The organism is Embleya sp. NPDC025285 (genome assembly GCF_055558835.1).
Map to the genome: position 1 here is coordinate 1 of NZ_JBVHLU010000073.1, position 57,671 is coordinate 57,671.

Annotated in this window: 47 protein-coding genes; 22 read left to right on the plus strand and 25 right to left on the minus strand. The window is 72.7% G+C overall.

What is annotated here, in order from left to right:
• Positions 1–356 precede the first annotated feature (356 nt).
• Positions 357–1,241, plus strand: a complete 885-nt coding sequence (locus tag ACZ4FV_RS35895; RefSeq protein WP_395869590.1) for a LysR family transcriptional regulator — start codon at positions 357–359, stop codon at positions 1,239–1,241.
• Positions 1,242–1,323: 82 nt separating this feature from the next.
• On the opposite strand, the gene ACZ4FV_RS35900 is transcribed toward ACZ4FV_RS35895, so the two are convergent.
• The 7 genes from ACZ4FV_RS35900 to ACZ4FV_RS35930 are packed head-to-tail and all read right to left on the minus strand — an operon-like array spanning position 1,324 to position 18,156.
• Positions 1,324–2,325 (minus strand): hypothetical protein, encoded by a 1,002-nt coding sequence (locus ACZ4FV_RS35900; protein ID WP_395869588.1) that lies wholly within the window; start codon positions 2,323–2,325, stop codon positions 1,324–1,326.
• The gene (locus ACZ4FV_RS35905; RefSeq protein WP_465324591.1) at positions 2,322–4,211 is read right to left on the minus strand and encodes a methyltransferase domain-containing protein; all 1,890 of its coding nucleotides are present in this window, start codon (positions 4,209–4,211) and stop codon (positions 2,322–2,324) included. Before ACZ4FV_RS35905 ends, ACZ4FV_RS35900 begins: the two co-directional genes overlap by 4 nt.
• Positions 4,205–5,368 carry a glycosyltransferase gene (locus ACZ4FV_RS35910; RefSeq protein ID WP_465324593.1) on the minus strand — a complete coding sequence of 388 codons (1,164 nt, stop codon included), beginning with the start codon at positions 5,366–5,368 and terminating at the stop codon, positions 4,205–4,207. Before ACZ4FV_RS35910 ends, ACZ4FV_RS35905 begins: the two co-directional genes overlap by 7 nt.
• Positions 5,365–6,210 (minus strand): alpha/beta fold hydrolase, encoded by an 846-nt coding sequence (locus tag ACZ4FV_RS35915; protein WP_465324595.1) that lies wholly within the window; start codon positions 6,208–6,210, stop codon positions 5,365–5,367. Before ACZ4FV_RS35915 ends, ACZ4FV_RS35910 begins: the two co-directional genes overlap by 4 nt.
• Positions 6,207–6,518, minus strand: coding sequence for an acyl carrier protein (locus ACZ4FV_RS35920; protein ID WP_402229587.1), 312 nt, complete (start codon positions 6,516–6,518; stop codon positions 6,207–6,209). The genes ACZ4FV_RS35915 and ACZ4FV_RS35920 overlap by 4 nt, the downstream gene beginning before the upstream one ends.
• On the minus strand, positions 6,515–11,044 hold the full coding sequence (locus ACZ4FV_RS35925; protein WP_465324598.1) for a beta-ketoacyl synthase N-terminal-like domain-containing protein: 4,530 nt from the start codon (positions 11,042–11,044) through the stop codon (positions 6,515–6,517). Before ACZ4FV_RS35925 ends, ACZ4FV_RS35920 begins: the two co-directional genes overlap by 4 nt.
• A complete protein-coding gene (locus ACZ4FV_RS35930; RefSeq protein ID WP_465324600.1) occupies positions 11,041–18,156 on the minus strand; it encodes an SDR family NAD(P)-dependent oxidoreductase in 7,116 nt (2,371 codons plus the stop codon). Before ACZ4FV_RS35930 ends, ACZ4FV_RS35925 begins: the two co-directional genes overlap by 4 nt.
• Before the next feature lie 470 nt (positions 18,157–18,626).
• Between ACZ4FV_RS35930 and ACZ4FV_RS35935 the strand changes: the two genes are divergently transcribed.
• Positions 18,627–19,514: a LysR family transcriptional regulator gene (locus ACZ4FV_RS35935; RefSeq protein WP_395869575.1), complete on the plus strand. Its 888-nt coding sequence runs from the start codon at positions 18,627–18,629 to the stop codon at positions 19,512–19,514.
• A 75-nt stretch (positions 19,515–19,589) separates the two neighbouring features.
• Here the strand turns inward: ACZ4FV_RS35935 and ACZ4FV_RS35940 are convergent, their stop codons facing one another.
• Positions 19,590–21,314: a glycoside hydrolase family 35 protein gene (locus ACZ4FV_RS35940; RefSeq protein WP_465324651.1), complete on the minus strand. Its 1,725-nt coding sequence runs from the start codon at positions 21,312–21,314 to the stop codon at positions 19,590–19,592.
• Positions 21,315–21,728: 414 nt separating this feature from the next.
• Between ACZ4FV_RS35940 and ACZ4FV_RS35945 the strand changes: the two genes are divergently transcribed.
• From ACZ4FV_RS35945 to ACZ4FV_RS35960, 4 genes are all read left to right on the plus strand, one after another.
• Positions 21,729–23,129, plus strand: a complete 1,401-nt coding sequence (locus ACZ4FV_RS35945) for an ABC transporter substrate-binding protein (RefSeq protein ID WP_402229578.1) — start codon at positions 21,729–21,731, stop codon at positions 23,127–23,129.
• Between the two features lie 189 nt (positions 23,130–23,318).
• Positions 23,319–24,185, plus strand: coding sequence for a carbohydrate ABC transporter permease (locus tag ACZ4FV_RS35950; RefSeq protein WP_395869612.1), 867 nt, complete (start codon positions 23,319–23,321; stop codon positions 24,183–24,185).
• A complete protein-coding gene (locus ACZ4FV_RS35955; RefSeq protein ID WP_395869571.1) occupies positions 24,182–25,096 on the plus strand; it encodes a carbohydrate ABC transporter permease in 915 nt (304 codons plus the stop codon). The genes ACZ4FV_RS35950 and ACZ4FV_RS35955 overlap by 4 nt, the downstream gene beginning before the upstream one ends.
• 46 nt (positions 25,097–25,142) lie before the next feature.
• Entirely contained in the window at positions 25,143–25,961 is an 819-nt protein-coding gene (locus ACZ4FV_RS35960; RefSeq protein ID WP_395869569.1) for an AraC family transcriptional regulator, read from the plus strand.
• Here ACZ4FV_RS35960 and ACZ4FV_RS35965 read toward each other — a convergent pair.
• Positions 25,952–26,827 (minus strand): ribonuclease BN, encoded by an 876-nt coding sequence (locus ACZ4FV_RS35965; protein WP_465324607.1) that lies wholly within the window; start codon positions 26,825–26,827, stop codon positions 25,952–25,954. The two genes, ACZ4FV_RS35960 and ACZ4FV_RS35965, sit on opposite strands and share 10 nt — an antisense overlap.
• Positions 26,824–28,053 (minus strand): hypothetical protein, encoded by a 1,230-nt coding sequence (locus tag ACZ4FV_RS35970; RefSeq protein ID WP_395869565.1) that lies wholly within the window; start codon positions 28,051–28,053, stop codon positions 26,824–26,826. Before ACZ4FV_RS35970 ends, ACZ4FV_RS35965 begins: the two co-directional genes overlap by 4 nt.
• A 255-nt stretch (positions 28,054–28,308) precedes the next feature.
• Here ACZ4FV_RS35970 and ACZ4FV_RS35975 point away from each other — a divergent pair, with 255 nt between their 5' ends.
• A complete protein-coding gene (locus ACZ4FV_RS35975; RefSeq protein ID WP_395869563.1) occupies positions 28,309–28,809 on the plus strand; it encodes a DUF7144 family membrane protein in 501 nt (166 codons plus the stop codon).
• A gap of 88 nt (positions 28,810–28,897) precedes the next feature.
• Positions 28,898–29,383 (plus strand): DUF1269 domain-containing protein, encoded by a 486-nt coding sequence (locus ACZ4FV_RS35980; RefSeq protein ID WP_395869561.1) that lies wholly within the window; start codon positions 28,898–28,900, stop codon positions 29,381–29,383.
• Positions 29,384–29,429: 46 nt separating this feature from the next.
• On the opposite strand, the gene ACZ4FV_RS35985 is transcribed toward ACZ4FV_RS35980, so the two are convergent.
• Both ACZ4FV_RS35985 and ACZ4FV_RS35990 read right to left on the minus strand, forming a co-directional pair.
• Positions 29,430–31,073, minus strand: a complete 1,644-nt coding sequence (locus ACZ4FV_RS35985; RefSeq protein ID WP_402229569.1) for a tetratricopeptide repeat protein — start codon at positions 31,071–31,073, stop codon at positions 29,430–29,432.
• Positions 31,074–31,091: 18 nt separating this feature from the next.
• Entirely contained in the window at positions 31,092–32,054 is a 963-nt protein-coding gene (locus tag ACZ4FV_RS35990) for a DMT family transporter (protein WP_402229567.1), read from the minus strand.
• A 207-nt stretch (positions 32,055–32,261) separates the two neighbouring features.
• Between ACZ4FV_RS35990 and ACZ4FV_RS35995 the strand changes: the two genes are divergently transcribed.
• Positions 32,262–33,029, plus strand: coding sequence for a rhomboid-like protein (locus ACZ4FV_RS35995; protein WP_395869555.1), 768 nt, complete (start codon positions 32,262–32,264; stop codon positions 33,027–33,029).
• Here ACZ4FV_RS35995 and ACZ4FV_RS36000 read toward each other — a convergent pair.
• Positions 33,020–33,496 carry a hypothetical protein gene (locus ACZ4FV_RS36000; RefSeq protein WP_402229565.1) on the minus strand — a complete coding sequence of 159 codons (477 nt, stop codon included), beginning with the start codon at positions 33,494–33,496 and terminating at the stop codon, positions 33,020–33,022. The genes ACZ4FV_RS35995 and ACZ4FV_RS36000 overlap by 10 nt on opposite strands.
• Before the next feature lie 347 nt (positions 33,497–33,843).
• Here ACZ4FV_RS36000 and ACZ4FV_RS36005 point away from each other — a divergent pair, with 347 nt between their 5' ends.
• From ACZ4FV_RS36005 to ACZ4FV_RS36030, 6 genes are all read left to right on the plus strand, one after another.
• Complete coding sequence (locus tag ACZ4FV_RS36005; RefSeq protein WP_020554660.1) at positions 33,844–34,047, plus strand: cold-shock protein; 204 nt, start codon at positions 33,844–33,846, stop codon at positions 34,045–34,047.
• A 379-nt stretch (positions 34,048–34,426) separates the two neighbouring features.
• Positions 34,427–35,992 (plus strand): DEAD/DEAH box helicase, encoded by a 1,566-nt coding sequence (locus tag ACZ4FV_RS36010; RefSeq protein WP_402229562.1) that lies wholly within the window; start codon positions 34,427–34,429, stop codon positions 35,990–35,992.
• 250 nt (positions 35,993–36,242) lie between these two features.
• Positions 36,243–37,481, plus strand: a complete 1,239-nt coding sequence (locus ACZ4FV_RS36015) for a L,D-transpeptidase (RefSeq protein ID WP_402229560.1) — start codon at positions 36,243–36,245, stop codon at positions 37,479–37,481.
• Positions 37,482–37,871: 390 nt separating this feature from the next.
• Entirely contained in the window at positions 37,872–38,327 is a 456-nt protein-coding gene (locus tag ACZ4FV_RS36020) for a tellurite resistance TerB family protein (protein WP_395869548.1), read from the plus strand.
• 117 nt (positions 38,328–38,444) lie between these two features.
• On the plus strand, positions 38,445–39,035 hold the full coding sequence (locus ACZ4FV_RS36025; protein ID WP_395869546.1) for a hypothetical protein: 591 nt from the start codon (positions 38,445–38,447) through the stop codon (positions 39,033–39,035).
• Complete coding sequence (locus ACZ4FV_RS36030; RefSeq protein WP_395869544.1) at positions 39,032–40,195, plus strand: PrsW family intramembrane metalloprotease; 1,164 nt, start codon at positions 39,032–39,034, stop codon at positions 40,193–40,195. Before ACZ4FV_RS36025 ends, ACZ4FV_RS36030 begins: the two co-directional genes overlap by 4 nt.
• A gap of 446 nt (positions 40,196–40,641) precedes the next feature.
• On the opposite strand, the gene trxA is transcribed toward ACZ4FV_RS36030, so the two are convergent.
• Positions 40,642–41,010 carry a thioredoxin gene (trxA, locus tag ACZ4FV_RS36035; RefSeq protein ID WP_465324627.1) on the minus strand — a complete coding sequence of 123 codons (369 nt, stop codon included), beginning with the start codon at positions 41,008–41,010 and terminating at the stop codon, positions 40,642–40,644.
• Between the two features lie 265 nt (positions 41,011–41,275).
• Here trxA and ACZ4FV_RS36040 point away from each other — a divergent pair, with 265 nt between their 5' ends.
• Positions 41,276–41,536 carry a hypothetical protein gene (locus tag ACZ4FV_RS36040; protein WP_020554669.1) on the plus strand — a complete coding sequence of 87 codons (261 nt, stop codon included), beginning with the start codon at positions 41,276–41,278 and terminating at the stop codon, positions 41,534–41,536.
• Between the two features lie 56 nt (positions 41,537–41,592).
• Here the strand turns inward: ACZ4FV_RS36040 and ACZ4FV_RS36045 are convergent, their stop codons facing one another.
• From ACZ4FV_RS36045 to ACZ4FV_RS36065, 5 genes are all read right to left on the minus strand, one after another.
• Positions 41,593–42,537, minus strand: a complete 945-nt coding sequence (locus tag ACZ4FV_RS36045) for a hypothetical protein (protein ID WP_402229554.1) — start codon at positions 42,535–42,537, stop codon at positions 41,593–41,595.
• A gap of 187 nt (positions 42,538–42,724) precedes the next feature.
• Positions 42,725–43,537, minus strand: a complete 813-nt coding sequence (locus ACZ4FV_RS36050) for a serine hydrolase domain-containing protein (RefSeq protein WP_395869538.1) — start codon at positions 43,535–43,537, stop codon at positions 42,725–42,727.
• A gap of 11 nt (positions 43,538–43,548) precedes the next feature.
• The gene (locus ACZ4FV_RS36055; protein ID WP_402229551.1) at positions 43,549–44,082 is read right to left on the minus strand and encodes an arsenate reductase/protein-tyrosine-phosphatase family protein; all 534 of its coding nucleotides are present in this window, start codon (positions 44,080–44,082) and stop codon (positions 43,549–43,551) included.
• A 177-nt stretch (positions 44,083–44,259) separates the two neighbouring features.
• A complete protein-coding gene (locus ACZ4FV_RS36060; protein WP_395869534.1) occupies positions 44,260–44,745 on the minus strand; it encodes a (4Fe-4S)-binding protein in 486 nt (161 codons plus the stop codon).
• A 43-nt stretch (positions 44,746–44,788) separates the two neighbouring features.
• A complete protein-coding gene (locus tag ACZ4FV_RS36065; RefSeq protein ID WP_402229549.1) occupies positions 44,789–45,094 on the minus strand; it encodes a GNAT family N-acetyltransferase in 306 nt (101 codons plus the stop codon).
• Between the two features lie 229 nt (positions 45,095–45,323).
• Here ACZ4FV_RS36065 and ACZ4FV_RS36070 point away from each other — a divergent pair, with 229 nt between their 5' ends.
• Both ACZ4FV_RS36070 and ACZ4FV_RS36075 read left to right on the plus strand, forming a co-directional pair.
• A complete protein-coding gene (locus tag ACZ4FV_RS36070; protein ID WP_395869530.1) occupies positions 45,324–46,145 on the plus strand; it encodes an SDR family NAD(P)-dependent oxidoreductase in 822 nt (273 codons plus the stop codon).
• Positions 46,146–46,324: 179 nt separating this feature from the next.
• Positions 46,325–47,002, plus strand: a complete 678-nt coding sequence (locus ACZ4FV_RS36075) for a restriction endonuclease (RefSeq protein WP_395869528.1) — start codon at positions 46,325–46,327, stop codon at positions 47,000–47,002.
• Positions 47,003–47,443: 441 nt separating this feature from the next.
• Here ACZ4FV_RS36075 and ACZ4FV_RS36080 read toward each other — a convergent pair whose 3' ends face one another.
• The 4 genes from ACZ4FV_RS36080 to ACZ4FV_RS36095 form a co-directional block, all read right to left on the minus strand.
• Positions 47,444–47,656: an FmdB family zinc ribbon protein gene (locus ACZ4FV_RS36080; RefSeq protein ID WP_402229545.1), complete on the minus strand. Its 213-nt coding sequence runs from the start codon at positions 47,654–47,656 to the stop codon at positions 47,444–47,446.
• 23 nt (positions 47,657–47,679) lie between these two features.
• Positions 47,680–48,000: an antibiotic biosynthesis monooxygenase family protein gene (locus ACZ4FV_RS36085; RefSeq protein ID WP_395869524.1), complete on the minus strand. Its 321-nt coding sequence runs from the start codon at positions 47,998–48,000 to the stop codon at positions 47,680–47,682.
• A gap of 114 nt (positions 48,001–48,114) precedes the next feature.
• Positions 48,115–50,409 carry a collagenase gene (locus ACZ4FV_RS36090; protein ID WP_465324635.1) on the minus strand — a complete coding sequence of 765 codons (2,295 nt, stop codon included), beginning with the start codon at positions 50,407–50,409 and terminating at the stop codon, positions 48,115–48,117.
• 231 nt (positions 50,410–50,640) lie between these two features.
• Positions 50,641–50,925, minus strand: a complete 285-nt coding sequence (locus ACZ4FV_RS36095; RefSeq protein ID WP_402229541.1) for a hypothetical protein — start codon at positions 50,923–50,925, stop codon at positions 50,641–50,643.
• Between the two features lie 18 nt (positions 50,926–50,943).
• Between ACZ4FV_RS36095 and ACZ4FV_RS36100 the strand changes: the two genes are divergently transcribed.
• The 3 genes from ACZ4FV_RS36100 (at position 50,944) to ACZ4FV_RS36110 (ending at position 53,340) form a co-directional block, all read left to right on the plus strand.
• Positions 50,944–51,135, plus strand: coding sequence for a hypothetical protein (locus ACZ4FV_RS36100; RefSeq protein WP_395869518.1), 192 nt, complete (start codon positions 50,944–50,946; stop codon positions 51,133–51,135).
• A 247-nt stretch (positions 51,136–51,382) separates the two neighbouring features.
• Positions 51,383–52,900, plus strand: coding sequence for an aldehyde dehydrogenase (gene adh / locus ACZ4FV_RS36105; RefSeq protein WP_395869516.1), 1,518 nt, complete (start codon positions 51,383–51,385; stop codon positions 52,898–52,900).
• Positions 52,900–53,340 (plus strand): DUF779 domain-containing protein, encoded by a 441-nt coding sequence (locus ACZ4FV_RS36110; protein WP_395869514.1) that lies wholly within the window; start codon positions 52,900–52,902, stop codon positions 53,338–53,340. Before adh ends, ACZ4FV_RS36110 begins: the two co-directional genes overlap by 1 nt.
• Positions 53,341–53,395: 55 nt before the next feature.
• Here ACZ4FV_RS36110 and ACZ4FV_RS36115 read toward each other — a convergent pair whose 3' ends face one another.
• Positions 53,396–54,712 carry a prenyltransferase/squalene oxidase repeat-containing protein gene (locus ACZ4FV_RS36115; RefSeq protein ID WP_465324643.1) on the minus strand — a complete coding sequence of 439 codons (1,317 nt, stop codon included), beginning with the start codon at positions 54,710–54,712 and terminating at the stop codon, positions 53,396–53,398.
• A gap of 96 nt (positions 54,713–54,808) precedes the next feature.
• On the minus strand, positions 54,809–55,849 hold the full coding sequence (locus ACZ4FV_RS36120) for an MBL fold metallo-hydrolase (protein WP_395869510.1): 1,041 nt from the start codon (positions 55,847–55,849) through the stop codon (positions 54,809–54,811).
• Positions 55,850–56,159: 310 nt separating this feature from the next.
• On the opposite strand from ACZ4FV_RS36120, the gene ACZ4FV_RS36125 reads away from it, so the two are divergent.
• Entirely contained in the window at positions 56,160–57,623 is a 1,464-nt protein-coding gene (locus tag ACZ4FV_RS36125; RefSeq protein WP_395869508.1) for an aldehyde dehydrogenase, read from the plus strand.
• Positions 57,624–57,671: the final 48 nt, after the last annotated feature.

Below are 57,671 nucleotides of genomic sequence, written 5' to 3' on the forward strand. Positions count from 1 at the left end.
GGGGTGTGGGGTCGTTCGCGGTCGAGGTGACCGCGACCGATGCGGCCGGCGCGAAAGCCACCGCAGCGTTCCCCTGGAATGTCACCTGGTTCTGAACCACAGTCGAAGCGCACAGTGCGAGCACAGCTCCGGCCGGATGGGTCGGCGTGTCGCTCGGGGCAGCCGCCCCGGGCGCCGCGCCGGCCCGTCCGGCCGCCCCGGGAACCGAGGTTCAGCCAGCGTTTTCACCCACCCCGGCACCACGGCACACCCTGGAGGAACACCATGGTCGACAGCCACCGTGCGACACATCGAGCACGGGCCCGGACCCGAGCGCGCGATCGGGTCGAGCTCCCGATCGGGGGCGTGGATACCCCGTGACCCTTCAACAGCTGCGCTACCTGATCGCCGTCGCCGAACACGGCAGCATGACCGGTGCCGCACAGGAACTCTTCGTGGTCCAGCCCGCTTTGTCCCGATCGTTGCAGAGCCTGGAACGCGAGCTGAACGTGGTCCTGTTCACCCGGGTCGGTCGCGGCCTGGTGCCGACGGCCGCCGGTGTCCAGGTGGTCTCCCTCGCACGCAAGGTGCTCCGCGGCGTGCAGGCGATCAAGGACATCGTGCGGGTTGAGGAGCCCGCGCACGCGGACACGGTACACCTGGCCGCCACCGCGACGCTCGCCATCGAGTGCACCAGCGGCCTGCTGCCGGGCCTGGCCAAGTCGCACCCGGATCTGGACGTCGTGGTGGATCGGCAGGACAGCCGAGAGGCCCTGTTCGCCTCACTGCGGGCCGGCGACAGCGACATCGCGCTGGTGGATCTGCCCGCGCCCGGCGGCTTCGAGGTGCTGCCGCTGCGCTCGTACGAGGTGGTCCTGGTCTCGCCGAAGGGCACCCGCCTGCCGGATCCGGTCTCCTGGACGGATTTGGAGGGACTGCCGATGATCCTGCCGTCCCGCCGCAGCGGGCGGCGGGCCGACTTCGAGATGTTGTTCGCCACGGCCGGGGTGCGGCCCACGGTCGCGATGGAGACCGACGATCGCGGCGCGTGGATCCCGTGCGTGCTGGCCGGGCACGGCTCGGTGTTGTGGTACGCCGACCTGGCCCAGCCGTTCGCGTCCAGCGTCTCGGTGCGGTCGATGAGCCCGAGGCTGGTCAGGACGGTCGGCTTGGTGCGCGGGCGCGGCCCGATCAGCCGTGAGGTGCGCGCGCTGCTCGACTACAGCCGCCGTCAGGGCGTCCAGGAGATCGAGTACGTATGAGGAATCGGCGCCATGCCCGTCGGATGCGCCGTGCGTTCCGGGGCGTGTCGTCCACGGCCCGACGGGGGATCGAGGACACCCCCTACGCGACCCGAGTGCACGGGGATCCGACCGAGGCGCTGAGGACGCGAGGGGCCGGTTCGCCGGCGCGCGTGTAGGTGTCCACGAGGGCCCGGCGCACGGCCGCGAGCGCGGCGCCCGGTACCACCGCGATCGAGGGCCCGCCCGCACCCAGCGGGCGGGCCTCGACCGCTCCCGAGGCCAGTGCGGCCCGGCAGGCCGGGGACGCGGCGGCGGTTCGGTCCGGGGCCGCCCCGGCCGGCGGCGCGTCCTCGTCGGCCCGGCCGTCCGCCCACCGGGGCACCGTCAGCACGAACCGCAGGCCGAGCCGCTCGGGGTCGAACGGCAGGTGCTCCACCGTGCCCGCGTCGTCCTCGATCAGTGTGATGTGGCCGGGGCGGCCGAACAGCGCGACCTCGCCCAGTGGGGGGTCGGCGAGCCGGATCGGGGCCCGTCGACCGGTGCCGGCGCCCGGGTCGTGGAACGCCGTCTCGGCCAGCGCCGCCACGCAGGTCAGCGGGATCGAGGCGGACAGGCCGGTGTTGTCCGGCAGGTCGGTGTGCACGAGCAGGTCCAGCCCACCCGCGCCGGTGGTGCCCGCGAACACCGGGCGGGCCCAATCGGGGAGCGGGCCGACGCCGACGGCCGGGTCGATCGCGGCCGACTCCTGTGGCCGGTTGATCGAACCGACCCGGACCACCCCGTCGGCGCGCGGCGCGGCGGCGATCACGACCCGCCAGGACAGCGGCACGGCCGTGCCCGGCCCGGCCCGCGAGCCGGACAGGCGCAGCACGTACGGCGCGGACCAGACACCGGCCGGGGGGCGGCCGAACGCCTCCGCGAACACGAACGGCACCAGGCGCAGTACGGGCGCGGCGCCGCGCTCGGCGGGCAGCGCCGCGGCGGCGGACCGGATCGGCGTCGGGTCGGTCCCAGCGGCGACCGGTGTGCCGGTCCGCGGGTCGTTCCCGGGACCGACCCGCGGGCTCGTGCGGGGGAGTGGGCGCGGTCGTGGGCGGGTCATCCCGGGTCCTTTCGGGCGAGGAGACGGTAGGCGTTGCTTGCACCGTGGTCGCCGGCGGTCCGCGCGAGCAGGAAACCGACCGCGTCCAGCAGTACGGCCGCCACGAAGCACGGCACCGAGAGCACGACCAGCGCGGCCCGACGGGCCCGGCGCCACGGGGTCGGCCCGGCCGCGACCCAGGGCATCGTCGGATTCGGCCCGAGCGCGGTGAGCGCCTGGGACACCGCGCCGGTGAAGTCGTTGCCCTGGTGCGCCCGGCCGGTCTCGTGTGCGAGCACGGTGAACCCCCGTGCGTTGAGCGCGAGTTCGAGGTTGCGCCGGGGCATCAGGTGCTGGTGTTGGGGCTGGAACAGCGGCAGCCACAGGCCGCGCAGCAGTCGGCCGTACCAGCACCGCGGGTCGGGCAGTTCGATCAGCAGCCGACCGCCCGGCACCAGGACCTTCGCGGCGGCGTCCAGTTCGGCGAACGGATCGCGGGTGTGCTCCAGGTAGTGGTGCATGCTGACCACGTCGTAACCGCCGGCCAGATCGTCGGCCAGGTCGGGGAACTGGCCGCGATGACCGGCCCGGATCCAGCCGCGCCGCTCGGCCGCGGCGACCCCGTCGCCGAGGTCGAGTCCGTCGAAGGCGGTGTCCGGCAACATGCTTCGGCCGACCACGCACATGTGCGCGTGTCCGGTGCCCACGTCCAGCCACGCGCGCGGGGCGGTGTCCGCCGGCAGGTGTCGGCGCAACAACTCGGCACGGGCCCGGTAGGTGCGCGACATGGTGCCGAACAGCGCCTCGGCGCCCGGGCCGCCGAGGCCGTCGTAGAAGTCGCGGTAGTAGTACTCCAGACCGGCGAGGGACAACCGGGGGTTCTGGAACACGTGCGCGCAGTCCCGGCAGCGCTCCAGCGTGAACCGGCCGGGCTTGCCCTGGAGATGGTCGCCGATCCGGCGGTGCACCCCGAGCCGGTCCGAGCCGCACCACGGGCACGTCTCGCGGCGCTCCTCGAAGAACGCGTCCAGGCCGTGCGCGACGCTGCGCGCGTACTCCGGACGCAGCGCGGCGGGGTCCATCGCGGGCGTTCGGGCCCGGTCCGGGCGGGGCCCGAGGACCGCGCGCACCCAGCGCCATCCGGCCAGGAACGGCCGCAGCGCGGTGGCCCGACCCAGGTCGCGCGGGCGCACCGGCGAGTGGCCGGCGACCACCGCGTACGGCCGCGCCCACATGACCAGGAAGACCAGCGCGCCCCAGAACGGCGTGGTCACGCACGCCCCGGTGTAGGCGGCGGCCTCGCCCAGCCGGCCGATCAGGTTGGGCCACACCGGCACGCCCTCGGCGCGCAGTCGGCGCTTGCGCAGGGCCGGATCCGGCGGCGTCGCCGTCAGCTCGGGGGCGACCGCGTGGCCGGACTCCAGCGCGGCGAACGGACGCAGCCTGGCGGTGAGTTCGATCAGACCGGGCGGATCCAGGCCGACCAGGTCGGCGGCCGGGACGGCGGCCCGGCGCAGCACGTCGTCGTGCACCACGAGCAGGTGGCCCGCGCCGCGGCCGCGGGCGAGCGGGTCGCGGTGGGTCCGGTCCGGGTCCAATCGGCCGAGCAGGGTGAGCAGTTCGTCGGCGGGCAGGTCGCCGGGGACCAGGTCGAGCAGCAAGAGTCCGGCGTGCTCGGCGTGCCCGACGGCGGCGCGCACGGTGGATTCGTCCGGGTGCACCCCGAGCGCGGTCACGCACGTCCACCCGCCGACGGGTCGATCGACGGGCGGCGCGGGTGCTTCGGGTCCGACGGGCAGTACGGGCAGTGCGCGCAGTCGGCGGCGCAGCGTGCGGGTGCCGCCGGCCAGGCCGAAGCCGATCAACAGGGCGAGCCACGGGAACGGTCCGGCGACAGGGCTCAGCACAGCTTCTCCAGACGGTCGGCGGCGGCGTGGGCACCGCCCGCGGCGGCGAACGAGGCGCGTACCCGGTGGGCCCCCGCGCGCAGGTCGGGGCGGTCCAGCACGTCGGTGACGGCGGCGCGGATCTCCGGGACGTGTGCGCGGCCGAAGCGCACCCGGACCCCGGCGCCTGCGGCCACCACCTGGCGGGCCACGATCGGCTGGTCGTCCCGGATCGGCGCGAGCACCAGCGGCAGGCCGAACGCGAGCGCCTCGCACACGGTGTTGTGACCGCAGTGCGTGACCACCGCGTCCAGGTGCGGAAGCAGGTCGAGTTGGGGTACGAACTCGCGGATCAGGACGTGCTCGGCCGGTTCGCCGGCCAGGCGCTCGGGGGCGGCCAGGATCACCTGGAGCCGATCGGCGAGCGGTCGGGTGGCCGTGACCACGGCCGGGTAGAACCGGGCGCCCGCCTCGCGGTTGAGCGTGCCGAGCGAGACCAGCACCCGGTGCCGGCCCGGGTCGAGCCGGTCCCACGGGAAGTCCACCGCCGCCGGCCTGGGCCCGAACGCGGGTCCCACATAACAGTGATGGGCAGGGGCCGGCTCGGTCAGGCCGACCAGTTCCGGCGTGGAGAAGACCAGCACGAGGCGCGCGGAGAAGCGCGGATCGCAGTCCGCCGGCACGCCGGCCGCGATCGCGGCGCCGGCGATGCGGGTGCGAACCCAGTCGGCGACCTTGGGGAAGCCCAGCAGCGGCCGGGTGAACTCGGCCGACGTGGTCGCGGACGTGGCCCACGGCACGCCGGCCCGGACGGCGGCGAACGCGCCGGCGAAGGTTTGCTGGTCGGCCACCACGACGTCCGGGCGGTATGCCGTGACCGCCGCCGTGACCCCGGGCAACATCGCGTGCGCGAGCGGCACCAGCGTCTCCTCGACGAGGAAGCGCAGCGCGGCCACTCCGCGTAACCGCTGCCAGTTCGTGTGCAGCCGGGCGTAGCCGCCTGCCTGGTCCGGGGCATCGCCGGTGGCGAACAGCCGGGCCCCCACCGGAAGCAGGTCCAGGATCTCCGGCGGTCCGCACCACACCGCGTCGTGGCCGCGCTCGGCGAGCGCGGCGGCGACCGCGACGGTGGGGTTCACGTGCCCGGTGAACGGCGGGACCACGAACATGAATCTCATCGGCCGACCTCGGGCCGCGTCGTGGCCGGCTCGTGCCCGGGCAGCCAGTCGAGCAGCGCGCTCAGCACGGGCGCGGTCGCCTCGCGCAGCACGGTGTGCCCGACGCCGGGCAGCACGGTGAGTGTGCAGTCGGCCAGCAGCTCGGCCAACTCTTCAGCGGGTGGGCGGAGTTCGGAGAGTTCGCCGTACAGCGCCAGGACCGGGCAGGCGAGGTCGGCCAGTTCGCTCGGCGTCGGTGCGCGGAGCAGGGTGACGTCCTCGATCAGCGTGGTGCCGGACAACAGCGCGTCGGCGCCGGCCCGAAGGCGGGCCACCTTGCGGGCGGGCCCGGTCGGCGGCCGCTCCGGGCCGCGATGCGACTCCAGGCCCAGGGCGGCCAGGTTGAGCGTGTTGGCCAACTCCTCGACCCAGCCGCCGGCGTACGGCTCGGCGCCGGCCGGGGTGTCCAGGCACTGCCCCTCCAGCAGCACCAGACTCGCGACCAGGTCCGGCCGGGTACGCGCGGCGTGCAGCGCGAGCAGGCCGCCGAAGCTGTTGCCGACCAGGTGCACCGGAGTCGCCAGGTCGCACGCCTTGAGCAGCGCGGCCAGGTCGGCGACCGCGGTGTCCGGGTCGTAGCCGGTCCTGGGCCGCTCGGTACGCCCGTGACCGCGCTGGTCGTAGAGCAGCACCTCGAACCCCGCGCGGGCGATCGGCGCGGCGAGCGTGTAGTAGAAGCTGGAGAGGTTGTCCAGGACCAGGCCGTGCAGGAAGACCACCGGAGTACGCGGAGCCGGTCGGTCGGCGGGGGCCCGGAGCCGTTGCACGTGAAACCGCAGCCCGTTCGCGTACACCTCGCTCACCGGGCACCGCCGACGGCCTCGGTGCGGGTGTGCGCGGCGATGAACTCGACGAGTCGACCCACGGTCATCGCCATGATCTCCTCGATCTCCAGGTCGGCGAGGAAGGCGATGAAGTCGACCCGGTCCCCGTAGCGCTCCTGGAGTCGCCCGGCGAGGGCGACGAACTCGATGCTCTCCAAAGCGAGATCGTCGTCGAACCCGCTCTCGGGGGTGATCTCGGCGGCGATCAGCAGCTCCTCGCCGACGATCTCGGCGAGCATCTCGGCGACCTCGGCCAGGATCCGGTCGGCGTGCGGGTCCGCGCTCATCGGCTGCTCCCATGTGAGGTGGTGGGGAATTCGTCGGGGTCAAGCGGCCGCGTGCTCGTCCACGCGACCACGTAGCGGTCGATCCGCGTGCCGTCGGGCGCCGGATCCTCGACGTCCCGGGTGCGCACGAGGTGTTCGGCGCCGCCGGGTGCGCGCGAAGCCACCGACACCTCGGCGTCGTGGGTGCCCACGGGCCGGGCCGAGGTCACCACCCGATCCGTCGGGCGGCCGGCCGGGCCGGTGCCGTCCGCCCGATCGGCCGCGTCCTTCGCACACCGAAAGCGCAGCGTCCACAACCGGTGCTGCTCGGGCCGGCCGCCCACGAGCGCGTCCAGCAGCCGGCGTTCGTCGTCGGTCGACGGCGCGCGCCCCGGCGCCGTGGAATCGGGCGACGAGTCGGGCGCCGGGTCGAGGAGTTCGATGGCGATGCCGGCCGCGTTGGCGCTCGCGACGGCCACACCCAGCCGATGGCTGTGTGCGAACGAGAGGTACGGCGAGACCGGCTCGCGGGCGCCGGGCGCCACCACCACGCGCGCCGGCGGCCGATCCGTGCCGGCGGGGGTGATCCGGACCTGCGCCGGATACAGCGGCCCGTGCCCGGACGCCCACAACCACTGTCGCACCGCGTCCTTGGCCGCGACCCGGCCGAGCAGCCAACTCCGGCGCTCCCTGGGTGGCTTGGCGGCGAATTCGGCCCGCTCGGCGGTGTCCAGGTAGCGGCGGGTGACCAGTTCCTGCGCCGCGGGATCGGGCCAGCGGGTGCGCAGCAGACACCAGCCCTCGGGTTGTGGCTCGGCGATCCCGGTGGTGTGCGGGGTGAACTTCATCGGCCACACCCGCTCGTCGGCGGCGAATCGGCGGTAGATCCAGTCGCGTACCCGGATCCGGACCGCGCCGGTGGCCGGGTCGACCAGTTCGACGTCGCCGCGCACCGTGGTCGGCCCGATCTCCCGGATCCGCGCGGTGGCCAGCAACCTCGCGCCGGGCTCGGTGGGCGGCCCGTATCCGTCGATCGCGGCCACCGACATCGGGAACACCAGGCGATCGGTGCTCAGCCGCAACTGCATCCAGTGGCCCAGGAGTTGCCCGGCGGCGTCGAGCAGCGCACCGGGAGCGGGCAGCGCACGCAGGACGCCCCGGATGCCGTCGTCGGCGACGGTCAACACCTGCTCGACCCCGGCGAAGCCGGGGCCGTGGAACATCCAGCGATCCCGGTACAGATCCTCGGCGCGCACCGGTGCGGGGCCCTCGCCGGTGAGCGGGGTGCGGTCGGGAGCCGGGGCCGGCCGAGCGTCGTGCTCGTCGGCGAGCAGCACCTCGGTGGACATGTACCGGCCGAACTCGATCCGGACCCGGTCCTCGGCCAGGGGTGTGCGGATCAGTTCGGTGTCGGTGGCCGGGGCGACCGGCAACCAGCGCAGGGACCGTACGTCCCGATACCCGACGACCACCCGCCCCGGCCCGGCCGCCGCGTGGGCCTGTTCGCCCGCGAGCCGGATCAGCGTGGTCATCGGCAGCACCGGGAAGCGGTCCGCCGCGTCCGGCCACCACTCGGGCTGCTCGTAGACGCAGTGGTCGCGGACATAGGGGTGTTCGGCCAGGGAGAACCGGTACGCGCGGCGCTCCGAAGCCCCGGTCGGCGCCGGCGGGGAGGCGGCCGAGGGGGGAAGGGCCAGGTCGGCGACCTCGGTCAGCGAGCGGTCCGCCTCGGCCAGCGCCGCGTGGAAGGCCGCCAGGACGGGATGCCCGCCGACCGCCGGGGCGGGGCGGTGCCCGCCCGCGAACCGTAGCGGCCCGGCGGCCGAGCCCAGCGCGACCAGCGGCGACCCGAGGTCGAGCCGGACGATCGGCCCGACGGGCGCCGGAGCGGATACCGCAGGCGGTGCCGGCGCCGAGCCGGTCGGGGCCGCCGGGTCGATCGCCGCACCCTCCACCCACAGCGCCGCCGCCGCCCGCCGGAATCCCGCCAGGCCCGGCCGCAGCGTCGAGTGCGCCGCGACGGCCAGCGCGTCGCGCCCGCGCAGCGTGTCGTGCACGAACCCGACCAGGCTGCCCGCGCCCGGCTGGACGAACACCCTTACCCCGTGCGCGTACAGGGCCTCGACCGACTCCCGGAACCGGACCGGTTCGAGGAGGTGGCGGACGGTCAACTCGCGGACCGCGGCGGCGTCCCGAGGGTAGGGGCCGACGGCGGTCGCCGACCACACCGGCACGCGCGGCGCCCGCAGCGGGAGTCGCTCGAACGCGGCGGTCACCTGCCCGAGGTAGGGCGCCCACATCGGCGTGTGGAAGCCGGAGCGGAACGGCAGTTCGCCGCCCACGACGCCGGCGCCGCGCAATTGGCCCAGCACCTCGGCGACCGCGTCGGGCGGGCCGCACAGCACGCTCTGGTTCGGGCAGTTGTCGTGCGAGACGACCACCGGACCGGCGCCGACCCGCCGCCGCGCGAGGTCCGCCCCGCAGCCCACCGCCGCGTAGACCAGGTCCGGCACGGCCAACGAGTCCGGGCGCAGCGAGCCGAGGAAGCCGTCCACCGCGGCGCGCGGGTACATCCCGGCGACGACCATCGCGGTCCACTCGCCCATGCTGTGCCCGGCCAGCAGATCCGGGACCAGGCCCGCCCGTTCCAACTCGGCGGCCAGGAAGCGACCGGCGGTCAACGCGTCCACGGCCCGCCCGACCAGATCCTCGGCACCGGTCAACTCGGGCCGGGGCAGGCCGCACGCGTCGGCCAGGTCGTCCAGGCGCGGCGAGGTCTCGGGTTCCAGACCGGGGAACAGGAACGCGACCCGACCCGGCGTCGGCGCGTACGGGCCCAGCAGCGGGCGCGGGGTGAACCAGATCTCGGCCCGGCCGCGCCACGGCACGCCGCGGTCGAGGACGCGGGCGGCCAGCGCGAGGCGCTTGGGGGTCGGGTCGGCGATCGCGATTCGGCACGGTCCCGCCCGCCCGGTGGGGGCCGGCCGTCCGGCGGTGATCTCGGCCAGCAGCCGGGCCAGCTCGGACACCGAGTCGGCCGCCAGGGTCAGGACGTCGGGCACGGCCGGCCGACCCGGTCCGGTGGGCAGCGCGACCGCCCGGCCCGCGGGCGGCTGTTCCAGCACGGCGTGCGCGTTGACGCCGCCGAAGCCGAACGCGTCGACCGCCGCCAGTCGGCTTCCGCGCGGGTTGACCGGCCACTCCCGGGCCTGCCGTTGAGGCCGCATCCGGGTGCCGGCGAAGGCCGGATGCGGATCCTCGACGTGCAACGTCGGCGGCAGGGTCCGGTGATGCAGCGCGAGCGCGGCCTTGATCAGACCGGCCATCCCGGAGGCCTGCATCGCGTGGCCGATGTTGGACTTGACCGTGCCCAGCGCGACATCGGCCGGGCCGTCGCCCGCGCGCGGTCCGAAGACCTTGCCCAGCGTGGTCAGTTCGGCCTCGTCGCCGACCGGGGTGCCGGTACCGTGCGCCTCGACCAGGCCGAGCAGGCCCGGTGTGGTGGGATCGAGCCCGGCCACCCGCCAGGCCTGCTCAAGGGCCCGTACCTGCCCCTCGACCAGCGGACTCATCAGGCTCGCCGCGCGGCCGTCACTGGAGACGCCCACGCCGCGGACCACCGCGTACACCCGGTCGCCGTCGCGTTCGGCGTCGGCGAAGCGCTTGAGCAGCACCACACCGGTGCCCTCGGAGATCAGCGTGCCGTCCGCCGCCCGGTCGAACGGCCGGATCCGCTCGCTCGCACTGAGCGCGCGCAACTGGGTGAACACACTCCACAACGTGGCGATGTGGCAATGGTGCACGGCGCCCGCGAGCACCGCGTCGCAGCGCCCGGTGCGCAACTCCGCGGCGGCCTGGTCCAGCGCGAGCAGCGAGGTCGCGCAGGCCGCGTCCAACGTGTACGCGGGCCCGCCCAGGTCGAGCCGGTTGGCGATCCGGGACGCGGTGAAGCTGGGCACCAGGCCGATCGACGCGTCCGGCCGCTCCGGTCCGATCGCGTCCCGGAACGCCTCGCGAATCAGGGTCAGTCGGGCATGATCCAACTCCGGGGCCAACTCGCCCAACAGCGAGATCAGTTGGTGCGCGGTACGGACCCGTTGGTCGAGCCGGGCGGTGGCCACGCCCATGTAGCCGCCGCGGCCGAAGACCACGCCGATCCGGGAGCGGTCAGGCAGCCGCGCCTCGCCGCCCGCGTCCGCGATCGCCTCGGCGCCGGCGCGCAGCGCGAGCAACTGGTCGGGTTCGGCACCGGCGACGACCGCGGGCATGATGCCGAAGCGCACCGGATCGAACGTGGCCAGATCGTCCACGAAGCCGCCGCGTCGGCAGTAGAAGCGATCGCTGCGGGCGGGCTCGCCGGCCGTGCCCGGCGCGTAGTAGAGCGCCGGGTCCCAACGGTTCGGCGGCACGTCGGTGATCGCGTCGACGCCGGCCTCGATCAGCCGCCAAAAGCCGTCCGGGTCGGCCGCCCCGGGGAAGATCGCGCCGATCCCGACGATCGCCGCGTCGTCCGGCCGCGGGCCGGGTCCGCCGGTGTGGGCGCTCACCCGGACACCGGCCCGGCCACCGGGACGCACGCGTACACGGCCTGCCGGTCCGCGCCCAGCGCCAACTCGGCGAGCAGCGCGTGCACACCGTGCCCGGGATCGATCAGCGGGACGCCGCGCCGCGCGTATTCGCGGGCCAACTCCGGCGTCACCATGCCGCCGCCTTCGGCTGCCCACGGACCCCAGTCGATGGTCACCACCCGCTCCGCCACCGGCGCGAGCGTGTCGCCCGAGCCCGCCGACCAGTGCCGCGCCAGGGTCGCCAGCGCGTCGTTGGCGGCGGCGTAGTCGCTCTGACCCCGGTTGCCGTACACGCCCGCGACGCTGCCGAACATGGCCAGGAACGCCGGTGGCGCCAGGGTCGGCCGCAGCGCGCGCAGGGCCGCGACCAGGGCCCGCGCGCCGGTCACCTTCGTGCCGAACACGGCTCGGAAGGATTCCGGCGTCTTGTCCACCAGGAGCCGGTCGGCCAGCACGCCCGCGCCGTGCACGATCCCGTCCAGCCGACCGTGCCGTTCGGCGATCTCGGCCAGGACCCGGCGGACCGCGTCGGCGTCGGTGACATCCGCGACGTGCAGCCGTACCGAGGCCGCGTGTTCGGCCAACTCGGCCAGCGTCGCGCGGACCCGACGGCGATTGAGCACCCGGGTCAGCTCGGCCTCGATCCGGGCCGGCTCACGCACCCCGGACGCGATCAGCGCGGCCCGCAGCGCCGGCGCGTCGGTCGCGGCGGCGAGCGCGGCGGGCTCCGGTTCGCCGCCGTCGCCGGTCCGACCGAGCAACGCGATGTGACAACCGGTGGCCCGGGCCAGGCCCAGTGCCGCCCGGGCGGTGATTCCCCGGGCGCCGCCGGTCAGCAGCAGCACCGCGTCCGGACCCAGCCGCTCGCGCAGCAGCGCGTCCCGATCGGCGGAGGAGATCTCCGGCAGCGGCGCCGGCCGGGTGCGCAGGGTCGTCCGGCGGCCGTCGACCAGGCCGAGCAGCACCGGCGCCCCGGGCTCGGGCCGGTTCGTGGTGCGGGCCAGTTCGATCAGGAGACGGTGGGCGGGCCGGGCGGGTTCCTCCTTGGGATCCACGTCCAGGACGCGCACCACGCGGTCCGGGTATTCGAGCGCGGCGGAGCGGGCGAACCCGGCCAGGCCCGCGCCCGGCACCGGGTCGGGTCCGGCGGCGGGCTCCGACGAGCGGCCGAAGTCGCCGCCGCCGGCGGTGCCGAGGAACACCTGCCGTACGCCGCCCACCAGCGCGGCCCGCAGCAGCGGGAAGGCGTCCGGGAGGACCGGGTCCGGGCCGTCGCCGAGCGCGGCCAGGTGGACCAGCGTGTCGACGTCCGACCACGGGACGTGCGACCGCGCCGGGTCCGGGTGTTCGTCGGCGGGTTCGGCCCGATCCCGGGCGCGGACCTCGACCACGGCGCCGTGTGCCTCCAGCAGGTCGGCCAGCGCCCACGCGATCCCGCCGCCGTCCTCGACCAGGACCACCCGGCGACCGCGCAGCGCCTCGCCGGTCGGCGGGTCCGTCGATTCGCCGGGCGGCGGATCATCGATCGGCACGCACTCGACCAGGTGCCGGGTGGGGCGGTCACCGATCGGCGGCGAATCCTCGCGGGAGGACGCGGTGGGCTCGGCGACCTCGGCGGGCCGTGCCGCCTCGCCCGACTCGGAGCCCGCCTCCAGGACGCCGGACACGATCGCGTCGATCGTCTTGACCTTGGCCAGCCGCTCGACCACGGCCTCGTCGACCGCGCCGACCGCACCCGGCAAGCGCAGCCGCAGGGCCAGTTCGCCGATGATCTCGGTGCGCTTGATCGAGTCGACGGACAGGTCCGCCTCCAGGTCCAGCGTCGGGTCGAGCATGTCCTTCGGGTAGCCCGTGCGGGTGCCCACGATGTCCAGCACCACGGCCAACACGTGCTCGCGCGTGATCGGTCCGGCCGGCGCCTCGGCCGGGAGAGCCGATCCCCCGGGCGCCGCCTCCCCGGGCGCCGCCTCCCCGGGAGTCGCCTCGGGGAGGCCCGACGGCACTCGCGCGGGAGCCGGCCACGCCACGGGAGCCGGCGACGGTGCCTCCGGCACGCCGCCCGGAACACCCAGGTAGCCGAGCAGCACCTCGCGCTGCGCGGCGACCGAGGCCCGGGCACCGGCCAGGTATTCGAGCAGCACCGCATCCCGCGCGGAGCCGGTCGGCTCGGCCGTGCCACCGGCCGCAGGCCCCAGGGGCAGCGCGGCCACCGGGGTCGCCGGGCGCAGCCCACCGGGCACCGGGCGACCGTCGGCGGTGCGCACCAGGTGGCCGTCCACGGTCCAGGCCGGGCGGGCACCCGGTTCGACGTCGATCGGCCGGATCCGGCCCGCCAGGCCGCCCGCGACCCGGACCGGCACGCCGGCCACCGCGAGTTCGGCGAGCGCGGTGAGCAGTCGGCGCAGGCCGTCCTCGCCGGGCACGTCGCAGGGCACGGCGGTGTGCGGCCGGTCGCCGAGGATCGCCCGCACCATGCCGGTCAGCGCCCTACCCGGCCCGACCTCGACGAAGATCCGCACACCCGCCCCGTACATCGCCTCGATCTGCTCGGCGAACCGCACCGGCTCGGCCACCTGACGGGCGATCAGCGCACGTACCCCGGCGGGCGTGTCCGGGTAGCGCGCGGCGGTGCTGTTGGACCACACCGGGATCCCGGGCGGGCGTACGTCCAGGTCCGCGAGGGCGGCCGTGAGGGTGTCGGCCGCCGCCGCGACCACGGGACTGTGGAACGCGCACGCCACGGGCAGGCGACGCGCGGACAGCCCGGCGCCGTCCAGCGCGGCGAGCGCCGCGGTCAGGGCTCGTTCGGAGCCGGAGACGACGGTCTGGGTCGGCGTATTGCGGTTGGCGAGCACGACGCCGTCGACGCCGGCCAACACCTCGGCCACGTGGTCCGCACCCGCCGACACCGCCGCCATCGCGCCGGGCTCGGGACCCGCGGCGGCCAGCACGGCCGCCGCCCGGATCTCGCCGAGCCGACCCAGATCGCGCGTGGACAACACGCCCGCCGACCACAGCGCGGCCACCTCGCCGTAGCTGTGCCCGGCCACCTGGTCCGGCCACACCCCGAACCGGTCGAGGAGCCGGGTCAGCGCGACCGCCGCCGCCCCGAGCGCGGGCTGCGCGTGCCGGGTGTCGGTGATCCGGGCGACCTGCTCGGCGCGCGTCGCGGCGTCGAACGCGGCGGGCGGGAACATCGCCCGTACACACTCCGGCGAGATGTCCCGCAGGCCGTCACACAGTTCGGGAAACCGGGCGAACAGGTCGGCGAGCATTCCGGGCCGCTGGCTGCCCTGCCCGGGATACAGGAACGCCACCCGCCCGGCCGGATCGGCGTCGGCCCCGGTCTCGACCCTTGCCCCGGTCCCGACCCCGGCCCCGACTCCGGTGCCGCTCCTGTTCTCGCTCACCGTCCGGTGGAAGATCTCGCCGCCGGGATCGACCGCGCCCGCCCGGGCCAGGGTGAGCTTGACCCGCAGATCGGCGTGATCGGTCGCGACGAAGGCGATCCACACCGGGTCCGGGCCACCGGATCCGACGTCGGTCCCGGTCCCGGCGTCGAGCTCGGTTCCGGACTCGCCGCCGACACCCACCCCGACGCCGACCCCCGCGTCGGCTTCCGCGAGCGCCGCCAGCCCGCGCAGCGGAACCTCCTGCGCCGCGTCCAGCCGAGTCGTCAACCGGTCGAGCGCCGCGTGCGCCGCCGCGAGATCCGCGCCCCGGAAGCAGAACAGCTCGGCCGGCCACGCGGCGTCCGCGCCGCCCGCCCCGGCCTCGCCGGATCGCGGCGAACCGGCGAGCACCGCGTGGAAGTTGGTCCCGCCGAAGCCGAACGCGCTGACTCCGGCGACGCGTTCGCCGACCGGCGTGTGCCACGGACGGGCCCGGTCGTCGAACACGAACGGGCTCGGGTGCGGCGGTCGACGCAGGTGCAGGGTCGGCGGGCGGACCCCGAAGTGCACCGCCAGCGCGGCCTTGGCCAGTCCGGCCAGGCCGGCCGCGCACTTGGTATGCCCGATCTGGGACTTCACCGAGCCCACCGCGCAGGCCCCGGGGGTCGCGCCGTGTTCGGCGAACACCTGGGTGAGCGTGTCCAGTTCGGCGTGGTCGCCGACCACGGTGCCGGTGCCGTGCGCCTCGACCAGGCCGACCTCGGCCGGTGAGACGCCGGCCGCCCGATACGCGCGTTCCAGCGCCCGCCGCTGGCCCTCGGGACGCGGCGCGGTCAGCCCGAGCGAGCGGCCGTCGCTGGACCCCCCGACGCCCTTGACCACCGCGTACACCCGATCCCCGTCGCGTTCGGCGTCGGCGAGCCGCTTGAGCAGCACGCACACCGCACCCTCGCCCAGCGCGATCCCGTCCGCGTCGGCGTCGAAGGTCGCACACCGTCCGGACGGTGACAGGGCTCGCACCGAGGAGAACATCAGGAAGTCGTTGATCCCGTTGTGGGTGTCCACGCCACCGCACAACACCAGGTCGCTCGACCCGGTGTTCAGCTCCTTGCAGGCCAGATCCAGCGCCGCCAACGAGGCAGCGCACGCGGCGTCCACGGTGTAGTTGACGCCGCCCAGGTCGAGCCGATTGGCGATCCGACCGGCGATCACGTTGGCCAGGACACCGGGGAAGGAGTCCTCCGTGGGGGAGGGCAGCTGTCGATCCAGGTCCTCGGGCAAATCGCCGAACCAGCCCGGGAACAGCGCGCGGAAGCCGTACGCGCCGGCCAGGTCGGTACCCGCCTCGGCGCCGAAGATCACCGATGTGCGCTCGCGCGCGAAGGTCCGCCCCGGTCCGTATCCGGCGTCCGCCAGCGCCCCCGACGCGACGTGCAGCGCGAGCAGTTGGGCCGGTTCGATCGAGGCCAGCGAGGCGGGCGGGATGCCGTACCCGGTCGCGTCGAACCCGATCGCGGGCACGAATCCACCCCACTTGGACGGGGTCCGCCCGGCCGGGACCGCTCCGGGGCCGGCGCCCTTGACCGAACCACGCGCGGTCGCGCCCGGCTCGGAGCTCGGCGCGAAGTAGCGCTCCACGTCCCAGCGTTCGCGCGGCACCTCGGTCACCGCGTCGACGCCGGCCAGGATGTTGCGCCAGTAGCTCGCCAGGTCCGGGGCACCCGGGAGCACACAGGCCATGCCCACGATCGCGACATCCTGCGGTCGGGGCGCGGCCGATCGCGGCGACCCGCCCAGCTCGCGCACCCGGCGGGCCAGCCACGCGGCCGATCCGGTGGTGATCTCGTGGTGCAGCGTGGCGACGTCGGTCGGCGCCGATCGCAGCACCGCGGCCTGGCCCAGCATGAACATCCCGTCCCGACGCTGCGCCTCCGCGTCCACCGCGACCAACTCGCCCGCCTCGCGCCGCAGACCCTTGCTGGCGATCCGCAAGCGGCCCAGGTTGAGCTGCTCCAACTCGGCCCAGACCTGCCGGGGCGGCACGCCACGCGCCTCCAACTCACGCCGACTGTCCTCGAACGCGGTCACGAACGGCGTGCCGGCGCAGCGGGTCGCGTGCCCGGGCGCGGTCCGCACCAGCGCGGTCGACGCGCACTCGATCGCCGCGGCCTGGAAACCGGGCAGGATCGCGCCACCTTCCACCGCCTCGCGGGTGAACAGGTACGCGGTGCCCATCAGCACGCCGACCGAGGCGCCCAGCTCGACCAGCGGGGCCGCCGCCGCGGCGACCATCGCGGCCGAACGCGCGTCGTGGATCCCGCCCGCGAACAGCACGTCCAACCCGGCCGCGCCGCCGTGCCGTTCGGCGTACGACAACAACTCGTCCAGTTGCGCCTCCCACAACGGGAAGCTCGCGCGCGGCCCGACGTGCCCGCCGCACTCGGTGCCCTCGAAGACGAAGCGCCGGGCACCCTCGCGCAGGAACTGCGCCGCCAGTCCGGGGGAGGGCACATGCAGATAGGTGCGGATCCCGGCGGCCTCCAGGGGCGCGGCCTGCCCCGGGCGACCACCCGCGATCAACGCGTACGGCGGCCGGGCGGCGAGCACCGCGGCGAGCTGTTCGTCGCGCAGTGCCGGCGGGGCGAATCCGAGTAGGCCCGCGCCCCACGGCAGGTCGCCGAGGGCCTCGGCGGTCTCGGTGAGCAGCGCGCCCACCTCCGGGCCGCGCAGCAGGGACAGCGCCAGGAAGGGCAACCCGCCCGCCCGGGCGACCGAGTGCGCGAACGCGGCCCGATCGCTGACCCGGGTCATCGGCCCCTGTACCGGCCTGGGACCCACACCGCGCCGGGCGGCCGAGGCCACGTGGTCCACGATCGCCTCGCGCACCGCGTGCAGCACCCGGCCGGCCGTGCCGTAGCGGTCGGCGAGCCGGCCCGCCAACGCGCCGTCCTGGCCGACCGGGAGCAACTCCCGGCGCAGTCCGCCCGCGCCCGACACGGCGGCCGGATCGCCCTCCGGTCCGGCCAGCCGCGAGATCGGCAGGTCCGGACGCCGATATACCCGGTGGCCCCGGATCACCACGGTCTCGCTGCCGTCCATCGCGCGCACCGCCGCCGCGACGTCGGCGGGCACCGTACTCTCGGCCACCAGGGCCAGTTGGGTGTCGAGCAGCACCCCGGCGGCCCCGCCCGCGACCGCCGCCGCGGCGGTGTGCGGGCCGATGCCACCGGCCGCCCACACCGGGACCGACACCCGCTCGTCCGCGAGCAACTGCTGGAGCAGTACGAACGTGGTCAGCTCGCCGCACCGTCCACCGCTCTCGGCGCCGCGCGCGATCACCCCCTCGGCCCCGGCCGCGACCGCCGCGTGGGCCTGGTCGGCCGAGGTGACCTCGACCAGGACCCGCCGCCCCGGCCCGACGGTCGCGGGCGCCCACGGCGCATCGGGCGCCAGCAGCACGACGTGCACGTGCGCGGGTAGTTCACGCGGTTCCAGCGGACAGCCCACCGGTACCCGGACCCCGAAGGACGGGACCGCCGACGCTTCGGCCAACTCGCCGAGCGCCGCGTCGCGATCGCGGCCGAGGTCGAGCACCCCGAGCGCGCCGGCCCGGTGCGCGGCGATCACGAGTCGGGCGTTGGGACGACCAAAGGGGCTCACTGCGAGGACCTGATCGCGACGCGGGGACTGCGACGTCATGGGGGCGTGCCTCCGTTCGGAAACCGTGCGGCAGGATGAACGGTGCGGTGGAGAGAACACGCGAACCCGGCTCCGGGCACGGCGAATCGCGGCGTGCACGCCGATGCCGAAGAAACGCGCCCCGCATCCGAAAGCGGTATGAGGTCGAAAAATCGGCCGTAGCCGAATCACTGCGCCGTATCGTCGGTTTCCGGCAACGAGGAGTCAACGACGGGTCGGCCGCCGCGACTTGCCCGAACAGGCTTCGGCAGTCCCGGCTCGGGACCCCGCTCGACCAAGCGGGACACGGGCCGAGCGCCCCGCCGGACCGACCCGGACGCGCGGTCTCCGCACAGTCGATCCTTGCCCGCTCGGCATACACCGATGCCCTGGAGATTCACCCGACCCACCCACACCACCGTTCCACGAAAGGGAATTGGCCGGTTTCGCACCCTGCCGGTATGGGTGGTGTGACCGTTATGGTGCGGCGCGTGACCCTCCAGCAGCTCCGCTACCTCGTCGCCGTCGCGAACTTCGGCACCATGACCGCCGCCGCCGAAGCCCTCTACGTCGCCCAGTCCGCGCTGTCGCGGGCGCTCAAGGCACTCGAACACGAGTTGGGCGCCGAACTGTTCGTGCGCGAAGGCCGGACGGTGGGACTGACCGCCGAGGGCTCCCGGGTGGTCCGGCTCGCCCGGACCGTGCTCGACACCGTCACCGCGATCGAGGACATCGGCCGGGTGGCCGGTCCGGTCTCCGAGCCGACGCTGACCGTCGCCACCACATCCACGCTCGCGATCGGCCGCGTGGCCCGACTGGTCGCGGCGTTCGCGGGAGAGCACCCCGAGGCGCCGATCGAGGTGACCCGGCACGACGCGCGTGGAGCGGTGCTGGCCGCGGTACGGTCGGGCACCGCCGAGATCGGGGTGGCGGACGCGCCCGGGCCCGGCGACCTGCGCACCTACCGGCTGGCCGACGCCGAGGTGGTGCTCGTCTCGCCGCCGGACACGCGGCTGCCGGACCCGGTGCCCTGGAACGCGCTGGACGGCCTCCCGATGGTGCTCCCGGAGCGCGGCAGCGAGCGGCGCTCGCAATTCGAGGCGATGTTCGCCGAGATGGGCGTGCGGCCGATCGGCGCCTGCGAGCACAACGACCGGGTCAACTGGGTCGCCGGCGTCCTCAACGGCGAGGGTTCGCTGATCTGGTACCGGGACGTGGCCGAGGACGTGTTCGGCGACTCGGCCGTGATCCGCTCGCTCGACCCGCCGCTGCGCCGCGGCATCATGCTGGTCTGCAAGGAGAACGCCCGCACCCGCTCGGCGCGACTGTTCGTCGACCTGGCCCGCCGAGCCGGCCACAGCGAACCGGACGCGGACTGAGGCCCGCCGCGCGATCGGCGGCTCCGCGCCCGCGCGAGCTGCCCGTCGGCCCACCCGGCGGGCGACCGCGCCCGCCTACTCGATCGGCGCCGCCGCGGGTTCGCCGAGGTCGGGCGTGTCCGTGAAGGTGACCTGTGCTCCGCCGGGGCCGTGCAGTTCCAGCACGGTCACCGCGTTCGCCCCCGCGCGCAGCACCGGCGCCGGAACGTACAGCGTGCGCTGCGGACCGGTGCTCCAGTAGCGGCCGAGCAGAAAGCCGTTGATCCAGACCAGCCCCTTGGTCCACCCGTCCAGCCGGACGAAGGTGTCCCCGACCGCCTCCACCTCGAAGGTGCCCGAGCGCAGCACCGGTACGCCCGCCGGGATCGGCCCGGCGGCGTCCGGCAACACCGGCCCGCCCGGCGCGTCCAACGGCAGCGGGTACATCTGCCAGCCGAACAGGTTCTGCCGCTCCAACCGCACACCCCGGGTGATGCCCTTGCGGTCGTGCAGGCCGGGCCCGTAGTTGATCCGCCCGCAGTTCTCCACCAGCAGGTCCAAGCGCGCGCCGCCGGCGGGAATGGCAAGCTCGCACGAGGCCGAACCGCCCTCGCCGCGGTCGAGCACCGCGATCGGCACCCCGTCCAGGAACACCTGCGCCCGGTCGGCCAGCCCGTCCACGTGCAGCGGCGCCGCCTCGCGCGGGCCGCTGACCCACGTGCGGTACAGGACGAAGCCGTACGCCTGATCGAGCTCCTCCATGGTCAGCGTGCCGGGCGAGTACACGGGCGCGGACAGGTCCTCGACGTGCGCGAGCAGCGCCGCCGCCGAGGGCAGCGCGACCTCGCCGAGCTTGATCCGGGGCGGTAGGGCCGGCGGCGGTTCGGCCGGCAGCGGCGCGTAGCGCCCGATCACCTCGCGGAGGGCCCAGTACTTCTCGGTGAGCTCGCCGGCCTCGCCGATCGGCGCGTCGTAGTCGTAGCTGGTCACCGTCGGTTGGTAGACGCCCTCGTGCTCGTTGGCGCCGTTCATCAGCCCGAAGTTGGTGCCGCCGTGCGCCATGTACAGGTTCACCGACCCGCCGGCCGCGAGCATGTCGTCGAGCACGCCCGCCGCGTCCGCCGCGTCCCGCACGTGGTGCGGGTCGCGCCAGTGGTCGAACCAGCCGTTCCAGAACTCCATGCACACCGGCGGCCCGTCCGGCGACCAGCGGCGCAGCGTCGCGAACGCCTCGTCCGCGCGCGAGCCGAAGTTCACCGTGGGCAACACGCCGGCCACGGTCCCGCCCTGGAGCATCGGTTCGGTGGGCCCGTCGGAGGTGAACAGCAGTCCGTTCGCGCCGCGCCGGCGCAGCCCCTCGACCAGGTGCCGCAGGTGCGCGACGTCGTTGCCGTAGCTGCCGTACTCGTTCTCCACCTGGAGCGCGATCACCGGCCCGCCGTGCTCGGCGAGCAGCGGCTCCAGCAGCGGCATGACCGCGTCGAGGTAGCGGTCCACGGCGGCCAGGTACGGCGGGTGGGCGCACCGCAGCCGCATCCCCGGATCCTTGAGCAGCCACGCGGGCAGGCCGCCGAACTCCCACTCCGCACAGATGTAGGGGCCGGGCCGGACGATCGCCTTGAGCCCGTGCCGCTCGGCCGCGCGCAGGAACGCGACCAGGTCCTTGCCGCCGGTGAAGTCGAAGCGTCCCGGGGTGGGTTCGTGCACGTTCCAGGCGACGTAGGTCTCGACCGTGTTCAGACCCAGGCCGCGCAGCCGGGTGAGCCGGTCGTCCCACTGCCCGGGGTGGACGCGGAAGTAGTGCAGGGCACCGGAGAGCATGCGAAACGGCCTGCCGTCGAGGGCGAAGCCGTCTCGACTCGGGACGAGGCTGGGGGTGGTCAAGACACTCCTCGGGCAGATCCGTGCGGTGGGACCGGATCATCGTGCACGAGGCGCGCGGCCCGGATGTGCACTCTTCTTCACGGTGTCGTGGACTTTTTTGCATTCCGCTACCCGTCCTGTCGAGGCTCTCACCAGGGTGGATACTCTCTGGTTCACCTTCCTTGCCATTCGGTGACCACGCACTTGGACTTTTCTTGAGGATCACTGCGACTAAGGCACGAGGGCGGCGGCAACCCGTTGACGCCTTGTCGGGCAGGGCACATGATCGGCGGCCAAGACAGCCTCCACTGCCTCCGACCACGCGCCGGGCTCCGTCGAGCCCTGCCCATTTCCCGAAGGGACGGCCACCTCATGTGGGGTAGCACCCGCGTTCCGCGCTCGTCGTCACCCGCCGCTTCGCGCTCCTCGCGCCGAGCCGGCGGGACGGCCCGGCGCGCCGCCGTCGCGGCCACGATCGCGGCCCTGACCGTGCTCACCGCCTGCGGCTCCGACTCGGACTCCGGCGACCGGACCGACAAGGCGGCACAGGGCGACAAGGCCGGGGGCCAGGGCACCGCCCAGCTCGACTTCTGGGGCTGGAACCCGGCCTACGACAAGGCCGTGACCGCGTTCAACGCCGCGCACCCCGACATCCACGTCAACTACAACAAGGTCGAGCCGGGCTCCAAGGGCGGCTACGCCAAGATGCTCGCCGCGGTGAAGGCGAACAACGCGCCGTGCCTGGCGCAGATGGGCTACGAGACGCTGCCCAGCTTCCTGGTCGAGGGCGCGCTCCAGGACGTGGACAAGGAAGCGGCGGCGGTCAAGTCGAAGTACTCGGCCGGCGCCTGGTCGCAGATGAGCGTCGCGGGCAAGACCTACGGGATCCCGGTGGACACCGGCCCGGTGGCGATGTTCTACCGCACCGACGTGTTCGCCAGGAACGGCCTGACCCCGCCCAAGACCTGGGACGAGTTCGCCCAGCAGGCGGACAAGGTGCACACGGCCGACCCGGCGGTGGCCTACTCGGCCTTCGGTGGCAACGACCCGTGGTGGTACGCGGGCATGGCCTGGCAGAACGGCGGCAGCTGGTTCAAGCCCGAGGGCGAGACCTGGAAGGTCTCGCTCACCGAGCCCGGCACGCAGAAGGTCGCCCAGTACTGGCAGCAGTTGCTGGACAGGAAGGTCGTCTCGTCCGACCCGACCTTCACCCCCGACTGGTACAAGCGGTTCGGCGACGGCAGCGTGGCCAGCTATGTCGGCCCGGTGTGGTTCACCGCGCTGCTGGAGGAGAACGCCAAGGACGCGGCGGGCAAGTGGGCGGTCGCGCCGATGCCGCAGTGGGACGCGAACGGCAAGGCCACCGGCAACATCGGCGGTTCCGGCACGGCCGTGCTCAAGGGTTGCAAGAACACCAAGGCCGCGGTCGCCTTCGCGGACTGGATGAGCAGCGACACCGCGAGCCTGACCACGCTGGTCAAGGACGCGGGCATCTACCCGGCGGCCACCGCCGGGGCGGACCTGGAGGCGATGCGGCAGCCGTCCGCGTACTTCGGCAACGCGAAGATCTACGACATCTTCAGGGAGTCCGCCGCGCAGGTCCCGGCCGGCTGGCAGTGGGGTCCCACGATGACCCAGGTCTCCGCCGACCTGACCGACCGGCTCGGCAAGGCCGGCGCCGGCAACGGCAAGCTCGCCGACGCGCTGACCGGCGTCCAGGGCACCACGATCAAGGCCGTCCAGGACAAGGGACTGAAGGCCGCCGCGGGCTGACCCGCCGTCACCACCCCGACGTAGCGGGCGGTTCGCACCGTGCCCCGTCGTCCCGCGTCACCTCGCGCGGACGGCGGGCACGCCGCCGTCGGCCCCACCCACCGGTTCCAATCAACCGCACCATCCACCGGGAGCCCGCCCTTGAGCGCACCGATCCCGCGGCGCAAGCGCCGGCGGTCCGCACCCCTGATGTTCCTTACGCCCTTCGGCGTGCTGTTCGCCGCGATGTACGCGGTCCCCGTCGGCTACGCGATCGTCGAGAGCCTGCACAAGATGCAGCGCTCCGGCCTGGGCCTGACCCCGCCGAAGCGGGTGTACGCGGGCTTCGAGAACTACACCAAGGCGCTGCACGACGACGCGCTGTGGCACGGCGTGGGCCGGGTGCTGCTGTTCGGCGTGGTCCAGGTGCCGGTGATGCTCGGCCTCGCGCTGGTGCTCGCGCTGCTCCTGGACGCGAAGTCGGCCCGGCTCAAGGGCTTCTTCCGCACCGCCTACTTCCTGCCCTACGCGATCCCCGGCGTGGTCGCCACCATCTTGTGGGCCTTCCTCTACATGCCGCGATCCAGCCCGGTGGTGAGCGTGCTCGACGCGGTCGGCCTGCCCTCCGACTTCCTCGGCGAGGACGCCGTGTTGTGGTCGATCGCGAACGTGGTCACCTGGACCTGGACCGGCTACAACATGCTGGTCATCTACTCCGCGCTCCAGGCCATCCCGCAAGAGCTGTACGAGGCGGCCGAGTTGGACGGTTGCGGACCATGGCGCACGGCGTGGCGGATCAAGGTTCCGCTGGTGGCCCCGGCGATCGCGCTCACCACCGTGTTCTCGGTGATCGGCACGCTCCAGCTCTACACCGAACCGCGCGTTTTGCGACCGCTGACCTCGTCCGTGGACGCGGACTACACGCCGATCATGTCCGCCTACCACAAGGCCGTCGAGAACAACGACTACGGCCAGGGCGCCGCCGTCTCGGTGCTGCTCGCCCTGGGCACGTGCGTGTTGTCCTTCGTGGTCCTCAAGCTCTCCGCCCGGCTCACGAACGGCAGGTCCTCGCTGTGACGACGCTGACCACACCGCCCGCGAGCCCGGTCCGCGAACGTACGCCGCGACCCGCGACCCGGGTGGGCAAGGGTCGTACCACGCCCATGCGTTCGCAGGTATTGACCACCTCGTTCCTGTTCCTGGTGGCGACCTACTTCCTGATGCCGGTGTGGTGGCTGCTGGTCTCCTCGACCAAGTCCTCCAGTGACCTGTTCGGCAGCAACGGCTTCTGGTTCGCCGACTGGAACCTGGGTGCCAACCTGCGCCAACTCTTCTCCGAGGACGGCGGCATCTTCCTGCGCTGGGTGTTCAACTCGGTGCTGTACGCGGTCGGCGGCGGCGTGGTGGCCACCCTGCTGGCCGCGATGGCCGGCTACGCGCTGGCCAAGTACCGGTTCCGCGGGCGGGGCGCGATCTTCTCGGTGATCCTGGGCGCGGTGCTGATCCCCACCCCGATGCTCGCGCTGCCGATCTACCTGATGCTCTCCAAGGTGCACCTGGTCGACACCGTCTGGGCGGTGTTGCTGCCCGCCGCGGTGAGCCCGTTCGGCGTGTTCCTGGCCAAGACCTACGCCGAGGCCTCGGTGCCGGACGAACTGATCGAGGCGGCCCGCCTGGACGGTGCGAGCGAGTTCCGGATCTTTCGCACCATCGGCCTGCGGATCATGTCGCCCGCGCTGGTGACCATCTTCCTGTTCCAACTGGTCGCCGTGTGGAACAACTTCTTCCTGCCCCTGATCACCCTCAACGACCAGCACCTGTGGCCGGTCACGCTGGGCCTGAACGCGTGGAACAGCGACCCCAACCAGCCGCACGCCAACCTGGTCGTGGTCGGCGCGCTGGTGTCGGTGATCCCGTTGGTCGCCGCCTTCTGGTCGCTCCAGCGGTTCTGGCGCACCGACCTGGTCGCGGGCGGGGTGAAGGCGTGAACAACCGCCGCACGCCCGCCGCCCGCCGCCGTACGATCGGCGCACCATGATCTTCGCGCGCTACCTCACGCCCGCCCGGGAACACCAGCGGCTCGGCCTGGTGTGCCTGGGCGTGGGGTGGCAGCAGGTCACCGCCATGCAGTTCGAGGGCCGGGTGCTGGGCTGCTACCAACTCACCCTGATCACCGGTGGATCGGGCTGGTTCCGCTCGGGCAACCGACACGCGCCGCGGATCCCGGTCCAGGCGCCCGCGGCCTTCCTGCTCTTCCCCGGCGAGTACCACGCGTACAGCCCCGACCCCACCGGCTGGCGCGAGCACTGGGTGCTGTTCGAGGGACCGACCGCCGCGGCGTACGAGGACCTGGGCTTCCTGGACCGGACCGAGCCGGTGATGTCGCTGGGCGGGGTGCGGCCGCTGCGCCAGGGCTTCGACCGCCTGCTGACCGCGGTGGAGCCGGGCGCGCCCAACCGCGAGGTGGTCACCTCGGCGATCGTGCACCAGTTGATCATCGACCTGAAGACGATCCGGGTCGACGAGGACGGCTCGCGGGTGGTCCGCTACTTCGACGAGCACGCCACCGAGCCGCTCACCGTCGGCGAGCACGCCCGCCGACTGGGCCTGGACGAGGCGGGGTTGCGCAGCGAGATGCAGCGCGCGACCGGCACCACCCCCAAGGAGTACATCGTGCGCACCCGGTTGTCCCGGGCCAAACGCCTGCTCCTGGCCACCGACCAGTCCATCCACGAGGTGGCCCGCAACGTCGGCTACGACGATCCGGCCTATTTCGCGCGGCTGTTCTCCCGCCGCGTGCAACAGTCGCCGTCCGAGTTCCGGCGCACCGGACAGACCTCCGGTCAGAATTGACGGGGGTCGATGGTCGACGGCGGCGCGGGTGCCCCGAGCAGGCCGCGCAGCGGCTCCTCCTCGGCCAGGAACGCACCGATGGTGATCGCGAAGACCACCACCGCGCTGGCCACGACCAGCCATGACATCAGGGTCAGCATCAGTCCGAACGGACCGAACTCGGCCACGCTGCGGGCCACCGCCCTGGGCATCACCAGATGTGAGCCGTACTGCACGCCGACCGTGCCCAGCGAGGCCAACAGCGAGCTGGGCAACAGCGGCAACCAGCCGATCCGGCCCTCCAGGAACAGGTACTGGGTCCACCACCAGACCAGCATCGAGGCCACGAACAGCATCACCACGCCGAGCCAGGGCCCGACGCCGAACCCCTCGTGAAACTGCGACTGGAGCAGCAGCGCGACCAGCCACACCGACATACACAGCAGCCAGCGCAGGATCAGCCGCAGACTGAAGCCGGTCGCGCGCACGAACCACGCCCGTCGGCACAACCGTTGCAAGGACCGGGCCACCTGGACCGCCATCAGGAGGGTGAACACCGCACTGGCCGCACCGGTCTGTTGGCGCAGGTGCGCACCCGCGTCGTGGACCCGGGCGACCTCGTCCAGCGAGCCGGCCGGCAGGCCGAGCACGGCACGCAGCGAGTCGCGCAACTCCTCGCGCAAGGCTTCCGGTGCGAACGCGGCGAACACGAACAGCGCCGGGACGCCGGCCAGGAACATCTTCGCGGCCAGGGTGGTGGCCGCCTCGATGCTGTTGACGACCAGGAACCTGGTGGTCAGCCGACCCACGAAGGCCATCACCGGCAGGTCCTTCAGCCGGCCCCGCAGTCGCGGCACGAATCCCCGGGCCGGCGCCCGCACACTCACCGGTCGAGCGCGACCGGCTCCCGCGCCCCGGCCGCCGCGATCACCTCCAGTACGGCCACGACAGCCACGACCACCCCCAGGACCAGCAGGACCGAGCCCACCGTCGGGTGGTCCCACAACACCAGCCAGATCCCGCCGAGCACGCCCACCAGGGCGTACAGCGGGCCTCGTCGCGCGGCCACGAACCGGCCCACCGACCCGGTGCCCGCACCGGTCCGAGCCAGCGCGCCGCCCGCCGCGTCGGGGCCGGCGGCCAGCCCGCGCCGGAGTTTCCCGGCCGACCGCGCCGGGCCGACCAGGAACGCCGCGATCACGACCGCGGCCGCGGTGATCGTCAGCGTGAGGGTGGTGTCGCGGAGGAATCGGATCAGCGCGTCGAAGATCGCCGCCCCGGCGTCCCGGGAGATGTCCCGAGGCAAATCGTCCAGGTAGATCCGGCGGGAGACGACGAGCGCGATGGCGAGCACGATCATCGCGAGCACGGTGCCCACACCCGCCCACATGATCACCCGGCGACGCCGTGGCGCGACGCACACGCCCGCGAGGAAGAGCAGCACCACGGCGATCGGCAGCCAGGTCCCGGCCTCGTCGACGACGCGGAACACGTCCTGGCCCTTGCGCAGGCCCTCACGGTGCAACAGCACGAACCGGCGATCGGTGTCCGGGATGCCGGTCGCCAACGGGATGCCCCCGGCCGCCAGATTTTTGCGGACCCCGTCGACCACCGGCCCCAGATCCAGCACCACCTCTCCGCCGGTCGAGGTCACCGCGCCCTCGTCCTCGCCCTTGAGCGCGGCCAGCGCGGACGCGTGGGCGGCGCGGAGCGCCTCGCGCCACACGACGGCGAACGCGTCGCTGGTGACGAAGGCCTGCGCGGCCTGACCGACCGACTCGTTCAACAGGCCCCGGATCGATCCGGACACCGGTCCCGATCCGTTGTTCAGGTCCAGCCCGAGCGCCTCGCGCAGCGCGTTGCTCAGGCCGGACACGTCCACCGCCTGCACGGCGGCGGCGGTGCCCCGGGCGGCGACGGCGTCCTGCACGGCCTCGTTCGAGGACAGCGGCGCCATCGTGGCGACGAAACGATCGGTGTTGCCGATCTCGTCGTCGGCCCACACGGCGACCACCGCGACCGGGGTGAGGACGCACGCGAGGACCAGCAGCAGACACGCCACCGCGAGCCGCAACCGATGCCGGCTCCGGCCCTGCTCGGCTGACTGGGACATCGGAGGCGCCCTCCCGCTCGTGACCGTTCATGACCATTCGTGACGCTGTGTCCCGAGCCGGTTCCATGAAAAACGGACGTCTACTCACAGCGGACGAATGGTGTACGGAGGGGAGGGGGATCATAAAGGTGCAAATCGCCCAATTACGTGTCAAAGTGCGAGAAGCCGTGTTGCAAGGTCGTGGACCCCCACGACGGCAGGCAAGCGGTACGAGGCAACACCGCCCGGCTGCCCGGCCGGGGTTGGGAGTAGGCCATGAACAGCAAAATGGGCAGGTCGAGCGCTTGGTCCGGATGGGTGGCATTCGCCGCCTGCACTCTGCTCGTCCTGGGTGTGCTCAACCTCTTCCAAGGGTTCGCGGCACTGTTCGAGGACGATTACTTCGTCACCGCGTCCGGTCAGCTCCTGGTGTGGAGCTACGACACGTGGGGCGTGATCCTGCTGATCTTCGGCGGGCTGCAACTGCTCGTCGGTATGGGACTGCTCACCGGCGCGACCTGGGCCCGCGTGGTCGGCTCGGTGCTGGTGATGCTGAACATCGTCGGACAGATCGGCTTCCTGGCCGCGCACCCGGCCTGGTCCACCATCGTGATCGCGCTCGACCTGGTGGTCCTGTTCGCGCTGACCGTCCGTTGGGGCGCCGCGCAGGGCTACTCGGAGGACAGCGTTTCCGAATGGCGCGCCCGGGACGAGGCCCAGCGGACCGGGACCGGCGCGCACCGCAGGGACATCGATCGCGACGAACCGATGGCCTGACCCCGCACCGTCCGCACCATCCGCCACGCACGGACCCGCCAGGGCTTTCCGTGCGTGGCGGTTTCCTGTCGATACCGGAGGTTGTCCCGTGTCCACGCTCACCGTCTGGAAGTTCCCCACCGCGCACGGCGCCGCCGACGCCGAACAGACCCTGCTCGCGCTCCAGAAGCAGGAACTCGTGCAGGTACACGACGCGGCCGTGGTGTGGTGGCCCGAGGACGCGAAGAAGCCCAAGACGAAGCAGCTCAACAGCCTCACCGGGATCGGCGCGCTGTCCGGCACCTTCTGGGGGATGCTCTTCGGTCTGATCTTCTTCGTGCCGCTGCTCGGCGCGGCGATCGGCGCGGCGGCGGGCGCGCTCGGCGGCAGCATGAGCGACGTCGGCATCGACGACGACTTCGTCGCCGAGGTGCGCCGGCAGATCACCCCCGGCACCTCCGCGCTGTTCGTGATGACCTCGAACGCCGTGGTGGACCGGGTGCACGAGGCGTTCGGCGGGTCCCAGGCCGAACTGGTGCGCAGCAACCTGTCCGGCGACCAGGAGGCCAAGCTCCGTGAGGTCTTCGCGGACTGACGCCGAGGATCCGACGGCGGGCGGGGCCCGCCGCCGGACGCGGGTGCTACGAGCGCAGCCACATCGCTTCCTGGCCGCGGCCGAGGAGGTCGAGGAAGCGGGCGAGTTGCCCGGCCGCCGCCGGATGCCCCTCGGCCAGGGCACGGCGGTACATCTCCTCCGCCTCGCGGGTGCGGCCCCGGCGCTCCAGGAGCCCGGCGAAGCCGAGCGCGGCGTCCGGGTGGCCCTCGGCGAACGCGCGGCGGTAGAGCTTCTCGGCCTCCTTGAATCGGCCGCGCGCGCCCAGCAGCCCGGCCAGGTTGATCGCCGCGTCCGGGTGGCCCTGCGCGTACACATGCCGGAACAACTGCTCGGCCTCGTCGAGGCGGCCGGAGCCGGCGAGCAGCAGGCCCAGGTTGTTCGCCGCGTCGTCGTGACCGTGCGCCGAGGCGTGCCGGAAGAGCATCTCCGCCTCGGGCGCCCGGCCGAGCCGGACCAGCAGCCGGCCGAGGTTGTTCGCGGCGTCCGGATGCCCCTGGGCGAGCGCGTGGCGGTACAACTCCTCGGCCTCGGCGGCGCGATCGTGCGCGGCGAGCAGGTCGGCGAGATCGTTCGCGGCCTCCGGGTGGTTGCGGGCCAGCGCCTCGCGGTACAGCGCCTCGGCCTCGCTCTCCCGGCCGGTGTCCGCGAGGTGGAAGGCGAGTTGCACGGCGGCGTCCGGATCGCCGGCCGCCGCCGCCCTGCGGAGCTGCGGTTCGTCGTCCTCGGCGGGCGCCTCGACGGCCGCCCGGAGGGGTTTCGCCAAGGAGATGCGGTCGGCGGGGAGCGGCGGGCCGGGCGGAGGCGGGGGCGGCATCATCGGCGGTGCGGCGGGCGGCCGGGGGCGATCGGCGGGGGCGGGCGGCGGCGCCTGGGTCAGCCGCGCGGCGACCGCGGCCGCGCCGGCGGGGCGGTGCGCGGGGTCCTTCGCCAGCAGGTCCAGGACCAGCCGGCTCACGTGCGGCGGCAGCTCGGGGCGGCGCCGCTCCGGCGGCTCGGGGACCCGATCGAGCTGGGCGTACACCGTGGCGGCGACGTCACCGGTGCCGAACGGCGGGGTCCCGGTGAGCAGTTCGTAGAGCACGCAGCCCAGCGCGTACAGATCCGAGCCGGGGGCGGCGGCCTGGCCGCGCAGGCGCTCGGGCGCGGTGTAGGCGAGGGTCCCGAGCAGGTGTGTGCCGGTCGCGGCGACCGGGGCGAGGCGACCGGCCAGGCCGAGGTCGAGCACCCGGACCCGGCCGTCGTCGGACACGAACAGGTCGGCGGGCTTGAGATCGCCGTGCACCAGCCCGGCCCCGTGCGCGTGTTCGAGCGCGGCGCAGATCTGCGTCGCCCACGCCAGCACGCTCGACACCTCGGGCAGCCCCGCGCGCAGCGTCGCCCGCAGGTCGCGACCGGTGAGCAACTCGGTGACCAGGAACGGCGTGCCGTCGGTGTCCTGCCCGACGTCGGACACCGGGACCAGGCCGGGGTGCGTCAGCGCCGCCGCGGCCCGTGCCTCGCGCACGAACACCTCCGCGGCCTCGTCGTCCGGCGGGCCGTGCAGCAGCTTGACCGCGACGTCGCGGGACTCGGTCAGATCCCGCGCGGCCCACACCCGGCCGAGGCCGCCGCGACCGCGCTGTTCGACGAGTTCGTACCGGTCCGTCAGAACCCGACCCACCACTGTCACGACATCTCCCTCGTCCCGTCACCGTCCGGGAAGATCCTGCCCCACCGGCGGGGAATCGGCGGCCTCGCGGTCGGACCCGGCGACCGGCCGCCGGGCACCGCCGCGCGAGACCGCGACGCCGGCCAGGCACAACGCGCCGCCGACGAAGGTCAGCGGGCCGGGCACCTCGCTCAGGAACACCCAGGCCAGCAGGACCACGACGGCCGGCACCGCGTAGGTGGTGCTGCCCATCCGGCCGGCGCTGGTGCGGGCCAGCGCGTACGCCCACGTGGTGAAGCCCAGCGCGGTCGGGAAGACGCCCAGGTAGATCACGTTGAGCGTGGCCGCCGGCGGGGCGTCGGCGGTCTGCGTGACCAGTTGTCCCGCGAACGGCAGGCAGCACGACATGCCGACGAAGCACCCGTACGCGGTGACCTGGAGCGCGGAGGCGTGACGCAGCGCGGGCTTCTGCGCGACCACACCGGCCGCGTAGGACAGCGCGGCCAGCACGCACAGGCCCACCCCCAGCAGCGGCGCCCCACCGCCGTCGGACATCGAGACGCCGACCACGACCGCGCCCGCGAACGAGACGCCGATACCCGCCAGCAGTCGCGGCGCGAAGCCCTCCTTGAGCAGCCATCCGCCGAGCAGCGCGATGGCGATCGGGCCGATGTTGACCACCATCGCCGCGGTGCCCGCGTCCACCTCGCGCTCGCCCCAGTTCAGCACCGCCATGTACAGGCCGAACCACAACACGCCGGAGAGCAGGATGCCGGGCCACGCGGCGCGCGGCGGCAGACCCTCGCGGCGCACGAGCAGGATCACCCCGAGCACGAGCGAACCGCAGAGCATGCGCCCCAGGGCCAGCGCCCCGGGCGCGAAGTGCTCGCCCGCGCTGCGGATGGACACGAACGCGGACGCCCAGAACAAGACCGTGACCCCGGCCGCCGCGAGGGCGCGCCGATCGGGACCGGTCGCCGGGCGAAGACGTACATCCGACATCGTGTGGACCCCTCTGCGTTGCCGGTGCGCGGCGTGCGCGCCGGCGGCGGACTCGGTTTCGGGCACGACGGTAGGCGCGGGTCGTTTCGGCGCCCACCGAATCGTCGGCCGCCCGGATCCGGGGGCCGGGCCGCGCCGGCTTGTCCTGGTGATGCAGCATGGTGGTTTCCCGCCGCGTCCCCACGCCGGCACAAGGAGAGTCGCACCGTGAGTCGGAACCCCGCGAGCCCATTGCGCGGACTCGTCGGATACCCGCGCCGCAGCCCGGCGACGTTCGCCGTGCTGATCCTGCTCGCGATCGACGGGATCGTGGTCGGATGGCTCATGTCCGACGCGGCCGCGGATCGCCTCCTGGCGGACATCAGCACCAACCTCGACAACCTCGGCCACCGTCCGCTGCGCGCGATGGCGGGCAGCCTGATGCTGGCCGACGTGCACGGCACGCTGATGGGCAACCTGCTGACCATCGGGTTCGGGATCGGGGTGTGCATGGCGTTCCTGGAGCACCGGATCGGCACGCTGCGTGCGGTGGGGATCACGGTGCTCGGGCACGTGGGTGCGACGCTCGTCACAGCGGTCGTGCTGATCGCGGCGATCCACCACGGGACCTATCCGGAGGACATTCGGTACACGCTCGACTACGGGGTGAGCTACGCCTCGATGGCGGCCATAGCGGCGATCACGCCGCTGCTGCCCGGGCGGCTGCGGCCGTGGTGGGCGCTCGCGTGCCTGCTGTACCCGTTCTCGTCCGCGCAGTGGTACGGCGATCTCCCGGACTTCACCACGATCGGCCACTTCTCGGCGGCGCTGATCGGCCTCGGGTCCGGATTCCTGTTCTCGGGCCGGTTGCGGCCCGCGTCCGAGCGCGCGCCGCGGGCCGGCGAAGCCGTGCTCCCGCCGGCCGCGGAGCCGCTCCCGGAGGCGGCCGGGAACGGCTCCGCGCCGGCCCGCGGGACGCGTTCGGGTCAGGCCTGAACCGGCGGCACCCGCCACTCGATCAGCACCCGATCCTCCAGCGGCAGTTCCTCCGGGCCGAGTGCGACGTGGTCGATCACGTAGCGGAAGAGCAGCACCACGGCGTCCGACTCCATGTCCGGCAGGGTCTGCCGGGTGGCCCCGAGCACGTCCAGCAGGAGCACCGGGTCGGACTCCAACTCCTCGATCTCCTCGGCCAGTTCGGCATCCAGGTCGTCGGTCGCGGCGAGCGCCGCGATGGACCGGGCGACGAAGGCCGGCTCGGTTTCGAGGCGGACGAGCACCTGCTCGGTGACGAACGCGTCGAGCAGATCGGCGTCGATGTCGACACCACCGCCGGCGCACCCGCACCCGTCGCCGCAGCCGCCGACCGCGCTGACGTCCTCCAGGCTCAGGGGAGTGCCGACGGTGGGCAGGGGGATCGGCTGGGCGGAGGCGTCGGAGGCGGGGAAGTCGGAGGAGGACACGCGAACCCTTCGGGGAAGCTTGCGCCGGGAGGCCGGCGGGGCGGAGGAGCGTCCATGGTCGCACCCGGCGTGCGATCGCGGGATCGGCGCGCGATCGGCGCGGCATCGCGCGGGTCGGGGCCGGATTCGCCGGCCGGCACAAGATCGAGATATCCCGCCGGCCCGGTCGCCTGGCGTGCTAACGTTAATTGCTGCTGTGGTTCCCATGGAATTTTCTGTGCGCCTGCTGGTTGTAGCCAACAGGTGCACTTTTGTTTTTCCGGTGTCCAACTCCGGGCGGGGTAATCAGCAACGATTCGGGTCTCGCAGGGTGCGAGATCCCGGTACTGCCCCGAAGGGGAAGATACGTGGCTACTGGCACCGTGAAGTGGTTCAACGGCGAAAAGGGCTTCGGCTTCATCGAGCAGGACGGTGGCGGCCCCGACGTCTTCGCCCACTACTCGAACATCAACGCTCAGGGCTTCCGTGAGCTGCAGGAGGGCCAGAAGGTCTCCTTCGACGTCACGCAGGGCCAGAAGGGCCCGCAGGCGGAGAACATCAACATCGTCTGAACCCGCTCATGGGCGCGGCTTCGGCCGTGCAGCGAGGGCCCGCGCCGCACGGTGCGGGCCCTTCCCGTGGCCCGCGGCCCCATCGGGGTCGACGGTTCTTCGACCGAGAAGGCCACGGTGCAGCACCCCAGGCGGATGCCCGACATCCGCCGATCAGGACCCTGCCCGACGCGACCTCGTCGCCTCGGCCCCGCACGGTCCGGCACATCGGCCGCCGCTCTTCGGCAGGCGCCCGACCGTTGCGCACTATCTCGACGCGAGTGACCCGAGTCACCACGTCGGTTCTTTTTCAGCTAGTTCGGCTCGTTCTTGCGACTCCTTGTGCGGCGTCATGCCGCGGAGACGTCCTCGATACGCGCCGCATCGAGGAAGGTTCTCCATGAATCGCACCCCCCGCTCCAACGACCGATACAGCCGCAGCGGCGGCGGCAGCAGCGCCGGCCGCAGTGGCGGCTACGGCGGTGGCGGCGGCCGCGGCCGCGGTGGCGCCCCGTCGGGCAACCGGCGCAAGCCGATGACCGCCGGCCCCGTGGCCGAGTTCGCGCTGCCGGTCAGCACGACCCCCTCGCTGCCCGCGGTGGGCTCGTTCGCCGAGCTGGACATGCCCAAGCCGATGCTGGCCGCGCTCACCCGCCAGGGTGTCACCGAGCCGTTCCCGATCCAGGCGGCCACGCTGCCCAACGCGCTGGTCGGGCGGGACGTGCTCGGTCGCGGTCGGACCGGCTCGGGCAAGACGCTCGCGTTCGGCCTCGCGCTGCTTGCCCGGATCGCCGGCCGTCGGGCCGAGAGCAAGCAGCCGCTCGCCCTGGTCCTGGTGCCCACCCGCGAGCTCGCGCAGCAGGTCACCGACGCGCTGATGCCGTACGCCAACTCGGTCCAGTTGCGGATGACCACGGTCGTCGGCGGCATGTCGATCGGCCGCCAAGCCAGCTCGCTGCGCAACGGCGCCGAGGTCGTGGTGGCCACCCCCGGCCGGCTCAAGGACCTGATCGACCGCGGCGACGCGCGGCTGGACGCGGTCGGCATCACGGTGCTCGACGAGGCCGACCAGATGGCCGACATGGGCTTCATGCCGCAGGTCACCGCGCTGCTCGACCAGGTGCAGCCGGACGGCCAGCGGATGTTGTTCTCGGCCACGCTCGACCGCAACGTCGACCGCCTGGTCAAGCGCTTCCTGTCCGACCCGGTGGTGCACTCGGTCGACCCCTCGCAGGGCGCGGTCACCACGATGGAGCACCACGTGCTGCACGTGACCGAGGCCGACAAGCACACCGCCGCGACGCACATCGCGGCGCGTGAGGGCCGGGTCATCATGTTCATGGACACCAAGCACGCGGTGGACCGGCTCACCCGGCAGATGTTGCAGAGCGGCGTCCGCGCCGCCGCGCTGCACGGCGGCAAGTCGCAGCCGCAGCGCACCCGCACCCTGGAGCAGTTCAAGAGCGGGCACGTCACCGCGCTGATCGCGACCAACGTCGCGGCCCGCGGCATCCACGTGGACGGCCTGGACCTGGTGGTCAACATCGACCCGCCGACCGACCACAAGGACTACCTGCACCGCGGCGGTCGTACCGCGCGCGCCGGCGAGTCGGGCAGCGTCGTGACGCTGGTCACGCCGAACCAGCGCCGCGAGATGGCCCGCCTGATGATGATCGCCGGCATCGAGGCGTCGACCATCCAGGTCCGGTCGGGCGACGAGGAGCTCACCCGCGTCACCGGCGCCCAGGTGCCCTCGGGCGTCCCGGTCGTGATCTCCTCGCCGGTCTCCGAGGCGCCGCGTCGCGGTGGCTCGGCCGGTGGGCGCGGTCGTGGCCGTCGTCCCGGCCAGGGCGGCGGCAGCGGTACGGGCCGTCGTCCGTCCGCTGCGGCCTCCGGCGCCTCCTCGGGCCGCTCCGGCGGTTCCACCGGCGGCGGCGCCCCGCGCCGGCGCACCGCCGCCGCGTAGCCACGGTCGGGCTTGCCGGGGCGGCCGGTGGGCCGCGGTCCTCGACCGCGGTTGTCGACCGTCGCGCGAGCCTTCGAGAACTCCGAAGCCGCGTCCGGGATTTCCTCCGGGCGCGGCTTCGTGCCGTGCCGTGCCGGGCGGTTGCGCCCCAAGGGTGTCGAAACCGTCACACCCCGGACGGGCATGGGGAATTGATCCGCATTGTTAGTGTTGAACGATCCCCGGTCGTCCAAGTTCGTGAGGTCAGCACGTGCGCAAGCCACTGATATCCGGCTCCCGCAAGGGAATTCGCATGGTCGCGCTGCCCCTGGCGGCGGCCGCCGTCCTGCTCGCGGGATGCGGTTCGGGAGGGGCGGACAAGGCGGGGAAGTCGGAGGCGGCGCAGGGGAAACCGGGCTCGGACGGGAATGAGGCCAAGGACACACCGGCGCGGGTGAGCGTGGATCCGATCGACGGGACCCAGGGTGTGGTGCCGGGCAAGCCGATCACGGTGACCGCCGACTCGGGCACGCTGGCCTCGGTGCGCGTGGTGGACGCGCAGAACCGGGCGATCGAGGGCGCGGTGGGGGCGGACGGCCGCACCTGGACCTCGACCACGCGGACCATCCCGGGCGCCGCCTACACGGTGACCGCCACCACGCGCGGCAAGAAGGGCGCGGAGACCTCCGTCACCAGCAAGTTCGGCACGCTCAAGGCCGACACCGTGAACAAGGTCACGCTGCGTCCGGCCAACGGCGGCACGTTCGGCGTCGGCCAGCCGGTGTCGATCATGTTCGACCACGCGGTCAAGGACAAGGCCGAGGTCGAGCGCAACCTCAAGGTCACCACCGCGCCCAACGTCGAGGGCTCGTGGGGCTGGACCAAGGACCAGTCCGGCAAGGACCGGGTCGACTGGCGGCCACGCGAGTTCTGGCCGAGCGGTACCAAAATCACCCTCAACGCGAACCTGGCGGGTGTGGCCAGCGGTCCGGGGACCTACTTCACCCGGGACTACGAGAGCACCTTCACGGTCGGCACGAACCGGGTCGTCGAGGTGGACATCCCCAAGAAGCGGCTGACCGTGATCGAGGACGGCACGGCGGTCAAGACGATCAAGATGTCGGCCGGCTCGAACGAGTTCCCCACCCGCGGCGGCACGCACGTGATCCTGAACAAGAACGCCACCGAGACCCTCGACTCGACCACGGTCGGCCTCGGCGACAGCTACAACCTCCCGGACGTCCCGTGGGTGGTGCACTTCACCTCCTCCGGCACCTTCTTCCACTCGGCCGCGTGGAACACCGCCAACATCGGCGTCGCCAACACCAGCCACGGCTGCGTCGGGATGACCGTCCCGGACGCCGAGTGGTTCTACAACCGCGTCCAGGTCGGCGACCCGGTCGTGGTCAAGGGCTCGAACAACACCGAGGCCACCGAGCCGGGCAACGGCTTCGGCAACTGGCAGCTCACCTACGACCAGTGGAAGGCCAAGAGCGCCCTCGCGAGCTGAGCCGGGTATGCCCGGGGCTCGGCCGAATCGGTCGGGCCCCGGGTCGGTTCACGTGCCGGAACGCGGCACCCGGGCCGGCGCGCTCCGCCGGCCGCCCGGGCGCTCGGGCAGCGACGGCGTGGCCGCACCCCCACCGACATCCTGCGCGTCCCCGGCGCGCGGTGCGGCAGCCCCCGCAGCCCGACGCCCCGCAGCGTGCGGCCGGCCCATACCGCCTGCCCGCCTCGGTCCCCGGGTCGGGCACGCGCCGTCGTGGCGCCGCGTCGGCGGATGCCTCGGCCCGCCGGGCGGTTGGCGAATGGATTCTGCGGGTGGTGTGCAGGACATGTATCTTCTACGAGTCTGTAGATCAAGTTCCGAGCGCGTGTGTGCGAGAGGCAGGGGATCCCGATGGCTCTGTGGGACAAGTTCAAGCAGTCGGCCCAGACGATGCAGGGGCAGCTGGAGGCGAAGAAGAACGAGCTCAAGAGCGGCGGCTTCCGGGACGCGAGCATGGCGATCTGCGCTCTGGTGGCCGCGGCCGACGGCTCGATCGATCCGGCCGAGCGGCAGCGGGTCACCACGCTGATCACCACCAACGACGTGCTGCGCAACTTCGCCGCGAGCGACCTGGAGCAGCGCTTCGAGGCCTATCTGGCCAAGCTCACCGCCGACTTCGAGCTGGGCAAGGTATCCCTGCTCCAGGACATCGGCAAGGTCAAGAAGAAGCCGACCGAGGCGCGCGCGGTGATCCAGATCGGCATCGTCATCGGCGGCGCGGACGGCCACTTCGACAAGACCGAGCAGGCCGTCGTGCGCGACGCGTGCTTCGCCCTCGACCTGGCCCCCGTCGAGTTTGGGCTCTGATCGCACGGGCCCGCGCCGATCACCGGGGCGGGCCCGCCAACCCTTTCGAGGGACCGATTCCGCCCGACGGCCGATGTTCGTCGGGCGGAATTCCCGGCTTCGTCGGACGTTGGTGACATGACCGACGCCCGCTTCCGCACCGGGCCGCGGCGGGCTCGCTGGTGGGGTCCGTTCGCGGTCGCCGCCATCGTGGTGCTGCTCGCCGGCGGGTGGCCGCTGATCGACTCGTGGATCGCCGGCGACAAGCGAGTCCGGGCGGGCACGGTCTTTCGGGTCGGACCGGACGAGGACCATCGCGCGTGGTTCCGGGTCGGCTCCGGCTGGACGTTGGACCAGGCGGCGACCACACCCTCGCGCGTGTTCGTGCTGCGACACGGCGCCGTGGACCTGTCGATCGCGTACATCTCGCTGCCTCGGGCCGAGGACGCGGACGCGCTGTGGACCGGACTGCGCGACACGGTTCGGGTCGGCGACCGGCACGCCCGGCTCGGCGCGCCGGTGCCGCTGACCGCCGACGCCGGGGCCCAGGGCATGGTCGGCACGCTGGACCGGGGCGACGACACCGGACGGGCGGTGATCTATCCCGGTCCCGAGGACGCGTTCGCGATCCGGCTGATCGCGCTCGCGCCACCGGATACCGCCGATCCCGACTGGCTGCCGGTACGGGACGTGATGCGCTCGCTGACCTTCACCGAGGAGGCCGCGTGAGCGCTGTCGTGGTCCGACCGTCCGGCGAGCGTCCCGCACCGATCGCCCTGACGGTGGGACTGCTCGCCTGCGTGTTCGGCCTCGGCGTGATCGGCTACGAATACCGGGACACGGTACGGGTGTTCCCGGCCGCGGCGGCGCTCGCCGGTTTCCTGCTCGTGCTCACCCTGGGCGTGGGCTATCTGCTGCCCCGCCGGATCCGGCCGGTGGTGGCGCCTCCGCACGCGAGCTCACTCGCGTGTGTCGGGTGGGGGATGACCGCCGCGACCGGTTGCGCGATCCTGGCCAACACCGGTCTGGGCGGGATCTGGGCGAAGACCAGGGGGGTCGACTTCGCGGACAGGTGGGGCGCCGCGGTGACCGCGCCGTTGAACGAGGAGACGCTCAAGCTGTGCGGCGTGCTGCTGCTCGCGTTCGCCGCGTCACGCGCGATCCGCGCGCCGATCGACGGCTGGGTGTACGGAGCCCTGGTCGGCCTGGGCTTCCAGGTGGTGGAGAACCTGCTGTACGCGCTGAACACCATCCTGCTGGACGGTGCGACCGATCCGGGCGCGTCCGTGGACGCGTCGTTCGCGGCCCGGGTCGGGATCACCGGGTGGGGTTCGCACTGGGCGATGAGCGCGGTGGCGGGCACCGGCATCGGCTACCTGGTCGCGCGCGACGGTCGACCGCTCGCCCGCCGACTGGCGGTCGCGCTCGGCTGCTGGCTGCTCGCGATGGGAATGCACGTGTCGTTCAACGCGCCGACGGTGTTCGGATGGCGTGGCACGTTGGTGAAGGTGGCGGCGAACCTGGTGATCGCGCTGCTGGTCTACCGGGCCGCGCGCCGGCACTACCTGGCCAGGTTCCGGCAGGTGGCCGCCGAGGAGGCCGCGAGCGGCGCGATCCGGCCGGAAGAGGCCGCGTTGTTGCCGCGGCGCCATGGTCGGCGACAGGCTCGCTCCGGCCCGCGCCCGCGGCCGACGCGGGTGCTGATCGGGGAGATCGAGGCGGCCCAACTGGCGCTCGTGGCCGCGCGGATTCCATCCGCGGACCCGGAGGCGCCGGCCCGCGCCGAGCGGCTGCGCGCGGAGATCGCGACGCTGCGGGCGCACCTGCGGGCGAGGCCCGTCGCGGACGCGTCGGGATGGCCGGGGCGGACACCGGCGCCGCCTTCGTGAGCGGGCGGTTGGCACCGGCGTCGTGTCCTGTGCCCGGCCCCTCTCGTGTCGCGGGCTCGGCCCCTCTTGCGTCTCACCAGCCCCTCTGGGCTGCCGAGTTCGATGCCGTCCCGGATTCGCGCACGCCGGCGGGGGATCTTTTGCAACTTCGCGGCGGTGGAGTTCTACTTGATGGAGCGAGAGGGGTCCGACGGAGATAGACGCGGAGAAGCGATCGAAGTCGGACCGCGCACCGCGCAATCAGGATCCACGAGAAGTGGATGGGCCCCTCTCGGCCGCATCATCGCGGTCGGGCACACCGCGGCAACCCCGGTCACCGCCACCCCGGTTGCCTGGAGCAGGCGACACGAAAGCCCGCCGGACTCGATCCGGCGGGCTTTCGGGCGTCGGCCGCGCCCTCGGGCCTGGCCGGCCGAGGGCGCCGGTGTGGCCGTCGAGGGTGTCGGTCAGCCGTCGGTGATCTTGCGCTTGACCTCGTCCATGTCCAGCCCCTGCGCCTGCTTGATCAGGTCGACGAGCGCGGCCTCGGGCAGCGCGCCCGGCTGCGAGAACACCACGACGCCGTCCCGGACCAGCATCACGGTCGGGATCGACTGGATCGAGAACGCCTGCGCGAGGTCGGTCTCCGCCTCGGTGTCCACCTTGGCGAACACCACGTCCGGGGTCGCCTCGGAAACCTTCTCGAAGGTCGGTGCGAACGATCGGCAGGGTCCACACCAGGACGCCCAGAAGTCGAGCACGGTCAGTCCGTCGCCGGATACGACCTCTTCGAAGTTCTCCTTGGTCAGTGCGACCGTGGCCATGCGTCCTCCCAAACGTTCGTGCCCCGTGGCTTGCGTCTACGTGGCTGTCAACAGGCGCGGGGGCGAGGGCATTCCTGGGCTTGTCTCGGGCCCGTCCGCGGGACTTCGCGACGACCGCGCGGGGCGTCGACGGGGTCCTGCGGGCGCGTTCCGCGAACACCTACCCAGCCGACCGCCGCACTGCACACGCCCCGTGACCCCAACCGTCACACCCGCACCATAGGCTTGTTCGAACCGGCGCCGACCGCCGGTTACCGTGCAGCCGAGGAGTCCCGCCATGCGCTACACCCGCCGCAGCGTCGTCAGTCTCGCCCCGGCCGAACCCGGGTGGGACGTCGAGGTGACCAAGGCCGGCGAAGAGGCCGTTCTGTGCCCCGTCATCGGCTGGGCCATCGTCGTGCTCGACACCAGCGCCGAGGGGCTGACCGAGACCGCGATCGAGCCCGCGTTCGTCTACGACGGTGCCGTGTACACCCCGGCCGAACTGGCGCACTCGATCGGTGAGCTGGACTACCAGATCATCGAACCGGAGGAGTGAGCGGACCGCGATCGGGTCTGGCCCGGTCGTGGCAGTCCACCTCGCATCGGCTCCCGTCACGCGCTCGGCGGGAGCCGTCGGCATTCCCGGGTCCCGCCCTGCTCGTCGGTCGGATCCGGGGCGGCCGGACCCGCCTTCGTCGCGCGGGTGTCCGGTTCGGGCGTACCGGCCGGCCCGGGCTCGACCTCGGCGAAGCGGGAGAGGGCGATCGCGCCGGCCACGGCCAGCACGAAGCCGATCAGCGCGAGCGGGACGTACGGGCCCGGGCGGCTGTGGTCGCCCAGGAAGACGATGCCGACGGCGGCGGGCAGTACGGTCTCGCCGACGACCAGGGCGGCGGCGACCGCGGTGACCACGCCGCCCTGGAGCGCGACCGTGTACAGCAGGAAGGTCAGCGCGGCGCCGGCGAGCAGCGCGTAGCACGCGGGGTCGCGGACCAGCGCGGACGGGGACAGGTCGGTGATCACGCGCGTGGCCAGCGCGATCAGGCCGAAGCCGAGCCCGGAGAGCAGGCCGAGCAGGCGCGAGCGCCACGGCTCGGTCAGGCGCGCGCAGCGCCGGCCGGCCAGGCCGAGCAGGGCGACGCCGGCCAGGAGCGACCAGCGGAACGCGGCGTGGGTGTGTGCCGGGCCCTCGTGCCCCGCGGAGACGCCGAGCAGGGCCAGGCCGGCGCACACGGCCGCGACCGCGCCCCATTCGCGACTGTGCAGGCGGGCGCCCAGGATCGGGACGGCCAGCACCGCGGTGACCGCGAGGTTGGCCGACTGGACGGCCTCGACGGCGAAGATCGGCAGTTGCCGCAGTGCGACGAACTGGCAGACGTACCCGACCAGATCGAGTCCGGTGCCGAGGACGAAGGGCCATTGCCCCAGGGCCCGGACCAGCACCCTGGGATCGAGCCCGCTCGTGCTCGCGGTGCGCCGCGCGCCCAGCGCCTGGAGCACGGTCGCGACGCCGTAGCAGAGCGCGGCGGCCGGCGCCGCGAGCACGGAGAACAACACGGTTCGACGGTATGTGTCGTTCCGGCCCGCGTGGTGCAGGACGGGCGGTGCGAAGGGGTGACCGGGAATGGTGCCCGGCGCGGCCGGTCGGTGCGGCCTCTCGGGATGGGTCTCTCGGCGTGGGCTTCTCGGCGTGGGCCCTCCGGGATGCGCCGAACTGCCGGACCGGGCGGCCCGATTCGCCGGCTCAGCGCAGTTCGGCGACCACCGCGTCGTTCAGCACCGGCCATACCTGGGCCGCCCACGGCCCGAACTCGCGGTCGGTCAGACACACGCAGGCCGCGTCCAGCTCCGGGTCCACCCACAGGAACGTGCCGCACGCGCCGAAGTGGCCGTACGTCGCGGGCGAGTTGGTGGTCCCGGTCCAGTGCGGCGACTTGGTGCCGCGGATCTCGAAGCCGAGCCCCCAGTCGTTGGGCCGTCGGGTGCCGTAGCCCGGCAGTACGCCGTCCAGGCCGGGGAAGACCACGGTGGTGGCCTCGCGCACCGTTTCCGGCGCGAGCAGGCGCGGTGCGAGCAACTCGGCCGCGAACCGGCTCAGGTCGCGCACGGTGGACACGCCGCCGGCCGCGGGGGAGTCGCCGATCGTGGTCTCGGTCATGCCCAGCGGCTCGAAGACCGCCTGACGGACGTACTCGTCGAACGGGATGTCGCAGGCCTTCTCGATGGTGGCGCCGAGCAGGTTGAAGCCGGTGTTCGAGTAGATCCGCTTGCGGCCCGGGCCGGCCAGAACGCGGTCCTCGTCGAAGGCCAGACCCGACGTGTGCGCCTGGAGGTGCCGGATCGTGGACCCGGGCGGCCCCGCCGCGTCCCCGGGCTCGATCGCGCCCTCCTCGATCGCGGCGAGCGCCGCGTACGCGGTGAGCAACTTGGTCACCGAGGCGAGTCGGAACGGCTCGTCCACCGGGCCGTGCTCGCCCTTGACCACCCCGTCCCGGGTGATCACGGCCGCAGCGGCTTTCCCGACGGGCCACGTGTCGATCATGCGCAGGCTGTTCACGGGAGTCGAGCCTACGGCGAGGGTACGCGGTCGCCCAACCGAGGGATCAGATCCGCCATCAACGCGGCCAGTTCGTGCGCACACGCGACGAAATCGGCCTCTTCGCCGCCGCCGGGGTCGACCACGTCCTCCCAGTCCGGTTCGAGCTCGACCGAGGCGAGGTCGAGCGCGGCGAGCCGGTGCGCCAGGGGTTCGCCGGCCGGTCCGGTGGCGGGCAGGTCGCGGACGAGACGCCGCAGGGTCGCGGTGCGCGCGGCGCCCTCCGGGTGGTGCCGGCGGATGTACTGCACGTGCTGGTACTCCTGCGTGATCAGCAGGTCGGCCGCGGCCACGTGCGCGTCGGTGAGCTGGGTGCTGCGGTGGCCCGCGGCGCTCAGGCCGAGCCGCTCCAGCGCGGCGCGGGTGCGCCAACTGATCTGTAGGCCCTCGACCACGAAGGTGCCGGCGGTGGCCACGCGCCAATCGGGCCGGGCCGCGCGGGCCAGTTCGCCGGCGATCACCGAGCGGGTGGCGTTGCCGGTGCACACGAAGAGCAGCGAGGTCATCCGTACATCATGGGGCCGGTCATCGAGGCGGGGCGGGGCGGGCCGCGGTCGGTCCGGGGTGGGTGGGTGTGGGGCTCGGCGGTGCCGGGTCGGGCGGTGCCGGGTCGGGTGGGTGTGGGCTCGGTGCCACCGGGGCGAGGTGGGCGGCCCGGTCGGCTGGGTCCGGTTCCGGGTGGGTCAGGTTCCGGGTGGTTCGGCGGCCGGGCGGCCGGGTGGGTCCGATTGGCCCCAGTCGCGGCCGGTCAGCGCGCACCCGGCGCTGCGGTCGCAGAACGGCACGTTGCCGGTCGAGCCGCAGCGGCACAGCGCCGCCCGCGTCTCGTGGCGGTGCGTGCCGTCGGGCATGGTCACCTGGATATGACCGCGCAGCACCAGTGGGCCGCCGTCCACGACGTACACCCGGGTGGGGTGGGTCGGCATCTCCGGCGCCCCGCCCGTGGGCGTGTAGTGCAGCGCGCCGCTGGGACAGTGCCGGATCACCTCCGCGACCTGCTCGGCCGGAACCCGCGTCGGGTCGATCCAGGGCCGCCGATCGGTGTCGAAGACCTCGGGCAGGCCGCGTACGCACTCGCCGGAGTGCAGGCAACGCTTGGCGTCGAAGGTGACGACGATGTCCTCGGCCGGATACTCCTCGCCTCGGTCGGGACCTGGGGCGGTGCTCATCTGAATCAACTCGGATCGGTCGGAGCGGGGACCGTCGGACGGGTCAGTCCGTGACCGTGCTCGGCGGGGCGTCGTAGACGAGGTCGAAGTAGTCGGGGTGCTTGCCGATCCACGCCTTGACGAACGGGCACAGCGGCAACACCTTGCGGTCGCCGCCGCGCACCAGGTCGAGCGCGCCGCGCACGAGCGCACCGCCGACGCCCTTGCCCTCGAACCTCGGGTCCACCTCGGTGTGGGTGAACACGATCAGGGCGTCGGTGGTCATGTACTCGGCGTAGCCGGCCAGGTCGCCGTCGGCCCGGGCCTCGAAGCGGTTCTGTGCGGGAACGTCCTCGACCGCGATGTCCATGTGATCCCCTCGATGTGGTTCGGATAGGCGGATGCCGACCCGACACTCTCTCTCGAATCCATTCGAACGCATACCCGGGTGTGGTGCGACCCAGGGCGACCGTCGCGGTGGCCGGAGCGCTTGATCGTTTCCCGCGCTCCGGTCGGTGCTCCGCCGTTGACCTCGCGCGCGACCTGGGAGAGCATGCGCAGATCTGACGCATCGTCATATTTGCTGGGAGGCACCACTCATGCTCGATCCCGAACCCCTCGCCGGTCAGGTCGCGGTCGTCACCGGCGGAGCCGCGGGCATCGGCGGCGGGGTCTCCCGGCTGTTGGCCCGAGCGGGCGCGCTGGTGCTGCTGAACGACATCGACGCGGACTGGGCCGAGCAGGCCCGGGTGGACATCGAGGCGGCCGGCGGGCGGGTGGAGGTGGTGCTCGGCGACATCCGCGAGCCGGCCGCGGTGGCCAGGCTGCGCGATGCCGCGCTGGCGGCGGGTGGCGCGGACGTACTCGTGAACAACGTCGGCGACTATCGGCCCTCGACCACGTTCCTGCGCAGCACGGAGGAGGAGTGGCGGGCGCTGCACGCGATCAACTTCGAACATGTGTTGCGCGTCACGCACGCACTGTTGCCGCAGATGATCGAGCGCGGCTCCGGCAGCATCGTGAACGTGTCCACGGTCGAGGCACTGCGCGGCATCCCGGGTTGCCCGGTCTACTCCGCGTACAACGCCGCGATCATCGCGTTCACCAAGAGTCTCGCGGTCGACGTGGCGCGCAAGGGGGTGCGGGTCAACGCGATCGCACCGGACATGGCGAACACGCCGCAGACGACATACGAGGCGAAATTGCGCGATCGTGACCCCGCGCTGATCGGTTCGTGGGTGCCGATGGCGCGGTTCGGCGAACCCGAGGACTACGCGAAGGTTGTGCTCTTCCTGGCGAGTGCCGCATCGTCGTATGTGACGGGTCACCTGATCCCGGTGGACGGCGGTACGACCGCCGCGAGCGGGTGGTACGGGCGGGCGGACGGTCGCGGTTGGACCAACCTGCCGGATGGCGCGTGAGCGGCATTTCGTAGGGTGTCCGGTTGTTGTTCGGGCCGGGAACCGGGCAGGTGTCCCATACGTCGGGACAGCAAGAGGGAACGATGGCGTGGCCGCGGAGTCGGTGGCGCCGATCGGATCGGGACAGCGTGAACGACACGAGTACGACCGGCCACAGCGTCACCGGGGGGACGACGGACATGGCACGTACGACGGTGAGGGCCTACCTCAATCTGGCCATCCTGGTGGCTGGGCTCGAACTCCTCGCCATCGGCATCTGGTTCGTCCTCGAGGGCATCCGAGTCGACCAGGCGGACAGCATGATGGTGGTCTACGTCTGCGCCGCCGCGGTGCTCGGCTCGGCCATCTGGCTGGGCGGATATCGGCCTCGGGCCGACGAGTTCGTCGAACGCTGCGACGACACCGCGCTGCGGGACGCGAAGGCGCGGCTGGACCGGATGGACCCGGCCCGGCTGGCCGAACACGTGGCCGACCTGTGCGAGCGGGACGGGCTGGCCGAGGTGGAGACGGTGCGGGTCGTCGAGGACGCGTACGCGGTGGACATCCACGCGAGGCGCGTCGACGGGACATCGGCGGTGTTGCGGTGTCGCAGTGCGGAGGGGCCCGGGCCGGTGGCGGGGGGCGTGGTCCAGGACTTCGTGAGTGCGCTCGCCGCTCACGCGGGTGGGGATGGGGCTGCTGCGGGGGCCGGCGCGGGCGGGGATGGGTCCGGGGCGTTGTTGCTCGCTACGACGGCCGGGTGCTTTTCGGCCAAGGCGGCGGCGGTTGCGGCGTCTGCGGGGGTGGTGCTTTTGGATCGCGCGGCGTTGGCGCACTGGGAGTGTGACAAAGAGGTGCCGGCGCCTTTGGCTGCGTAGCGGGCTTTTGGCCTCAAGCGCCGGCCGGGCTTTGGCCTCAAACGCCGGCCGGGCTGGGTGGCCTCAAACGCCGGCCGGGCTATTTGGCCTCAAGCGCCGGCCGGGCTGATGGGTTTCGGCTGGCCTTGGGGAGTTGGCTGCGCTGGGTTGGCCTCAAGCGCCGGCCGGGCTGGGTGGCCTCAAGCGCCGGCCGGGCTACTTGGCCTCAAACGCCGGCCGGGCTGGGTGGCCTCAAGCGCCGGCCGGGCTACTTGGCCTCAAACGCCGGCCGGGCTACTTGGCCTCAAGCGCCGGCCGGGCTGGGTGGCCTCATGCGCCGGCCGGGCTGATGGGTTTCGGCTGGTCTTGGGGAGTTGGCTGCGTTGGGTTGGCCTCATGCGCCGGCCGGGCTGAGTGGTGCGGCGGTTGGGGTGGGTGGTTTTCCGCTGGGCTTGGGTGGGGTCAGTTGCAGCAGCCGCCTCCGCAGCAGCCGCCTCCGGTGTTGCCGGTGGGGCGGGGGGTGGAGGCGGCGCCGGTTACCGCGACCGTGGACAGGAGTTTTGTGGTGTCGCCGTGGCCTTGGGGGCACGTGGCCGGGTCGTTTGCGGCGGACATCGGGCGGTTGAGCTCGAAGGTGATGTCGCAGGTGCGGCAGCGGTAGTCGTAGCGTGGCATGGCGCCAAGGCTAGTACCGGAGGTCAGGCCTTCGGGCCGGTGCTCTGGACGACCTCGAAGGACCACAGCGCCGAGTCGGTGGAAGCCGGCTTCGGCCGTTCGCCGCCGTCGCCCTGCCCGTGCGCGGCCTTCATGGTCCCGGCCATCCACGCCTGGAAGTCCTCCTCGCTGCGCCAGCGCGTGTACACGAGGTACTGGTCGGTCCCTTCGACCGGCCGCAGCAGTTCGAACCACTCGAACCCGTCCTGCGAGTCCACCATCCCCGCACGCGACGCGAATCGCTGCTCCAGGGTCTCCCGCATCTCGGCGGGCACGGTCAGCGCGTTGATCTTCACCACAGACATGCCCCCAGTCTGCCGGACGGTCGGGTGTCGCCTCGCACCGGAGCGGGTGGAGGGGACGGCCCCCGGGCGCGGGGTGGGCAGCGCTCGGGGGCCGTCGTTGGTGGGGGTGGTGGATCAGGGGCGGAGGGGGCCTTCGCAGGTGTAGGTGGAGGTGGCGGCCCGGGCGTTGGTCCAGGCGACGGGTGCGGTGAAGTGGCAGTTCATGTCGGCGAGGTTGTCGAGGGCCGCGCCGGCGCGGATGAGGATGAAGTAGTCGACCGTGGCCGCCATGGCGGTGTGCATGCGGCCCGGATCGGTCGAGTCGATGTTCGCGGTGATCGCGCCGGTGCAGGTGAAGCGGGGGAGCCTGTCGCGGGTCGCGCTGCACGACGTCGGGTTGTTGGAGGTGGCCCGACGGAAGGCCCGGCGGACCTGGTCGGCGCCGGTCGCGGTGAGTTTCCCGGGCGGGGTGTACTTCGCCACCGGCACGATCAGGTTGTCCACGTCGGCGATTTGGCGGTCGAGGTAGGTGTCGAACTCGGCCTGGAAGGTCGGGCCGCTCACCCGGTCGAGGAAGGCGTCGAACGCGGCGACGTCGTTGTTCCGCAGGTGGGTGTACATCTCGGTGAGCAGGTCCGGGTGGTCCCGGCCGAGCATCGAGAAGAACGAGCCGGCGTAGGCGTAGTAGCGGAAGAAATAGCCGTCGTCGTCGTATGTGAAGTGCAGCGTCTCGCGGACGGACGGCCGACTGCCGTACTTCCGCACGTCCGAGATCACCTTGGTGACGAGCGACTTGCGTAGCTGCACGCCTTGGTCGCGGGTCGCGCCCGCCAGGTACTCGGCCATGCCCTCGTCGAAGGCGGTGGTCCGGTTCTCCGCGTACCAGGGGCCCTGGCCGAACGAACCGGGCACCGCCCAGCGGCCGTTGAGGTAGTGGGTGTACTCGTGGCGGAACAACTCCTCCAGTTGGAGGAGGGAATCGCGCGGCACGACGCGTTGATAGGTGTAGAAGGTCGCGCCTTCCTCGATGTACAACCCGCCGTTGTTCGTCGAGTAGCCGTACAGGAACGGCTGGTACGTGTGGTAGTCGGCCATGCTCGCGTACAGCCGGACGGTCAGCTTGTGGTTCGGGTCGCCCGTGAGCGGCAGGTCGGCGCCCACCGTGCGGAAGAACTGCTCCTTGACCTGCTTGGAGGCGTAGTACAACTGCTCGACGGTGGCCCGGTCGAGAGACGTGTGCACCTCGATGTCGCCCCGGTCGAAGGTGTACGTGTTCGGGAACACGGCCGCCTCCACGTCGGCCCGACAGACTCCCGCCGCGTGACAGCGACCGTAGGTCTCCAGCCAGTGCGCGACCTCGCTCCACGGCACCGAGAAGCGGCCGTACCAGCCCTCGGTGTCGGTGAGCATCGTGCTCAGCCCGGTCACCGTCTCGGCGGTCAGACTCGGGATCTGCCCGAGTCGGCCGTACTCGTAGACGCCGTTGCGCAGCAGCCCGGAGGTGCTCGGCGTGTTCAGGTGCCGGTAGCCGACGAACGCCTTCAGGCCGGCGCGGTAGGCCGGATCGGCCTGTACGGCGGCGATGAAGCCCGCGTCGCCGTTGTAGATGCCGTGGTAGGCGAGGGTCTGTGCGGAGAGCACCGCGTTCCGCCGGGCCGCGTCCTGCCAGGCTGCCGTGCTGCCGTCCATGTCGCGGAACATCCGTGTGAGCAGAGGCAGTTGCCGTCCGCGTACGCCGTCGATGTCGGCGCTGATCAGCACTTCGCGCAGCAGTGCGCCCGAGGTGGGTGTGAGGTCGAACGCGTGCGGCGCGGCGCGGAAGGCGTCCGCCGCCGCGTTGATCGCGGCCACCACGGCCGGCCCGCGCAGGTCGATCGCCGGGTTGTCCCAGTCGAGGTAGAGCGCGGCGTGGGTGAAGTACCAGAGTTCGTACAGGTGCGACGCGTTCGTGCCGTCGTAGCCGGGGGCCAGCGCGGTGATCCGGGCCAGTACCGCCTGGAGGTGAGCCGGCGTCAGCACCCGGCCCAACTCGGGGGTGTAGGTCCACAGGAAGCCGCGCAGGCAGTCGGGTCCGACGTCGGCACGGGTGAGGAAGTCGGCAAGGGCCTGCGGGGACAGTGCGGAGAACTCGGCGAGCGTGCAGCCGGCCGGCAGGGCGGCGGCCTGGGCTCGCAGGTGCGCCGGCGGGGCGATCGGGAGGTCCGCCGGGGAGGGGCCCCGGCCGGGCGGCTTCGCGTTGCTCCCGTCGACCGGACCCGGACCCCGGTCGGGGCCGAGCGAGAGTGGCGAACCGATCCGGTCGACCTCGTCGTCCGGATCGGCCGCCGTCGCCGTGTTCGCTTGCCCGACCCGCGAGTTCGTGCTCGGGACGGGGCCGGCCGAGGCCGTCGACGGAGCTGCGATCGGCAGCACGCCGACGGCCAGTGCCAAGAGGGGAACGCTTGTGGCAAACCACTTCCTGCGGCGTGCGTGATTGCTCATGTACGGCCCTTCGGCACGGGCGGACCACGGTCGGTGGTCCACAGTGAGAACACGACGCTGAGTACAATGGCATATGTCACACGTGACATCCAGATGGATTCACGGTGAATCGTTTCCGACGGGGGCGGAAGTCGGTTCGGAAGTTGCCGCCGTGCTCGCGGCGCTCGGCGGTCGTGTCGGCTACCGGGCGGCGAGTTCGGCGTTCGCCTTGGCGGTGACATGGGCGAGCGCGCGGGCGGCGATCTCCCGGTCGGCGGTCGGAAGGTCGCCGTACAGCCGCTCGGCCACGCCGGCCACGGCGTCCGTGAACCCCTGCCGGAGGGCGGCGCCCTTGTCGGTGAGAGCCGTTCGGGCGCCGTCGACCAGCCCGGCGTCGGCGAGTTCGTCGAGCAGGGTGTGCGCCTGCGACTCGCAGAGGGGAGCGCGCCGGCGGGGCGCTATCGCAGCGCCCCGTTTCGCCGACACCACGAGCAGATCGCCGGCATGGTCGCGGAGTTCGCCCCCGACGCGGACGCCGCCTATGTCGCCGATCTGCTCCTGATGGCGTTCGCACCGGGCCTGTTCGACTTCCAGCGCACCGAGCGCGGCTGGGACGTGGACCGCATCAAGCGCGGCCTCGACGCGCTGATCGCCGGCATCGGGGCCGCCGAAGGGGCCGACGCGCAGCCGTCGTAACCACCACCGTGCCCCGTGGGACGGGAACACGACCGGGACAGAACAGCGATGGGACAGGGGTAGGCAGCCCAGGAGCGGGCCGGCCCGCGACGCCCCCCGGAGCCGGCATTTCCCGCCGATGAACCCGTGACCTTCGGCCCGCCGGCGACTAGCGTCGGCCGCAGGCGCCCCGAGCCGCGACCCGGTCGGGTGTGTGCCGCTGATGGTCCGTCATGCCCAGTGCACGGCAAGGGAAGCGGAGGCTTGCGTGGTCTACAGTCAGCCCGGCCAACCGGACAGCATCGTCAATTTCGAACCTCGGTACGACAACTACATCGGGGGCAAGTGGGTGCCGCCCGTGCAGGGCCGGTACTTCGACGACATCACCCCCGTGACCGGACAGCCGTTCTGCGAGGTGGCCCGTTCCACTGCCGAGGACGTCGAACTCGCGCTGGACGCCGCGCACGCGGCCGCCGACGCGTGGGGGCGGACCAGCGTCACCGAGCGGTCGCTGATCCTGCTGAAGATCGCCGATCGCATCGAGCAGAACCTCGAACGCCTCGCGGTCACCGAGACGTGGGAGAACGGCAAGCCGGTCCGCGAGTGCCTGGCCGCCGATCTGCCGCTGGCCGTCGACCACTTCCGCTACTTCGCCGGGGTGATCCGGGCCCAGGAAGGGTCCATCTCGCAACTCGACGAGGACACCGTCGCGTACCACTTCCACGAGCCCCTCGGCGTGGTCGCGCAGATCATCCCGTGGAACTTCCCACTGTTGATGGCCACCTGGAAGCTCGCGCCGGCGCTCGCCGCCGGGAACTGCGTCGTGCTCAAGCCCGCCGAGCAGACCCCGGTGAGCATCCTGGTGCTGATCGAACTGATCGCCGACCTGCTGCCGCCCGGTGTGGTCAACGTGGTCAACGGCTTCGGCTTCGAGGCGGGCAAGCCGCTGGCGAGCAGCAACCGGGTGGCGAAGGTGGCCTTCACCGGCGAGACGACCACCGGGCGGCTGATCCTCCAGTACGCGTCGCAGAACATCATCCCGGTGACCGTCGAACTCGGCGGCAAGAGCCCGAACATCTTCTTCGCCGACGTGGCCGACGAGGACGACGACTTCTTCGACAAGGCGGTCGAGGGCTTCGTGATGTTCGCGCTCAACCAGGGCGAGGTCTGTACGTGTCCGTCCCGGGCGCTGATCCACGAGTCGATCTACGACCGGTTCATGGCGCGCGCGTTGGAGCGCACCCGGGCGATCGTGCAGGGCAACCCGCTCGACCCGGCGACCATGGTCGGCGCGCAGGCGTCCAACGACCAGTTGGAGAAGATCCTGTCCTACCTCGACATCGGCCGGCAGGAGGGAGCCGAGGTCCTGATCGGCGGCGCGCGCAAGGTGGTCGAGGGCTTCGAGGACGGCTACTACGTCGAGCCGACCATCTTCAAGGGCACCAACGACATGCGGATCTTCCAGGAGGAGATCTTCGGTCCGGTGGTCTCGGTGACCACGTTCGGCGACGACGCCGAAGCGCTGCGGATCGCCAACGACACGCTGTACGGCTTGGGCGCGGGGGTGTGGACCCGGGACGCGACGCGGGCCTACCGGTTCGGTCGGGAGATCAAGGCCGGCCGGGTGTGGACCAACTGCTACCACGCCTACCCCGCGCACGCGGCGTTCGGCGGGTACAAGGCATCCGGGATGGGCCGGGAGAACCACCGGATGATGCTCGGCCACTACCAGAACACCAAGAACATGCTGGTCAGTTACTCGGCGAAGAAGCTCGGATTCTTCTGATGACCGAGTCGCCGCAGACGCCGAGCGTGGCCGACCCGCCCGAACGGCCGGGGACTTCGGTCGAGAAGGTCGCGATCACCGCGGCCGCCGCCGAACTTGTGGTCGAACTCGCGGCCGAGCACGGGCCGTTGCTGTTCCACCAGTCGGGCGGTTGTTGTGACGGGTCCTCGCCGATGTGCTACCCGAGAGGGGAGTTCCTGGTCGGCGACGCGGACGTTTTGCTCGGCTGGGTCGCCGGGCAGCCGTTCTACATGTCCGCGGCGCAGTACGAGTACTGGCGGCACACCCACCTGACCGTGGACGTGGTGCCCGGTCGCGGCGGCGGGTTCTCGGTCGAGGCGCCGACCGGCAGGCGATTCCTGATCCGCTCGCGGGTGTTCACCGACGACGAGGCGCGCCGACTGGAGAGCGACCGGGCGCAGCCGGGGCGCGGGCACTGAACGGTCGGGCCCGGGACGGGATCGCTACCGTCCCGGGCCCGCCGGCACGGTCGGCTCAGTCCTCGCGGCGGCTGCGTCGCATGCCCAGGATCAGGGTGGCCGCCAGCAGTACCGCGATCACCGCGGCCAGCGTGTCCCGCAGGGTGTGGTCCGCCGGGCCGTCGATCAGGTTGCTCTGGTTGGTCATGTCCGGCGTCGGCGTCGCGGCCGGCCCCGTGGCCTGGAGCAGCTTCGGCAGGTCCAGACCGCCGAACGTGGTCACCGTGCGGTTGGTCGCCTTGGCCGCCAGGATCAGCGAGGCGAGCCGGACCGGGTCGCTGCCCGCCATGGTCTTGGCGCCCGAGGCCAGCCAGTCGACCGCCGCGCCCGCCTCGGCCGGGTGACCGGTCGCGGACAGCGCCTGGACGGCGGCCACCGTGGCGTCGAAGTCGCTCGGCCCGCCGAAGTGATTGCCGCCCGCCTTCAGCTTCGCGATCAGCCACGCCGCGCCGCCCTGCGCGGCCAACGCCCGGCCCGGCTCGGCACCGGGGCAGACCAGCGGGGTGACCGCGATGGAGGGGGCCGGTACGGCGGGCTGGGTGCCGTATCCGAGCGCGAGCACCGAGCGTGCGGTCACCGTCGGATCGACCGGACCGCCCGGGCGCGTGGCGAACGCGCCCCGGTCCGGCTCGGGCGCGGCGCAGCGCGACTGGGTCGCCTTGAGCGCGTCGGTCGGCGTACGCCCCTGCGGCGACCTCAGCAGCTCCGGCGAGCGGCCGGCGGTGACGATCGCGCTGATCGCGGCCGCCGTCGCGGCAGGGTCACCGGTCGCGTCGGGCGCGGGTGCGGTCGCGAACGAGCCGTCCGCGAGCTGCTTGGACCGCAGCCAGTCGACGCCGCGCGCGACCCGCGTGTCGTAGGTGCGCAGCGCGTGCAGTGCCTCGATCGCGGTCGCGGTCGCGACGGTGTCCTCCCGAGCGGCGTCGCACGGCGCGGCGGGATCGGCTCGATACGCGGTGAAGCCGCCGTCCGCGCACTGCTGCCCGAGCAGCCACTCGATCGCGGTCGGGGCCGGTTGGCTGTCCGTGGAGGCCAGGGCCATGATCGCCAGCGACTGCCGGTAGACCCCGTCCGAGGTCGGATCACTTCGCCCGTACAGCGCGAGCGGCACCGGTCCGGACTGGGCCTTGTCGACCGAGACGCGTTGGACGGCCGACACGGAGGTGGTGATGGTGCGCGGCACCGAGTCGCCCACGGCCGCCCCGAGCGAGCCGCCGGGCGGCGGCGGTGTCGGCGCGGCGGCGGCCACACCCCCCGTCCAGAGCGAGCACAACAGCGTCGTCGTGAGCACGGAGGCCGCCGCGGCACGCCCGCGGCGTCGGGGGGAGGGCATGCAGTGCCTTTCGCTGAACGCTGAGCGGATCGGACCGCGAAACCGACGGTCGACGGTCCCGGCCACCCTACCCGTGCGCCCCCGCGGACCCGAGGGTCACAGGGCCGTATAGCGCACGGGGTCGCCGCCGGGCTCCGCGCCCGCCCGTCCGCGCTTGACCAGGTGGCGCAGGTGCGCGGCGGCCTCGCTGAGGGCCAGTTGCCGGTTCTGCGCGCCCAACTGCGCCCACGGCCGGTTCCAGTCCATGCCCTCGGCGATCTGCCACAGGGTCAGCGACGCCGCGCACAGGCGCGTGTGCAGCGCCGCGAGCCGGTCCTCGTGCAGCCGGGCCACCTCGGCCGCCCGGCCCGCCGCGTCCTCGAAGGCGTGCTCGTGGGCGGGGAGCACACCGGTGATCGGCAGCCTGGCGACACGTGTCAGGGAGGCCAGGAAGTCACCGAGCGGGTCGGCCTCCTCGGCCTCGTCGTACAGCCCGATATGCGGCGTGATCGAGGGCAGCAGGTGGTCGCCGGAGAGCAACCGGCCGTCGCCGCCCTCCAGGTGCAGACAGACGTGGCCGGGCGTGTGCCCGGGCGTCCACACCGTGCGTACCGTGCGACCGGGCGCGGGTGCGAGTTCGCCGTGCACCAACTCGCGGTCGGGCACCGCGTAGTGCAGACGCGGGCGGCTGCCGGCCGTCGCGGTGCGCAGGCCGGTGAGCGCGTCCAGCGCCTCCTGCGGTGCGCCCGCGAGGGCGAGCACCTCCAGGTGGTGGCGCAGCCAGGCGGAGCGCGGCGCGTTGTTGATCAGTTCGACCTGCTCGGCGTCCGCCGCGTGCAGCGCGACCCACGCGCCGGATACCTCGCGCACCTTCTCGGAGAGCCCGTGGTGGTCGGGGTGCGCGTGGGTGACCAGTACGCCGTGCACCTCCTCGATCGAGGTGCCGACCTCGACCAGGCCGTCCACCAGGGCCCGGTAGGAGACCGGGTCGTCCCAGCCCGAGTCGACCAGGACGGGTCCGGCGTCGGTCTCCAGCACATAGACGAGGGTGCAACCGAGCGGATTGTTCGGGATCGGAACCGGGACGGTCCACACACCGTTGCCCAGATCGGCGACCCGAGGCGTCGGCGGGGTGGGGCGGCTGGATGCGGTGGTCATGGGCGGCCTCCTTCTCGATGTACTCGAAGTGGCGCCAGTCGAACGCCGGGTGCGCGCCCGACTTCGATGATCACCATAGAACACGTTCTCTCATACACCACCGCGCCGATGATTTGAGGGGTCGTCAGATCGAGATCCGGCACGTACGATCCTTACCTGTCAGCCGATGAGACTCCAGTCTCATTCGAGCCGCGAATGCGTTGTTCCCTCATCGGCAAACTGATATCTGTTCTAGTCAGAGTTCTGCTCATAGCCCGCAAGCCCCTGTATCGCGCAGCGTGTGTGCACGCCCGCACCGAGGAGGACCGTGATGACGGATATCGTGGAGCACAGCCAACTGGTCATCGGCGGAGAGCTGGTCGACCCCATTGGCAAGGACACGATCGAGGTCGTCTCGCCCCACACCGAAGAGGTCATCGCGCGCGTTCCGCACGCCTCGACCGCGGACGTGGACGCCGCGGTCGCCGCCGCGCGCAAGGCGTTCGAAGAGGGCCCGTGGCCGCGCATGTCGTTGGACGAGCGGATCGCCATCCTGGAGAAGATCCGCGACGGCTTCATGACGCGGTCGCAGGAGATTGCCGAGGTGGTCGCCTCGCAGAACGGATCGCCGGTCGGCTGGGGCCTGTTCGCGCAGGCCATCGGCGCCGGGATGATCTACGACACGGTGGCCAAGATCGCCCGCGACTACCAGTGGGAGGAGAAGCGGACCGGTCTGCTCAACCCGCTGCTGATCCGCCGCGAGGCGGTCGGCGTGGTGGCCGCCGTGGTGCCGTGGAACGTCCCGCAGTTCGTCACGGCCGCCAAGCTGGCGCCGGCGATCGCGGCCGGCTGCACGATCGTGCTCAAGCCGTCCCCGGAGACCCCGCTCGACTCGTACATCCTGGCCGAGATCTGTCGCGAGGCCGGCCTGCCCGACGGCGTGCTGAGCATCGTCGCCGCCGACCGCGAGGTCAGCGAGTACCTGGTCGCCCACCCCGGCATCGACAAGGTCGCGTTCACCGGCTCGGTCGGCGCGGGCAAGCGCATCATGGAGGTCGCCGCGCGCAACCTCACCCGGGTCACCCTGGAACTCGGCGGCAAGTCGGCGGCGATCATCCTGCCCGACGCCGACCTGGAGCACACCGCCACGACGCTGCTGCCCAACTCGTACATGAACAACGGCCAGGCGTGCGTCGCGCAGACCCGCATCCTGGCGCCGCGCGCCCGCTACGACGAGATCGCCGAGCGCTTCACCGCGTGGGTCGGCGAGCTCAAGGTCGGCGACCCGATGGCTGCCGACACCCAGGTCGGCCCGCTGGTGGCCAAGCGCCAGCAGCAGCGCTCGTTCGACTACATCCGGATCGGCCAGGAGGAGGGCGCCAAGCTGCTCGCCGGCGGCGGCCGTCCCGAGGCGCTGGAGAAGGGCTGGTACGTCGAGCCCACCCTGTTCGGCGACGTGGACAACTCGATGCGGATCGCGCAGGAGGAGATCTTCGGCCCGGTCGTCGCGCTGATCCCCTACGACGACGAGGAGCAGGCGATCGCGCTGGCCAACGACTCGGACTTCGGACTGTCCGGCAGCGTGTGGACCACCGACATCGAGAAGGGCATCGACGTCGCCCGCCGGATCCGCACCGGCACCTACTCGGTGAACACGTTCGGCCTGGACTTCTTCGGCCCGTTCGGCGGCTTCAAGAACTCGGGCATCGGCCGGGAGTTCGGCATCGAGGGCCTGGGCGCGTACACCGAGGCCAAGTCGATCGCGTTGCCCGCGGGCTACGACGCGCAGATCTGACCGTCGCCGCCGGCCCGCCTCCGCGCGGGGCGGGCCGGCGGTTCCAGG

What these genes read in the sequence shown, in the direction of transcription:
- ACZ4FV_RS35900 (WP_395869588.1), bottom strand. Translation starts at nt 2,325, where the DNA reads ATGACCCGCCCACGACCGCGCCCACTCCCCCGCACGAGCCCGCGGGTC.
- ACZ4FV_RS35990 (WP_402229567.1), bottom strand. Translation starts at nt 32,054, where the DNA reads ATGTCGGATGTACGTCTTCGCCCGGCGACCGGTCCCGATCGGCGCGCC.
- ACZ4FV_RS36075 (WP_395869528.1), top strand. Translation starts at nt 46,325, where the DNA reads ATGGCACGTACGACGGTGAGGGCCTACCTCAATCTGGCCATCCTGGTG.
- ACZ4FV_RS36020 (WP_395869548.1), top strand. Translation starts at nt 37,872, where the DNA reads ATGGCTCTGTGGGACAAGTTCAAGCAGTCGGCCCAGACGATGCAGGGG.
- ACZ4FV_RS36125 (WP_395869508.1), top strand. Translation starts at nt 56,160, where the DNA reads ATGACGGATATCGTGGAGCACAGCCAACTGGTCATCGGCGGAGAGCTG.
- ACZ4FV_RS36120 (WP_395869510.1), bottom strand. Translation starts at nt 55,849, where the DNA reads ATGACCACCGCATCCAGCCGCCCCACCCCGCCGACGCCTCGGGTCGCC.
- ACZ4FV_RS36070 (WP_395869530.1), top strand. Translation starts at nt 45,324, where the DNA reads ATGCTCGATCCCGAACCCCTCGCCGGTCAGGTCGCGGTCGTCACCGGC.
- ACZ4FV_RS36010 (WP_402229562.1), top strand. Translation starts at nt 34,427, where the DNA reads ATGAATCGCACCCCCCGCTCCAACGACCGATACAGCCGCAGCGGCGGC.
- ACZ4FV_RS36065 (WP_402229549.1), bottom strand. Translation starts at nt 45,094, where the DNA reads ATGGACATCGCGGTCGAGGACGTTCCCGCACAGAACCGCTTCGAGGCC.
- ACZ4FV_RS35960 (WP_395869569.1), top strand. Translation starts at nt 25,143, where the DNA reads ATGATCTTCGCGCGCTACCTCACGCCCGCCCGGGAACACCAGCGGCTC.
- ACZ4FV_RS36115 (WP_465324643.1), bottom strand. Translation starts at nt 54,712, where the DNA reads ATGCCCTCCCCCCGACGCCGCGGGCGTGCCGCGGCGGCCTCCGTGCTC.
- ACZ4FV_RS36025 (WP_395869546.1), top strand. Translation starts at nt 38,445, where the DNA reads ATGACCGACGCCCGCTTCCGCACCGGGCCGCGGCGGGCTCGCTGGTGG.
- ACZ4FV_RS36100 (WP_395869518.1), top strand. Translation starts at nt 50,944, where the DNA reads ATGGTCGCGGAGTTCGCCCCCGACGCGGACGCCGCCTATGTCGCCGAT.
- ACZ4FV_RS35945 (WP_402229578.1), top strand. Translation starts at nt 21,729, where the DNA reads ATGTGGGGTAGCACCCGCGTTCCGCGCTCGTCGTCACCCGCCGCTTCG.
- ACZ4FV_RS35940 (WP_465324651.1), bottom strand. Translation starts at nt 21,314, where the DNA reads ATGCTCTCCGGTGCCCTGCACTACTTCCGCGTCCACCCCGGGCAGTGG.
- ACZ4FV_RS35970 (WP_395869565.1), bottom strand. Translation starts at nt 28,053, where the DNA reads ATGTCCCAGTCAGCCGAGCAGGGCCGGAGCCGGCATCGGTTGCGGCTC.
- ACZ4FV_RS36040 (WP_020554669.1), top strand. Translation starts at nt 41,276, where the DNA reads ATGCGCTACACCCGCCGCAGCGTCGTCAGTCTCGCCCCGGCCGAACCC.
- ACZ4FV_RS36080 (WP_402229545.1), bottom strand. Translation starts at nt 47,656, where the DNA reads ATGCCACGCTACGACTACCGCTGCCGCACCTGCGACATCACCTTCGAG.
- ACZ4FV_RS36055 (WP_402229551.1), bottom strand. Translation starts at nt 44,082, where the DNA reads ATGACCTCGCTGCTCTTCGTGTGCACCGGCAACGCCACCCGCTCGGTG.
- ACZ4FV_RS36085 (WP_395869524.1), bottom strand. Translation starts at nt 48,000, where the DNA reads ATGTCTGTGGTGAAGATCAACGCGCTGACCGTGCCCGCCGAGATGCGG.
- ACZ4FV_RS35920 (WP_402229587.1), bottom strand. Translation starts at nt 6,518, where the DNA reads ATGAGCGCGGACCCGCACGCCGACCGGATCCTGGCCGAGGTCGCCGAG.
- ACZ4FV_RS36110 (WP_395869514.1), top strand. Translation starts at nt 52,900, where the DNA reads ATGACCGAGTCGCCGCAGACGCCGAGCGTGGCCGACCCGCCCGAACGG.
- ACZ4FV_RS35950 (WP_395869612.1), top strand. Translation starts at nt 23,319, where the DNA reads ATGTTCCTTACGCCCTTCGGCGTGCTGTTCGCCGCGATGTACGCGGTC.
- ACZ4FV_RS35975 (WP_395869563.1), top strand. Translation starts at nt 28,309, where the DNA reads ATGAACAGCAAAATGGGCAGGTCGAGCGCTTGGTCCGGATGGGTGGCA.
- ACZ4FV_RS35910 (WP_465324593.1), bottom strand. Translation starts at nt 5,368, where the DNA reads ATGAGATTCATGTTCGTGGTCCCGCCGTTCACCGGGCACGTGAACCCC.
- ACZ4FV_RS36060 (WP_395869534.1), bottom strand. Translation starts at nt 44,745, where the DNA reads ATGAGCACCGCCCCAGGTCCCGACCGAGGCGAGGAGTATCCGGCCGAG.
- ACZ4FV_RS35930 (WP_465324600.1), bottom strand. Translation starts at nt 18,156, where the DNA reads ATGACGTCGCAGTCCCCGCGTCGCGATCAGGTCCTCGCAGTGAGCCCC.